The sequence below is a fragment of the Acidobacteriota bacterium genome (assembly GCA_040754075.1).
GTDB lineage: Bacteria > Acidobacteriota > Blastocatellia > UBA7656 > UBA7656 > JBFMDH01.
Genome location: JBFMDH010000026.1, coordinates 57,672 through 113,243, shown reverse-complemented (window position 1 = coordinate 113,243; position 55,572 = coordinate 57,672). Strand labels below are relative to the sequence as shown.

Annotated in this window: 56 protein-coding genes (1 of these 56 cut by a window edge); 28 read left to right on the top strand and 28 right to left on the bottom strand. The window is 50.0% G+C overall.

Annotated features, from left to right (window positions below):
• Nucleotides 1-251 precede the first annotated feature (251 nt).
• Both AB1757_23355 and AB1757_23350 read left to right on the top strand, forming a co-directional pair.
• On the top strand, nucleotides 252-944 hold the full coding sequence (locus AB1757_23355) for a DUF1080 domain-containing protein (protein MEW6129992.1): 693 nt from the start codon (nucleotides 252-254) through the stop codon (nucleotides 942-944).
• Between the two features lie 116 nt (nucleotides 945-1,060).
• On the top strand, nucleotides 1,061-2,002 hold the full coding sequence (locus AB1757_23350; GenBank protein MEW6129991.1) for a threonine/serine dehydratase: 942 nt from the start codon (nucleotides 1,061-1,063) through the stop codon (nucleotides 2,000-2,002).
• A gap of 98 nt (nucleotides 2,003-2,100) precedes the next feature.
• Here the strand turns inward: AB1757_23350 and AB1757_23345 are convergent, their stop codons facing one another.
• The 4 genes from AB1757_23345 to AB1757_23330 all read right to left on the bottom strand — a co-directional run bounded on the left by AB1757_23345 (nucleotide 2,101) and on the right by AB1757_23330 (nucleotide 6,262).
• Nucleotides 2,101-2,463, bottom strand: coding sequence for a hypothetical protein (locus AB1757_23345; GenBank protein ID MEW6129990.1), 363 nt, complete (start codon nucleotides 2,461-2,463; stop codon nucleotides 2,101-2,103).
• A 344-nt stretch (nucleotides 2,464-2,807) separates the two neighbouring features.
• Nucleotides 2,808-3,554: a succinate dehydrogenase/fumarate reductase iron-sulfur subunit gene (locus AB1757_23340; protein ID MEW6129989.1), complete on the bottom strand. Its 747-nt coding sequence runs from the start codon at nucleotides 3,552-3,554 to the stop codon at nucleotides 2,808-2,810.
• 103 nt (nucleotides 3,555-3,657) lie between these two features.
• Nucleotides 3,658-5,574, bottom strand: a complete 1,917-nt coding sequence (locus AB1757_23335) for a fumarate reductase/succinate dehydrogenase flavoprotein subunit (protein MEW6129988.1) — start codon at nucleotides 5,572-5,574, stop codon at nucleotides 3,658-3,660.
• A 10-nt stretch (nucleotides 5,575-5,584) separates the two neighbouring features.
• A complete protein-coding gene (locus AB1757_23330; protein MEW6129987.1) occupies nucleotides 5,585-6,262 on the bottom strand; it encodes a succinate dehydrogenase cytochrome b subunit in 678 nt (225 codons plus the stop codon).
• Between the two features lie 382 nt (nucleotides 6,263-6,644).
• Here AB1757_23330 and AB1757_23325 point away from each other — a divergent pair, with 382 nt between their 5' ends.
• The gene (locus AB1757_23325; GenBank protein ID MEW6129986.1) at nucleotides 6,645-8,087 is read left to right on the top strand and encodes a cytochrome c peroxidase; all 1,443 of its coding nucleotides are present in this window, start codon (nucleotides 6,645-6,647) and stop codon (nucleotides 8,085-8,087) included.
• A 218-nt stretch (nucleotides 8,088-8,305) separates the two neighbouring features.
• Here AB1757_23325 and AB1757_23320 read toward each other — a convergent pair whose 3' ends face one another.
• The gene (locus AB1757_23320; protein ID MEW6129985.1) at nucleotides 8,306-8,665 is read right to left on the bottom strand and encodes a hypothetical protein; all 360 of its coding nucleotides are present in this window, start codon (nucleotides 8,663-8,665) and stop codon (nucleotides 8,306-8,308) included.
• A 74-nt stretch (nucleotides 8,666-8,739) separates the two neighbouring features.
• On the opposite strand from AB1757_23320, the gene AB1757_23315 reads away from it, so the two are divergent.
• Nucleotides 8,740-9,501, top strand: a complete 762-nt coding sequence (locus tag AB1757_23315; GenBank protein MEW6129984.1) for an ElyC/SanA/YdcF family protein — start codon at nucleotides 8,740-8,742, stop codon at nucleotides 9,499-9,501.
• A gap of 164 nt (nucleotides 9,502-9,665) precedes the next feature.
• On the opposite strand, the gene AB1757_23310 is transcribed toward AB1757_23315, so the two are convergent.
• Nucleotides 9,666-10,013: a cupredoxin domain-containing protein gene (locus AB1757_23310; GenBank protein MEW6129983.1), complete on the bottom strand. Its 348-nt coding sequence runs from the start codon at nucleotides 10,011-10,013 to the stop codon at nucleotides 9,666-9,668.
• Between the two features lie 103 nt (nucleotides 10,014-10,116).
• Complete coding sequence (locus AB1757_23305; protein MEW6129982.1) at nucleotides 10,117-11,703, bottom strand: DUF4394 domain-containing protein; 1,587 nt, start codon at nucleotides 11,701-11,703, stop codon at nucleotides 10,117-10,119.
• A gap of 258 nt (nucleotides 11,704-11,961) precedes the next feature.
• Here AB1757_23305 and AB1757_23300 point away from each other — a divergent pair, with 258 nt between their 5' ends.
• Complete coding sequence (locus AB1757_23300; protein ID MEW6129981.1) at nucleotides 11,962-12,975, top strand: radical SAM protein; 1,014 nt, start codon at nucleotides 11,962-11,964, stop codon at nucleotides 12,973-12,975.
• A gap of 179 nt (nucleotides 12,976-13,154) precedes the next feature.
• Nucleotides 13,155-14,105 carry a sensor domain-containing diguanylate cyclase gene (locus tag AB1757_23295; GenBank protein MEW6129980.1) on the top strand — a complete coding sequence of 317 codons (951 nt, stop codon included), beginning with the start codon at nucleotides 13,155-13,157 and terminating at the stop codon, nucleotides 14,103-14,105.
• An 83-nt stretch (nucleotides 14,106-14,188) separates the two neighbouring features.
• On the opposite strand, the gene der is transcribed toward AB1757_23295, so the two are convergent.
• Complete coding sequence (gene der, locus AB1757_23290) at nucleotides 14,189-15,592, bottom strand: ribosome biogenesis GTPase Der (protein MEW6129979.1); 1,404 nt, start codon at nucleotides 15,590-15,592, stop codon at nucleotides 14,189-14,191.
• A gap of 42 nt (nucleotides 15,593-15,634) precedes the next feature.
• Between der and AB1757_23285 the strand changes: the two genes are divergently transcribed.
• The 10 genes from AB1757_23285 to AB1757_23240 all read left to right on the top strand — a co-directional run bounded on the left by AB1757_23285 (nucleotide 15,635) and on the right by AB1757_23240 (nucleotide 25,440).
• A complete protein-coding gene (locus AB1757_23285; protein MEW6129978.1) occupies nucleotides 15,635-16,150 on the top strand; it encodes a YraN family protein in 516 nt (171 codons plus the stop codon).
• A gap of 136 nt (nucleotides 16,151-16,286) precedes the next feature.
• Complete coding sequence (locus AB1757_23280) at nucleotides 16,287-17,507, top strand: VWA domain-containing protein (GenBank protein MEW6129977.1); 1,221 nt, start codon at nucleotides 16,287-16,289, stop codon at nucleotides 17,505-17,507.
• Between the two features lie 72 nt (nucleotides 17,508-17,579).
• Nucleotides 17,580-18,311, top strand: coding sequence for a SprT-like domain-containing protein (locus AB1757_23275; GenBank protein ID MEW6129976.1), 732 nt, complete (start codon nucleotides 17,580-17,582; stop codon nucleotides 18,309-18,311).
• 114 nt (nucleotides 18,312-18,425) lie between these two features.
• The gene (locus AB1757_23270; protein ID MEW6129975.1) at nucleotides 18,426-19,619 is read left to right on the top strand and encodes a P-aminobenzoate N-oxygenase AurF; all 1,194 of its coding nucleotides are present in this window, start codon (nucleotides 18,426-18,428) and stop codon (nucleotides 19,617-19,619) included.
• A gap of 54 nt (nucleotides 19,620-19,673) precedes the next feature.
• On the top strand, nucleotides 19,674-20,831 hold the full coding sequence (locus tag AB1757_23265) for a DUF3500 domain-containing protein (GenBank protein ID MEW6129974.1): 1,158 nt from the start codon (nucleotides 19,674-19,676) through the stop codon (nucleotides 20,829-20,831).
• A gap of 205 nt (nucleotides 20,832-21,036) precedes the next feature.
• Complete coding sequence (locus tag AB1757_23260) at nucleotides 21,037-21,351, top strand: 2Fe-2S iron-sulfur cluster-binding protein (protein MEW6129973.1); 315 nt, start codon at nucleotides 21,037-21,039, stop codon at nucleotides 21,349-21,351.
• A gap of 76 nt (nucleotides 21,352-21,427) precedes the next feature.
• Nucleotides 21,428-22,444, top strand: a complete 1,017-nt coding sequence (locus AB1757_23255) for an aromatic ring-hydroxylating dioxygenase subunit alpha (protein ID MEW6129972.1) — start codon at nucleotides 21,428-21,430, stop codon at nucleotides 22,442-22,444.
• Between the two features lie 5 nt (nucleotides 22,445-22,449).
• Complete coding sequence (locus AB1757_23250; GenBank protein ID MEW6129971.1) at nucleotides 22,450-23,196, top strand: sterol desaturase family protein; 747 nt, start codon at nucleotides 22,450-22,452, stop codon at nucleotides 23,194-23,196.
• A 1-nt stretch (nucleotide 23,197) separates the two neighbouring features.
• Entirely contained in the window at nucleotides 23,198-23,863 is a 666-nt protein-coding gene (locus AB1757_23245) for an acyl transferase (protein MEW6129970.1), read from the top strand.
• A complete protein-coding gene (locus AB1757_23240; GenBank protein ID MEW6129969.1) occupies nucleotides 23,863-25,440 on the top strand; it encodes a GH3 auxin-responsive promoter family protein in 1,578 nt (525 codons plus the stop codon). The genes AB1757_23245 and AB1757_23240 overlap by 1 nt, the downstream gene beginning before the upstream one ends.
• A 61-nt stretch (nucleotides 25,441-25,501) precedes the next feature.
• On the opposite strand, the gene AB1757_23235 is transcribed toward AB1757_23240, so the two are convergent.
• The 4 genes from AB1757_23235 to AB1757_23220 form a co-directional block, all read right to left on the bottom strand.
• Nucleotides 25,502-26,434 (bottom strand): ferritin-like domain-containing protein, encoded by a 933-nt coding sequence (locus tag AB1757_23235; protein ID MEW6129968.1) that lies wholly within the window; start codon nucleotides 26,432-26,434, stop codon nucleotides 25,502-25,504.
• A gap of 120 nt (nucleotides 26,435-26,554) precedes the next feature.
• A complete protein-coding gene (locus AB1757_23230; GenBank protein MEW6129967.1) occupies nucleotides 26,555-27,415 on the bottom strand; it encodes an SDR family oxidoreductase in 861 nt (286 codons plus the stop codon).
• A gap of 41 nt (nucleotides 27,416-27,456) precedes the next feature.
• Nucleotides 27,457-28,272, bottom strand: a complete 816-nt coding sequence (locus AB1757_23225; GenBank protein MEW6129966.1) for a hypothetical protein — start codon at nucleotides 28,270-28,272, stop codon at nucleotides 27,457-27,459.
• Entirely contained in the window at nucleotides 28,269-29,348 is a 1,080-nt protein-coding gene (locus AB1757_23220) for an aromatic ring-hydroxylating dioxygenase subunit alpha (GenBank protein ID MEW6129965.1), read from the bottom strand. The genes AB1757_23225 and AB1757_23220 overlap by 4 nt, the downstream gene beginning before the upstream one ends.
• A 334-nt stretch (nucleotides 29,349-29,682) precedes the next feature.
• Between AB1757_23220 and AB1757_23215 the strand changes: the two genes are divergently transcribed.
• The 3 genes from AB1757_23215 to AB1757_23205 all read left to right on the top strand — a co-directional run bounded on the left by AB1757_23215 (nucleotide 29,683) and on the right by AB1757_23205 (nucleotide 32,092).
• Nucleotides 29,683-30,300, top strand: coding sequence for a hypothetical protein (locus tag AB1757_23215; GenBank protein MEW6129964.1), 618 nt, complete (start codon nucleotides 29,683-29,685; stop codon nucleotides 30,298-30,300).
• Nucleotides 30,301-30,499: 199 nt separating this feature from the next.
• Nucleotides 30,500-31,786, top strand: a complete 1,287-nt coding sequence (locus tag AB1757_23210; GenBank protein MEW6129963.1) for an RNA-binding domain-containing protein — start codon at nucleotides 30,500-30,502, stop codon at nucleotides 31,784-31,786.
• Nucleotides 31,787-31,789: 3 nt separating this feature from the next.
• On the top strand, nucleotides 31,790-32,092 hold the full coding sequence (locus AB1757_23205; protein MEW6129962.1) for a helix-hairpin-helix domain-containing protein: 303 nt from the start codon (nucleotides 31,790-31,792) through the stop codon (nucleotides 32,090-32,092).
• Nucleotides 32,093-32,143: 51 nt separating this feature from the next.
• On the opposite strand, the gene AB1757_23200 is transcribed toward AB1757_23205, so the two are convergent.
• Nucleotides 32,144-32,374 carry a zinc ribbon domain-containing protein gene (locus AB1757_23200; protein ID MEW6129961.1) on the bottom strand — a complete coding sequence of 77 codons (231 nt, stop codon included), beginning with the start codon at nucleotides 32,372-32,374 and terminating at the stop codon, nucleotides 32,144-32,146.
• Nucleotides 32,375-32,520: 146 nt separating this feature from the next.
• On the opposite strand from AB1757_23200, the gene AB1757_23195 reads away from it, so the two are divergent.
• The 5 genes from AB1757_23195 (at nucleotide 32,521) to AB1757_23175 (ending at nucleotide 37,232) form a co-directional block, all read left to right on the top strand.
• Nucleotides 32,521-33,633 carry an asparaginase gene (locus AB1757_23195; GenBank protein ID MEW6129960.1) on the top strand — a complete coding sequence of 371 codons (1,113 nt, stop codon included), beginning with the start codon at nucleotides 32,521-32,523 and terminating at the stop codon, nucleotides 33,631-33,633.
• A gap of 163 nt (nucleotides 33,634-33,796) precedes the next feature.
• Entirely contained in the window at nucleotides 33,797-34,921 is a 1,125-nt protein-coding gene (locus AB1757_23190) for an aminotransferase class V-fold PLP-dependent enzyme (protein ID MEW6129959.1), read from the top strand.
• 289 nt (nucleotides 34,922-35,210) lie between these two features.
• The gene (locus AB1757_23185; GenBank protein MEW6129958.1) at nucleotides 35,211-35,846 is read left to right on the top strand and encodes a peroxiredoxin; all 636 of its coding nucleotides are present in this window, start codon (nucleotides 35,211-35,213) and stop codon (nucleotides 35,844-35,846) included.
• A gap of 221 nt (nucleotides 35,847-36,067) precedes the next feature.
• Nucleotides 36,068-36,808 (top strand): DUF433 domain-containing protein, encoded by a 741-nt coding sequence (locus tag AB1757_23180; protein MEW6129957.1) that lies wholly within the window; start codon nucleotides 36,068-36,070, stop codon nucleotides 36,806-36,808.
• Nucleotides 36,741-37,232: a hypothetical protein gene (locus AB1757_23175; GenBank protein ID MEW6129956.1), complete on the top strand. Its 492-nt coding sequence runs from the start codon at nucleotides 36,741-36,743 to the stop codon at nucleotides 37,230-37,232. The genes AB1757_23180 and AB1757_23175 overlap by 68 nt, the downstream gene beginning before the upstream one ends.
• Nucleotides 37,233-37,280: 48 nt before the next feature.
• Here AB1757_23175 and AB1757_23170 read toward each other — a convergent pair whose 3' ends face one another.
• Nucleotides 37,281-37,844, bottom strand: a complete 564-nt coding sequence (locus AB1757_23170) for a hypothetical protein (GenBank protein ID MEW6129955.1) — start codon at nucleotides 37,842-37,844, stop codon at nucleotides 37,281-37,283.
• Nucleotides 37,845-38,094: 250 nt separating this feature from the next.
• Here AB1757_23170 and AB1757_23165 point away from each other — a divergent pair, with 250 nt between their 5' ends.
• From AB1757_23165 to AB1757_23150, 4 genes are all read left to right on the top strand, one after another.
• Complete coding sequence (locus AB1757_23165; GenBank protein ID MEW6129954.1) at nucleotides 38,095-38,562, top strand: hypothetical protein; 468 nt, start codon at nucleotides 38,095-38,097, stop codon at nucleotides 38,560-38,562.
• Nucleotides 38,563-38,577: 15 nt separating this feature from the next.
• A complete protein-coding gene (locus AB1757_23160; protein MEW6129953.1) occupies nucleotides 38,578-39,117 on the top strand; it encodes an RNA 2'-phosphotransferase in 540 nt (179 codons plus the stop codon).
• A 114-nt stretch (nucleotides 39,118-39,231) separates the two neighbouring features.
• The gene (locus AB1757_23155; protein ID MEW6129952.1) at nucleotides 39,232-40,233 is read left to right on the top strand and encodes a lysylphosphatidylglycerol synthase transmembrane domain-containing protein; all 1,002 of its coding nucleotides are present in this window, start codon (nucleotides 39,232-39,234) and stop codon (nucleotides 40,231-40,233) included.
• Between the two features lie 39 nt (nucleotides 40,234-40,272).
• Nucleotides 40,273-41,427 carry an ABC transporter permease gene (locus AB1757_23150; GenBank protein MEW6129951.1) on the top strand — a complete coding sequence of 385 codons (1,155 nt, stop codon included), beginning with the start codon at nucleotides 40,273-40,275 and terminating at the stop codon, nucleotides 41,425-41,427.
• Nucleotides 41,428-41,484: 57 nt separating this feature from the next.
• Here AB1757_23150 and AB1757_23145 read toward each other — a convergent pair whose 3' ends face one another.
• The 14 genes from AB1757_23145 to AB1757_23080 all read right to left on the bottom strand — a co-directional run.
• On the bottom strand, nucleotides 41,485-42,534 hold the full coding sequence (locus tag AB1757_23145; protein ID MEW6129950.1) for a hypothetical protein: 1,050 nt from the start codon (nucleotides 42,532-42,534) through the stop codon (nucleotides 41,485-41,487).
• A gap of 389 nt (nucleotides 42,535-42,923) precedes the next feature.
• Nucleotides 42,924-44,201 (bottom strand): lactate racemase domain-containing protein, encoded by a 1,278-nt coding sequence (locus AB1757_23140; protein ID MEW6129949.1) that lies wholly within the window; start codon nucleotides 44,199-44,201, stop codon nucleotides 42,924-42,926.
• Between the two features lie 29 nt (nucleotides 44,202-44,230).
• Nucleotides 44,231-44,674 (bottom strand): PIN domain-containing protein, encoded by a 444-nt coding sequence (locus AB1757_23135; protein MEW6129948.1) that lies wholly within the window; start codon nucleotides 44,672-44,674, stop codon nucleotides 44,231-44,233.
• Nucleotides 44,671-44,844 (bottom strand): hypothetical protein, encoded by a 174-nt coding sequence (locus AB1757_23130; protein ID MEW6129947.1) that lies wholly within the window; start codon nucleotides 44,842-44,844, stop codon nucleotides 44,671-44,673. The genes AB1757_23135 and AB1757_23130 overlap by 4 nt, the downstream gene beginning before the upstream one ends.
• 30 nt (nucleotides 44,845-44,874) lie before the next feature.
• Nucleotides 44,875-45,825, bottom strand: coding sequence for a fumarylacetoacetate hydrolase family protein (locus AB1757_23125; GenBank protein ID MEW6129946.1), 951 nt, complete (start codon nucleotides 45,823-45,825; stop codon nucleotides 44,875-44,877).
• A 162-nt stretch (nucleotides 45,826-45,987) separates the two neighbouring features.
• Nucleotides 45,988-46,929, bottom strand: a complete 942-nt coding sequence (locus tag AB1757_23120; GenBank protein MEW6129945.1) for an ABC transporter permease — start codon at nucleotides 46,927-46,929, stop codon at nucleotides 45,988-45,990.
• A 52-nt stretch (nucleotides 46,930-46,981) separates the two neighbouring features.
• On the bottom strand, nucleotides 46,982-48,529 hold the full coding sequence (locus AB1757_23115; protein MEW6129944.1) for a sugar ABC transporter ATP-binding protein: 1,548 nt from the start codon (nucleotides 48,527-48,529) through the stop codon (nucleotides 46,982-46,984).
• Between the two features lie 89 nt (nucleotides 48,530-48,618).
• Nucleotides 48,619-49,074 (bottom strand): HNH endonuclease signature motif containing protein, encoded by a 456-nt coding sequence (locus AB1757_23110; protein MEW6129943.1) that lies wholly within the window; start codon nucleotides 49,072-49,074, stop codon nucleotides 48,619-48,621.
• 79 nt (nucleotides 49,075-49,153) lie between these two features.
• A complete protein-coding gene (locus tag AB1757_23105) occupies nucleotides 49,154-50,110 on the bottom strand; it encodes a substrate-binding domain-containing protein (protein ID MEW6129942.1) in 957 nt (318 codons plus the stop codon).
• A gap of 288 nt (nucleotides 50,111-50,398) precedes the next feature.
• Nucleotides 50,399-52,126: an L-arabinonate dehydratase gene (gene araD / locus AB1757_23100; GenBank protein MEW6129941.1), complete on the bottom strand. Its 1,728-nt coding sequence runs from the start codon at nucleotides 52,124-52,126 to the stop codon at nucleotides 50,399-50,401.
• Nucleotides 52,127-52,291: 165 nt separating this feature from the next.
• Nucleotides 52,292-52,432 (bottom strand): hypothetical protein, encoded by a 141-nt coding sequence (locus tag AB1757_23095; protein ID MEW6129940.1) that lies wholly within the window; start codon nucleotides 52,430-52,432, stop codon nucleotides 52,292-52,294.
• Nucleotides 52,433-52,537: 105 nt separating this feature from the next.
• Nucleotides 52,538-53,311: a glucose 1-dehydrogenase gene (locus AB1757_23090; protein MEW6129939.1), complete on the bottom strand. Its 774-nt coding sequence runs from the start codon at nucleotides 53,309-53,311 to the stop codon at nucleotides 52,538-52,540.
• Nucleotides 53,312-53,361: 50 nt separating this feature from the next.
• Nucleotides 53,362-54,387 carry an alcohol dehydrogenase catalytic domain-containing protein gene (locus tag AB1757_23085; GenBank protein MEW6129938.1) on the bottom strand — a complete coding sequence of 342 codons (1,026 nt, stop codon included), beginning with the start codon at nucleotides 54,385-54,387 and terminating at the stop codon, nucleotides 53,362-53,364.
• A protein-coding gene (locus tag AB1757_23080; GenBank protein MEW6129937.1) for an Nramp family divalent metal transporter crosses the window boundary here: on the bottom strand, nucleotides 54,384-55,572 show its 3' portion. 266 nt of this gene lie beyond the right edge of the window; only the last 1,189 of its 1,455 coding nucleotides appear in the window; its start codon lies beyond the right edge, outside the window — the gene reads right to left on this strand; it ends in the stop codon at nucleotides 54,384-54,386. The genes AB1757_23085 and AB1757_23080 overlap by 4 nt, the downstream gene beginning before the upstream one ends.

Below are 55,572 nucleotides of genomic sequence, written 5' to 3'. Positions count from 1 at the left end.
GCAGGCACTGAGCAAATTCGCGCAAGCGCCACAAGCGATTTTGTCGTTGTGCAGCCTACCAGAGGAACTGGCTTGGGCTGCCTGAGCGCGTGTTTTTGAAATATCATTTTCTTGAAAGCTATATATTTTCCGAATACCCTGTGCTGAAAAAAACTTGTCGAGTTTGCCTCATTGAATCCGCGAAGTGGAAAGCTATGGCGAAACGTAGTAAAGTGCCGCATTGATTTATCACATTCCTAATTGGAGGTCTCATGGAACGTCGCGATTTCTTAGCAACCGGACTGACATTCAGCGCCGCCTGTATGGTACAGCCCAACAGTTCAACGAACGAAGCAAATAAGGAAACGATTATGGCAGACATTCCAAAACAGGCAAAAATTTTGTTTGACGGCAAAGACCTTTCGCAATGGGTGTCACGCAAAGGCGGCGACGCCAAATGGAAAATCAAAGATGGTTATATGGAAGTCGCGCCCGGAACCGGCGACATTTATACCAAAGAAGTTTTCGGCGATTGCCATCTGCATGTCGAATTCTGGCTGCCTTTGATGGCTGATAAAACCGGACAGGCGCGCGCCAACAGCGGCGTCTATGTGCAGGGACGCTACGAAGTGCAGGTGCTTGATTCCTACGGACTACAGTCCAAAGACAATGATTGCGGCGGCATCTATAAAATCGCCGCGCCGCTTGTGAATGCCTGTCGAAAACCCGAAGAATGGCAAAGCTATGACATCGCCTTTCGCGCGCCGCGACTCGAAAGCGATGTGGTAAAAGAAAAGCCGCGCATCACCGTCTTTCATAACGGCGTGATGATTCATAACAATCTGGAAATTCCATTCCTCACGGGCGGCGCGCTCGACAATGATATGCGAAAACCGGGTCCTTTACTTTTGCAAGACCACCATGACCTGGTGCGTTATCGCAATGTCTGGGTGATGCCTTTTTAGCGCCTTCAGATTGTAGCAGGCAGGTAGTTTTATCAGTGAACCGGCATGTTACGGTAAGCAATACGGGCAATACTTTTTTAGTATCCATCCAACTTATCTGAGACAATTTAATCATTATGAGCCAAGTTGTTAATGCACCAAAACCTTTAGCCGAGGTTGTCAGACCGACAACCATCATCGAAGCGCCGCGACTCGCTAAGCGTTTAGGCGTCAAGCTCACCATCGCCAGCGAGACCTTTCAATTCACCGGCAGTTTCAAATTCCGCGCCGCTTATAACCTCGTCGCCAAAATCGCACAACAACGCATCATCACTGCATCGTCCGGCAATTTCGGACAGGCAATGGCATATGCCTGCAAATTGCTCGGCAAATCCTGCATCGTGGTGATGCCCGAAACCTCTGCCCAGGTGAAGATTGATGCAGTGCGCGAATTTGGCGGCACGGTCGATTTAGTCAATGTGCGCGTCAAAAGTCGGGCAGTGCGTATCGAAGAGCTGGCGAATGAATACCCGGATGCTTATATCGCCAGCGCCTATGATGACCCGCTGGTCATTGAAGGCAATTCGAGCCTGGCGCGTGAACTGGCGGCAATGCCTCGCGCTTTTGATTTCGTCATCGCGCCGGTTGGCGGCGGCGGACTGACATCAGGATTGATTAATGGCTTTCGCGAATCCGGTTCACCAACCAAAGTCATCGGCGCAGAACCGTTAATCGCAAATGACGCGGCGCGGTCACTACGCGAAGGTTATATCGTTACCAACGAGCAGGAACCACAAACCATTGCCGACGGCACGCGCACCTTGAGTATCGGCAAGCACAACTGGGCGATTTTGCAAAATGGCATCGCAGCGATTGTCGAAGTTCCCGAAGAAAAGATTAAAGAAGCCCTGCGTCTGCTTTTCACCTATGCCAATCTCAAGGTTGAACCGACTGGCGCATTGAGCGTTGCGGCGGTGCTGACTGACCCCTCACGTTTTGCCGGTCAATCGGTGTGTTGTGTGGTAAGCGGCGGCAATGTCGATGCGGCGGTTTACGGAAAAATTTTGGCGGGCGAATAAAAAATCACAGAGGCATCAAAGAAGCGGGAGTTATAAACTGCCTAATTTCCCGCTTGCTTTAACACCTCTGTGTTATGAAAACGTTGAGAAAAATTCTTTTAGAAAATTTTCTTGCGTTCAGTGCGATTCTTGTACAGCCAGACTCCGGTTGCAGCGCCTGCGCCAATGACTGCGCCCAGGACTGCACCCTTTTTACCGTTCACGACTGCGCCAGTCGCAGCCCCAGCGCCGGCACCAATGCCGATCACTGTTGCTGCGCCACCCGCGCCCGGCATCCAGCGGTTCTTCTTTTCATAATTGATGATTCCCGGTCCATCAAGGATGTTGATTCTGCCATCGCCAACCCTGATGCCATTTTTGTCGCGTCGTACCCAACGCCCTTCTCCGTTTTGCGCCAGCGCTGGCACCGCCAGACAAAACAGAGCAATGACCAGAGTGAGACTCATGAGTTTGTTTCTCATTACTGTCCTCCGAAGGATGGTGTTTGGTTCATAAGGTCGAGCCGGGATTGCTCGACACTGATTCCCGAATTCTGGATGTTTTTCAAACTCGCGACGTTGCCATCATTTTTTTGAAAGGTTTTTTAAGAAGAACGAACCACCGAGACACTGCGAGAAATGAAGAGGTGTGGAGGTGAAAAGGTGAAGAGGTGATGCCGTCAATCTCGGTTTTTCTTGGCTTTCTTTTTTCTCTCTGAGCCTCGGTGGTGAATTTTCTTTCAGCCCAAACAAAAGAGCCGAAAGATTTTTGCAAATCCTTCGACTCTTAAATTCAAGCAAGAGAGGCTTGCTCTGTTTCAACAAAACTACTTGGCGCGAAATACTGCTTTGGCGTAATCGCGGTTCATTCGCGCAATGAAATCGAGACTGATTTCTTTCGGGCATACGGCTTCGCATGAACCCGTAACCGTGCAATTGCCGAAACCTTCTTTATCCATCTGCTCGACCATATTGAGCACGCGGCGGTCACGTTCAGCCTGACCTTGCGGCAACAATCCCAAATGCGAAACCTTTGCCGACACAAACAACATCGCCGAAGCGTTTTTGCAAGCCGCGACACACGCGCCGCAACCGATGCACTGTGCCGCATCCATTGCCAAATCGGCATTTTCTTTGGCAACCGGAATCGCATTGCCATCGGGGGTGCCGCCGGTTGAAACCGAAACGAATCCGCCGACTTGAATGATGCGGTCAAACGCTGAACGATCAGTGACCAAATCTTTAACCACCGGAAACGGCGTCGCGCGCCAGGGTTCAATAGTAATCGTGTCGCCGTCGCTGAAAAATCGCATGTGCAACTGACAGGTTGTGGTTGCGCCGAGCGGTCCGTGGGCTTTACCGTTAATCACCAATGAACACATTCCGCAAATCCCTTCACGGCAATCATGGTCAAAAGCAATCGGGTCTTCGCCTTTGACCGTCAGTTCTTCATTGATAATGTCGAGCAATTCCAAAAATGACATGTCCGGCGAAACATTTTTCGCATCGTAATCGACGAATTTGCCTTCGCTTTTTGAGTCTTTTTGTCTCCAAACACGCAATTTCAAATTCATAGTTTTTTCGCTCATCGCTATTCCTCAGAGAGTCGCGGTCAAAGACCGCTCTTTCAACCACCGGCTAACTATTTTTGCGATGGTTTCTATTTATCACGTTGATTTACTTATAACTCCTCTGCGTCATGTGAACTTCTTCGTAAACCAACGACTCTTTGTGAAGTTCAGGCGCACTGCCTACACCTTTGTACTGCCAGGCGGCAACATAAGAATAATTTTCATCATCGCGTTTCGCTTCGCCGTCTTCGGTTTGATGCTCTTCGCGGAAATGTCCGCCGCACGATTCATTGCGATGCAAGGCATCGGTGACCAACAGTTCGGCGAATTCCATAAAATCGGCGACCCGGCCGGCGCGTTCCAATGCGGGATTGAGTTCATCGGCATCGCCGAGCACGTTGAGGTTTGTCCAGAACTCTTCTCTGAGTTCCGGTATGCGTTGCAACAATTCTTTGAGTCCCGCTTCGTTGCGCGCCATGCCGCATTTTTCCCACAGCATCTTGCCGAGTTCGCGATGGAAATCATTGACCGTGCGTTTGCCTTTGATAGAGAGGAATTTTTTAATGCGGTCGTTGACCTCCTGTTCGGCTTTTTTGAACTCTTCGTGGTCGGTCGAAACTTTGTTCTGTTTGACCGATGCAAAATGATTGGTGAGCGTATAAGGCAAAACGAAATAGCCGTCAGCCAAGCCCTGCATCAAAGCCGATGCGCCAAGCCGGTTCGCGCCGTGGTCTGAGAAATTCGCTTCACCGGCAACAAACAAACCCGGAATGTTGCTCATTAAATTGTAATCGACCCACAAGCCGCCCATCGTGTAATGCACCGCCGGGTAAATGCGCATCGGACGTTGGTAAGCATTTTCACCGGTGATGCGTTCATACATCTCGAATAAATTGCCGTATCGCTCTTCGATTTTATCTTTGCCGAGTCGTTTGATTGACGCGGCAAAATCGAGATACACGCCGCGTCCGCCGGGACCGACGCCGCGCCCGTCATCACAGGCTTCTTTGGCAGCGCGCGAAGAAATATCGCGCGGCGCAAGGTTGCCGTAGCTTGGATATTTTCTCTCTAAATAATAATCGCGGTCTTCTTCGGGAATCGTATTCGGGTCTTTGGCGCAATCTTCCTGGCGTTTGGGAACCCAGACGCGCCCGTCATTGCGCAACGATTCCGACATCAGAGTGAGTTTCGATTGGTGGTCGCCGCTTACAGGAATGCAGGTCGGGTGAATCTGTGTGTAGCAAGGGTTCGCAAAATACGCGCCTTTTTTATAAGCGCGATAGGTCGCCGTCACGTTGCAACCTTGCGCGTTGGTCGAAAGGAAAAAGACGTTGCCATAACCGCCTGTCGCCAGCACTACGGCATCACCTGCGTGTAATGAAATCGCGCCAGTGATTAAATCGCGAGCCACGATGCCTTTTGCCCAACCATCGACTAAAACCAAATCCAGCATCTCGGTGCGCGGGTACATCTTCACGGTGCCAAGTCCAATTTGTCGGGCTAACGCCTGATATGCGCCAAGCAATAATTGTTGCCCCGTTTGTCCACGCGCATAAAAGGTGCGCGAGACCTGCGCGCCGCCGAAACTGCGATTATCGAGCAAGCCGCCGTACTCGCGGGCAAACGGCACACCTTGGGCGACGCATTGGTCGATGATGTTGACGCTGACTTCGGCTAAGCGATGGACGTTCGATTCACGGGCGCGAAAATCGCCGCCTTTGATGGTGTCATAGAACAAACGATAAACACTGTCGCCATCATTGCGATAATTTTTCGCGGCGTTGATGCCGCCCTGCGCGGCGATGGAATGGGCGCGACGCGGGCTGTCTTGAAAACAGAAGGCTTTGACGTTGTAGCCCAGTTCAGCAAGCGACGCCGCAGCCGAGGCACCGGCGAGTCCCGTGCCGACTACGATAACATCGAATTTGCGTTTATTCGCAGGATTGACGAGCTTTTGCTCTTTCTTATAATTCGACCACTTTTCGGGAAGCGGTCCTGATGGAACTTTTGCATCCAGACTCATAGTTTTAACCTTATTTTACAAGCCCCAGTAAAATTGCAATGGGTATTGAACAATTGCCAAGAAAAATAACCAGCGCCGAAATTTTCGCAAACCGATCAATGGCGTTGGCGAAGGCGCGCTTTTTCCAACCGAGCGATTGAAACATGGCGCTGACACCGTGGCTGAGGTGCAATGCCAGTAATCCCATGCATATCAGATAAATCATGGCAATGCCGGGATTGGAAAAACCGTTGACCATCATGCGGTAAACATCGTGGCGGCCTTCAAGGTCGGTGAATCCCATGCCTTCGGGTTGAACCACGCCAACCGTGAAATGCAGCAGGTGAAAGACGATGAATGCCAGAACAATCAAGCCGCTGAAGGTCATGGCTTGCGAAGCGAAACTCGCGCCGTAGAGTTTCGTCGAATCATAACCTACGGGGCGCGCTCGCCGATTTTCTCTTACCAGTTGCACAACCGTAATGATGTGCAACAGGGCAAGAACCAATAAGCCGATGCGCGCGGGCCACAGGATTTCGACATTCGATTGTAGAAAATGACCGTAAGCGTTAAGCGGTTCCTTGCCCAGGTAAATTTGCAGGTTGCCCAGCATATGACCAATCACGAAAAGAAAGAGCAACATTCCGGTGATTGCCATAATGTATTTTTTGCCAAGTGAAGATTGAAAGATGCGTTTTAGAGCTTTCATTTGCGAAATCCGTCAGAAGATTTTATTCGGGCAAATCAACTTTGCTTCCGACTTCAGAGTGTAACGAGACGGCAGATTTGCTCAAGTCGTGTGCCCGGTTGAAAAAATGGAGTGAAAGGTTAGCAATAAATCCGCCAGATGTAAAATTCAAACCGCTAATCTTTTGCATCGGATTTCTTAATCAACCGCTGTTTTGACGATTGTTTTTAATCACCAGCCTGACCGGGAACGAGAGCATCGAGATTTCGTACCCTCGCTCAGGGTCAAGCTACCGACACCAATATTGCCTTCAACCCCAACTCTGTTTTACACTGCTCGCGCATACACTCCGGCTTTTCATCGCGGGTCATTTCATTTCATAAACCATCATCGGGAGAATTCAATGAAACGTTTACCCGCAAAGGCTATTTTATCCGCGCCTCCTCAACAGCGGTTTAATCGTTACGGGCAAAAATTGATTTTAGGTTTATTCATCGTCGCCGGTTTTTGTTTGTTATTTTCCAATCGGCGCGTATCCGGCGATGACGGCTTAGACCAACAACTGCGCACCGTGCTTGCCAATCACAATTTTACCGGGCGCATTGAATCGACGCTTGAAGCGCGGCTCGGTCGTCCAATCAATCGCAAACTCGCCAACGTCGGCAACCTGCTTTATTACGACGCCATTCTCGGCATCAAAAAAGATAACGCCTGCGCCGCTTGCCATTCGCCGACCACCGGCTACGCCGATACCCAATCCATCGCCGTCGGCATAGACAGCAACGGCTGGGTCAGTCAACGCCGTTCGGGTCCGCGCAATCGTCGGCGTTCGCCTTCGACCTTAAACGCCGCTTTTTATCCGAAAGCCATGTGGAACGGGCGTTTTGAATCGCTATCGGGCGATCCCTTCGATAACCGCGCAGGTTTTAAAATGCCTGCGCCCGAAGGCATGAATTTGTCTTATTTTTCGCACCTGCTCGCAGCCCAAGCCTGTATGCCGGTGACCGACCGCGCCGAAATGGTCGGCTTCAAATTCGCCGGCGATAATTTTGCCATTCGCGAAGAACTCGCCAGCCGCGTCAACGCAATCAAACGCTACCGGAAATTATTCGGCAAAGCGCTGCCCGAAGTGCGCGACGGCGCGCCTATCACCTTCGATATGATTGCCAACGCGATTGCCGAATTTGAACTGACGCTGACCTATGCCAATGCGCCGATTGACCGTTTTGCGCGCGGCGAGGTGGCGGCAATGAGCGAGGATGAAAAACGCGGCGCGTTGCTGTTTTTCGGCAAAGCCAAATGCGTCGAATGTCACGCGGTTTCGGGCGCGACAAACGAGATGTTCAGCGATTTCGAGCCACACGCCATCGGCATTCCGCAACTTGTCCCTGAAATCACCAACGCCACTTTCGATGGCGCGGCAGCCAACGAAGATTATGGCTACGAACAGGTGACCGGCAATATCGCTGACCGTTATAAATTCCGCACCTCGCCTTTGCGCAACATTGCCGCGCAACCGACCTTCTTTCACAACGGCGCATTCACCAGCATCAAAGGGGCGATTCTTCACCATTTGAATGTATTCGCATCGGCACGCAACTACGACCCCGCCGCCGAAGGTCTGCCCAAAGATTTGCGCTACCTTGGTCCCATCGAACCGGTGCTCACACAGGTTGACCCGGTACTGGTTACGCCGATTGAACTCACCGATGAAGAGTTTCGCCAATTGCTTGCCTTCGTGCGCGACAGTTTGATGGATGAGCGCGCCAAATTCGCCAATCTCATCAAATCGAAACCCGACGCGGTGCCCAGCGGACTCAAACCTTTTTTCTATGAGTATCCGTGAGACTTTGTGGCGTTGAAGCGTATTTGAAAATAGCCGAGTAACGGTTTGGTTTATCGCTTGCGACTTCTATTCGTTCGGCGGGTAACTGCCACCAAGTCACCAATGACACCAGAGTTCACGAAAGGTCTTTATGTTGCCTGGTGACTTGGCGGCAAAGAAGTGGGTCGCCCGATTTGCAGAGCAGTTAGATAAATGCCAGGTGTTAAAAATGCCCGTTTTTATTGCGGTCTTCGCAAGCGGCGAATCAACGCGCGCCCAACGCCGATGATGCGTTCATTGGGTTCAAGCATACGCGGCCCATACTGCGTTAAAAGATAATCGGGCGCAGAAGCGATGCCGAGCCGCGTCTGACCGTCTTCTTCGATTAACACGATGTCTTCGGCTTCGGGTTCTTCGCCAAGCGCAATCAAAATAATATCGCCTTCAAGCAAACTACGCTCATACCAGGCGGTGTTGACCTCTACGCATTCATAATCGCCTTCAGCAATGTTCAACACGCGCACGGTGACATCTTCGTCATCGATGTAGAGTTGGCGGCGGCGATTTTCGCTGGCTTCCAGTGAATCATCAGCAGACATTTTTTAATTCTCCGAAAAAATTGGGGTGATTAATTCAATATGTGCAGGTAACATTCTGTCAACGGGGTTTGGTGATGAGTGTGCAGATTTGGCGCAATTTGGAAAATTTAATTCTGGTCGCAGGTCATGCGATTTACATTTCGGAAAATTCCGACAATCCGCAAGCTGACAGCAACTGGATTTTACAACCCTTTCAAACCGGCGAGCCGCCATTTTATATTGAACATATTCAATGCGGCGTTGAACTCGCAAGCCGCGACGCGCAAGCCTTGCTGGTTTTTTCCGGCGGGCAGACGCGCCATGAAGCCCACACAAAAAGCGAAGCCGAAAGTTATTTACGTTTAGCCGAACATTTCAACTGGTGGGAAAAAGTTGATTTAAAAGGGCGCGCGACCACCGAAGAGTATGCCCGTGATTCGTTTGAAAATCTGCTCTTTTCAATTTGCCGTTTCCGCCAGTGCGTGGGCAAATACCCGCAACACATCACCATCATCAGTTGGGCATTTAAAGCTCGACGGTTTGAGTTGCATCGCGAGGCTATCGGTTTTCCACTATCGCAATTCACCTTCATCGGGGCAAACAATCCGGTTGATTTAGCAAGCGCCGAACAGAATGAACAATCGGTTACTGCGGCTTTTTCGACCGACCCTTATGGCTACGGCGAATCAAAAGAAAATAATCTGCTTGGCGATAAACGACGCGCCCGCAATCCGTTCAATCGCGCGCACCCTTACGCTGAGACCTGCCCTGAACTGGCAGGACTTTTAACCCATCGCAAAACCGGTTTGTATGCGGGCGAGTTGCCCTGGTCGGCGCAAAAAAGCCTTCAAACCTAGGGTGTTTACTCTTCGCCCCAAGCCCGTCGAAGCCTGTGTTAATCAAACAAACTTGAGGCTTGAAGTAAGCGCCGTCATGCAGCTTTTTTAGCCGCAATCGCCTGATGGTTTGAAGGCTTTTCTGCAAAAGGCGTCGCGCCTTTCACATTCTGGTTCACCACTCGTCACTTCACAATAATCGTGCCCGCCATATCCTTGCCGCCGGTGTCGCCGTGAAAACCGCAGTGATAGGCGTATTTTCCGGCTTTTGTGAAAGTGAATTCAAAACTCTTATCCGCTGTGAGCACATCCGATTTGAACGCGCCGCTATCGGATTCGACGGTATGGCGTCCCTCTTTGTTATAGAAGACGACGGTTGTGCCTCGGGCTACGGTCAGAGTCTTCGGAGTGAAATTAAAATTGGTAATCGTGATGGTGACTTTTTTTCCCGCGCCTGCGGGCTTGGTTTTCGCCTCAACGGCAATCCACGAAACTGCACAAACGAATAAAGCGGCAATTAAAAACTTTTTCATTCTGGTTTAGCTCCTCCGAAATCTGAATTTCAATCAATGATTCTTCTGATTTACGGAAAAAAGGTCGGATGAGATTTCTCTCCGACCTTATTTATTTGAATTTTCATTGATTGACGGCGATGGCGCGAATCAATTCATTTACGCCTAGGGTGCCAATCAACATTGCCGAACCATTGACCAGGTTGATGCGATAAAATTTGGAAACCGCTTCACCCTGTAGGGTGAGTGCCGCAAAGCCCGCGTTGTCACAACCGAAAATGTCAAAGCCCGCGAGGTTCGTTGTATCCAAACCCAAACTGCCTACGGTATTCAGCGTTCCATTGTTGGGCGGGTTTTGAATCAACAGCGCATCCAATTCCGAATCGATGTTATAAAGCGTTGTCGTCGTCGTCCCGGCAAAATTGTTAGCATAAGCTGAAGCGACAATGTTGGGGTTTCTCGCCGCATTCACATCCGTACTGGCAAAGGCGAGCGTGCCATCAACGGCTGCCACATCGCCGGTGTCGGGTTGCAATCTGAGGTTCTGGTCAGCGTCACTGGTCACACGAATACGGTCGGGCACCGGATTGAAATCAAAACCGAATTCCGTCCCGGTCAACGCTGTACTGAAAGGCGCTATCGGTCTCGGGGTAACTTTCGTATTTTTGAGGTTGATGATGTAAACGGTTCCGGTGCTGCCGAGCGCATAGAGTTTGCCATTTGCCGGGCGAAAATCTATGCCCAGAATCGTTTCGCCGCTTTTCAGTCCCCTGATGCGTCTGAAACCGGTTATCGTCGTCGGGTCATCGGAATCAAAGGTCAACAAATTGTTATTCACCGTAACCGCAAAAACGGTTAAAGCGGCGCGCGGCGCAACGGTTATATCGCGTATCGTAACGCCATTGCCGATGCCGCCAACCAGCGTTGCCGCGCCCGATGTCAAATCAATCGTGTAAAGGTTTGAGGCGGTCGTTCCGGCAGGCGTTAAAGATGCAAAGGCTCTGGTGCTGCCGGCGGCAATGTCAAAACCGACGGCATCACCGGTATCCACGCCGAGATTGCCAACGGTCACCAAGGTGCCGTTATTCGGTGGGTTTTGAATCGCCAGCACATCCAAAGTCGAATCAATGGCATATAGTGTTGTCGTGGTCGCTCCGGCAAAATTATTGCTGTAGGCAACGGCAACCACATTGGGGTCAGCGCCGGCGTCGCGGTCAGTTGCGGCAAAGGCGAGATTGCCATCAACAATTGTGACTCCGGTATCGACATTGATGCGCAAATTCTGATTGGCATCGCTGACGACGCGCATTCTATCGGGCACCGGATTGAAATCAATGCCGAACGTCGTGCCGTTAATGCCGGTGTTCAACACGCCGGTCAATCGCGCAAAACCTGTGGTTGAGTCAATGATGTAAAGCCGGTTTTGATTGCTTAAAGCGTAAATCTCTTTAAGGGCGGGGCGATAATCGATTCCCAATAAAAATTCACCTGCAAGCAGTCCGGTGATTGGTGTGGTGGCGATGAGGGCACCGGGCACGTCACTATTAAAACGAATAAGATTATTGTCTGTGGTCAATCCGAAAATGGTTTCTCCGCAAACCGTCGCATTGCGCGGAATCGGTGGCGGCACGGTGGTTTGGGCATTAGTTAAAGAAAAGCTAACGGCGCTGAGAATCAGGCAGAGCAGGGTAATCGCGGTATATTTTTTCATTATGATAAAACTCCTAAAGCAGATTTTTTAGCCAGACCTATCCTTGAGACTGTTCGCCAGTCTGTTGATGAGTTATTCAGTTCCTATATTTTGAGATGTAATGTCGCTTCTGTTTTCTTTAAGCTCTTTCTTTAAATTTATGGTTGTTTTTAATTTTGAGTAATCACTCTTTCTGAACTACGCTTGCCTCGCAAAAACGGTTTTGTAAGGCATTTCAAAATTTGAAGTGCCTCGCACAGGTCTGTAGAATTTCTGTTTATGAAGCAGCCGTCGTATGTCAAGTTATTGGAATCGGGCGAACTCGCCGAGCGCGTCAAACAGTTGATGCAGATGCTCGAAAAATGTCGCGTCTGCCCGCGCGATTGCGATAACAATCGTCTGCAAGAGGAACTTGCCGCCTGTTACGCGGGACGCTTGCCGATTGTCTCTTCCTACACGCCGCACTTTGGCGAAGAACCGGCGCTCAGCGGCACACATGGCGCGGGCAATATTTTTCTGGGGCTTTGCAATCTGCGTTGTGTCTATTGTCAAAATTATCAAATCAGCCAGACCTTCAAAGAGCAGCACAAAAACGAGATTTCTTTTGAGCGGCTTGCAGAAATTTTTCTTGAACTCGAAGCGCGCGGCTGTCACAACATCAACTGGGTATCACCTACGCATTTTGCGCCGCAACTCGCACAATCTCTGCTGCTTGCCGCCCGGCGTGGTCTGCGTTTGCCGGTGGTTTACAATACCAATGCTTATGACGCGGTTGACGTGTTGAAACTTTTTGACGGCATCGTTGATATCTACCTTCCCGATTTGAAATACAGCGATAATCAGATGGGGCGCGAGTATTCAAAAGTAAATGAATACGTTGAACATTCACGCGCCGCGCTGAAAGAGATGTTTCGACAAACCGGCGATGAGTTGATTTATGACGAGAACGGCTTACTTAAACGCGGATTGGTGATTCGCCTGCTGGTTTTGCCCAATGACATTGCAGGAATTTACGAGTCGCTCAAATGGATACGCGAAGAACTGTCGCCCAAAGTCGCCGTCTCTTTAATGGCGCAATATTTTCCGACCAACAAAGTCACACTGGAACGCTATACATTGATTTCAAGAAAAATTCGCTGGAGCGAATGGCTCGAAGCCATCGACCATATGGAAACCCTCGGTATGGAAGAAGGCTGGTTGCAAGATTTTGCCAGCGCCGCCGAATATTACCGTCCCGATTTCGGAGATGCAAAAACGCCATTTAAAGATATTATTGATTTTCAGAATTCCTGAATCGGTGATAAGCTATAGTCACCATTAAGGTCTGCTTGTGAATGGTGAACGGATTGCTGAGTTACAATTTAGATAACCATAATAAAAAAACGGCAGCAACAACATTAAAAATTAAGTCCATCAACCGCCTCACACAAATTTAAATTAGAGACAACGAGCGATTTGCTCGATTGACAGCTATGGAAAAGTCACAATCAAGGTTGGGTAAAAATTTATTTCCTGTGAATGCAGAGGTCGAAAACTTCAAGGATTATTATCGTTTTTTCAATCTCTCTACGGATTTGCTTTGCATCGTCGGGTTTGACGGCGCATTCAAAAAAATCAATCCGGCGTTTGCCGATTTTCTCGGACTCGCGGTTGATGAAATTCACACCAAAAATTCGGCGGAATTCGTCCATCCCGAAGATTTGTCCAAGGTGCAAACCGAATTAAAACGCATGACCGAAGGCAATAATATCGTTTCGCTGGAGATTCGTTTCCTGTCACACGAAGGCTATCGCTGGATTTTATGGAGCGGGATGCCGTTTCCCGATGAAAATGTTTTTTATGCGGTTGGTAAAGACATCACAGATCACCGCCAGATGGAAGAGCAATTGCTCTTTCTCTCATTGGTTGATGAACTCACGGGTCTTTATAACCGGCGCGGCTTTGCCCTGCTTGCCGAAGAGGAGTTGAAACTGATGCGCCGCGCCGGTGGCAACACCTTGATTTTCTTTGCGGACATGGACAGGTTAAAACTCATCAACGATAACTACGGTCATCAGGAAGGCGATTTCGCCATCAAAAAAACCGCCGAGATTTTAAAACAAACGTTTCGCGAAGCCGATATCGTGGCGCGCACCGGCGGCGATGAATTTGTCGTTCTCACCGCCTATTCGATGCCCGAAAATATCGAATCCATCATCGCCCGTTTGCAATCCAAACTGGATGCTTACAATGCTGCCAGCAATCGCAGTTATATTCTGTCATTAAGCATTGGCGCAATCCCCGTCGATATTCACTCCCCCGATTCGATTGATGAATTGATTAATCGAGCCGACCAGTCAATGTACGAACAGAAACATCGCAAACAAACCTGCTCCGACGATGTAGATGAATCATTTATCCCAAGAATGCGAAAGCACGGTTGACCCTGTAAAATTCAATCAACCCCGCAATTTTTTCATTACGCTTTTGTGGTTATTTTTAATGCCGCATCACTGATGAAGGCTGTTCAATGTTGGCCTGGCTTACCGCGTTTTCTCCTCTGCCAGACTCTGATAGGCGTGGCGAAAAATCCGAAAGCCTCACGCAGGCGGTTTTCCACATAACGCTCATAAGAAAAATGCAATTTGGCTTTCGGGTTGCGCGTCGAGGTAAACAAAATAAACGTCGGCGGATTGACCGACGCCTGGGTAATGTACATCACGCGAACCGGATATTTGGCATTGGTCGTGGCTTTCGGTTGTTCAAGATTGGCTTCAAAAAAGCGATTGAGTTCCGAAGTCGGAATGCGTTGCCGCCGCGCCTCGAAAGCCTGACGCGCCAGCTCTAATAGTTTGGTCACTCGCTGCCCGCTTTTTGCCGAAATAAACACAATCGGCGCATAATCGGCGAATTTCATCATTTCGCGGATGCGATTTTCATATTGTTTGGTGGTGTAGTTGTCTTTCTCTACGGCGTCCCATTTATTCACTGCGATAATCAAACTGGCACCGGCTTCGTGCGCGTAACCGCAAATCGTGGCATCAAGCGCGGTCGGCCCTTCAACCGCATCAATCATCATCACCGCGACCTGTGCGCGTTCGAGATTTTTGCGCGCCATAATCACCGAGAGTTTTTCCGCCACCAGTTCGGTTTTGCCTTTGCGACGAATGCCCGCCGTGTCAATCAATTTAAATTTCGTGCCGTCGTATTCAATCTCCGTATCGACAGCATCGCGGGTGGTTCCCGGTATCGGCGAAACGATGACGCGCTCTTCACCGGTCAGGCGATTAATGAGCGAAGATTTGCCGACATTGGGACGCCCGACGATGGCAAGGGTCAACTCTTCGGGCTTTTCATCGACCGCTTCCGGCGCAGGCAGCAGTTCCATCGCCGCATCGAGCATATCGCCGATGCCATTGCCGTGTTCAGCCGACACCGGAAAGACCGCTGTAAATCCCCATTGTTCAAATTCCAGCGCATCGGCTTCGACCCGTTGCGAATCTACTTTGTTCGCCGCCACGAACACCGGCTTATCGGTCGAACGCGCCAGTTCCGCGAGTTCTTCATCAAGGGGCGTAATGCCTGCGCGGGCATCGGTGACCAGCATAATCAACGACGCTTCATCAAGCGCGGCGCGCGCCTGGGTCAAAATATTTGCCGGAATCAAATCTTTATCATCGGGAATAATGCCGCCGGTATCAACCAGCCGAAATTCACGCCCGCTCCATTCGACGCGCCCATAAATCCGGTCGCGGGTGATGCCCGGTTCATCGCCGACAATCGAACGCCGCGAGCCGGTCAGGCGATTGAATAACGTCGATTTGCCGACATTCGGGCGACCGAGGATGACGACCGTGGGCAAAGCCCTTTTTTCGGGGCTGACGGTTTCAGGCGCTAGTTCAGCAGCATTTTGTGCTTCAAGGTTTTCCATGTCCATTTTCCTTTTCTATCGAACATTGAATGTTGCCTGTGGATGGCGGCTTTTACAAGCAAGCCTTGGCAAAGTAAGATTCGCGTGATGCCGTTTGCCAAACTCAAGTCTGCATTTGCTAAATCCAAAACTCGCGCGGCGCATCTGGCGCTTGGCGAAATGGGCGAACGTCTGGCGCTTGAGTTTTTAAAAGTGAACGAAGGTTTTGAAATCGTCGCCACCAATTTCCGCGTGCCACTCGGTCGCAGTTTGCGCGGGCAAAAAATCACCGGCGAAATCGACATCGTCGCTTACGATGAAGACACGCTCGTTTTCATTGAAGTTAAAACCCGTTCATCGGATGAACTGTTTGCGCCCGAACGCGCCGTTGATTTACGCAAGCAACGACAAATCGCCCGCGCTGCCCGTCGTTTTCGTCAGTTGATGAAAGTGATGGACGTGCCCCATCGTTACGATGTGGTCACCGTGGTTCCTCAAAAGACCGGGAATAAAATTGACCTCTTGCGCGGTTATTTTGATGAAAGCGTGTTTTTGCGTGGCAAATATTTTAGTGAATAGTCCGGCAAGTCTAGGCGGTTCGCTACGCTCACAGTCCGGCTAGACTCGCTAGACTCGCTAGACTACACTGTATTGAGGAGTTTTGAGAAAATCTCCAGCCTGTGCCAAGAGTGATTCAACCATCGTTGGAGGAATTATGAATTCATTGCAATATCTGCGCGTGGCGGTCGTCGCGCTTTTGGTTTTCGCTTTGCTTGCAGCCGCTTCGTTTTCAAATGTATCGGCACAAAGCGGACGCCAGCCCAATAAAAAGAGTGACGTAGAGAAGAAGACCGACGCGCAAAAGCGTGACGAAAAATCGAAAGCAGGCGACAAGACGCAACCCGATGAACAAGACCCCCTGCCGCCGATTCCCAAAAATCAGAAAGATGAACCGGCGTTGAAATTGTCAACTCAGGTGGTCGGCATTCAAGTGAGCGTCATTGATAAAAAAACCGGGCGTTTGATTCCCGGTCTGGCGAAGAAAAATTTCGGCATTTATGAAGATGGCGTCAAACAGGAAGTGACCAACTTTTCCTCTGGCGATGGTCCCGCAACGGTTGTCTTGTTATTGGATAACAATTTTAGAAATCGTTATTTTACCAACTATTTTGATCCCACTTTCGCGCAGGAAATTTTTCAATCCGCAGCCGGTTTCATTCAACTGTTTATTAAACCGCAGGATTTTGCTGCCGTTGTAACCTTCAGCATGCGCCCGAAAGTCATTCAGGATTTCACCAACGATTCGCAAAGACTTTACGCGGCGATTATGTCCGCCTATCGCGACACCTTGAATTTCAGCGAATCGAATATGTATGACGGGATTTCGTTTGCCCTTTTGGGCGGCAAAGCCTATCAGCTTTATGCCGAAAACGCCGGTGAACAGGAATACGGGGGCTTGCAGGAGGTCGAAGGCAACACGGCAATCGTTTTGATTACCCTGGGCATTGATACTTTCAGCAAACTGACTTTCGATAAAGCCTTGAAGATTGCTTCAAACGGCGGGGTGCCGATTTATACCGTCGGGGTTGGCAATCTGTTCTTCAAGAAATATGAACACCGTTTACCGGACGAAACCCGGCTCACCTTTTTACAAGCCTTCAATCAATTGCGCGCTTTTGCAGAACGCACCGGCGGCTCATATTTCGAGATGACCTTCGAGAGCCAAATCCCGCAAATCATGCGCGCCATCGAAGCCTTGGTTCGCAATCAATATGATGTCGGCTACGTGCCGACCAACACGCGACGCGAGGGCAAAGAGCGCAAAATCAAAATCGAAGTTGACATAGATGGCGACGGTCAACCCGATAACAACAAGGTTGAATTACGCTATCGCAATCGCTATTACGAACCCGACGACAGACCAAAAACGAAGTAGGCAGTAAGCAGTAGGCGGTAGGCAGTTTTCTGTTCTACTGCCTACTGCCCGCTGCCTTCTGCCTACTAGCTAATGACCAATTCCCAACTTGAATCCATCTTCAATGAAGCCTTAAAGCTTTACGTAAAAAAAGAGCCACTGCCGGAACTCACCGCCGAGTTTTATCGCTATACGGGGCTTTCTTCGACGATTCGCCTGCGGCAAGGCAGGGTGTTTGCGCGGGTATCGGATATTTTGCAGGAAGCGCCTGCGGAAATTCTTTTCGCGCTTGCCTGCATTCTCATTGCCAAACTCTATCGCCGCAAAGTCTCGCCCGAACACCAGGCAACCTATCGCACGTATATTGCGAATCCTTTGATTATGGATGCGTCGGAAAGTTTGCGCCGCGAACGTGGTCGTAAACTTACCACTTCGCCGCAAGGTCACGTCTATGATTTATGCGCCATGTTTGATGAGTTGAACGCCAGATATTTTGCAGGCAGGTTGCCGAAGCCCACACTGTCGTGGAGTCAGCGCCCAGCCCGACGCATTCTCGGTCATCACGACAATACGCATAACACCATCATCATCAGCCGCGCGCTCGATACGCCACGCACGCCACGCACAGTTGTTGAATTCGTTCTCTATCATGAAATGCTCCACATCAAACATGAGCGGCAAACCGTAAACGGGCGCAAGGTGATTCACAGCCGCGAATTCCGATTGGATGAAATGCGCTTTGACAAATTTCACGAAGCCAAAAACTGGCTCGAACAGATTGCCACGCCGGTTCGTCGAAGGCGGCGCAGGAAACCGGCGCGTTAATTTTTTCAGCACAACGTTCTTGCGTGCAAAGCGCGCCGCTCCATATAATCACCTCAACCGGGCACATAATCCATTAGCGTAGACTGATTTCACACCGCACAGGAGTTTTCCGAAATGAACCGAGCGTTTTTTGAACCGAGTGAGCCTTCGCTTCTCGATGACCGGAAGACTTTTCGCAAACTCGAATTGAACTTTCGCAAAAATCGCCAGCAAGACAACACACCCGCGATGGATAAACTCGCAGAGGAATTCTGTTACGAAGATTGCGCCAATCAATATTGGAATCCCGAACAATTTTCTCTGCTCTACGGCACGCCGCTCTGGGACGGCGCAACCGCAGCGCAGCGCGTCAAACTCAATCAAATTTACTGGGCGGCTTATTACTCGCAAATTATTTCCGCCGAAATCGCGACGATTTTTTTCAATCAAACGAGCGCCGCAGGGCTTTATGCCCTCGAAGATTTTCGCATCGTTTGCGATACGCTCGACCTTGAAACCATGCAGGAACGCGCCCACATCAACGCTTTCAAAAAAATCGGCGAACAATTTGAAGAAAAGGTTTTCGGCAAGCGATTGTTCACTTATGCGATGCGCGGACCCTTCGTTGAAACCATGATTCATCATCAGACGAACCGCCTGAAAGAATTCTGGCGATGGATTCAACTCAATGCCTTTACTCTGCTTTCGTCGGGCAATGCGTTTATCGGTTGCCAGTATTTTGCTGTGCGCGGGGTGCGGACATTAAATGGCAAACTGATTCAACATCAACTCAGTCAGTTCTACTCAAAAAATGCGGACAAGGAAAATGCGCCGATTCCTGCAAAAATCAGCTATCACCATTTCCTTGATGAATCATTTCATTTCAACAGTTCGACGGTGATTTCACATGATGTTTTGCAATCTCTGAAAAACCCGACGAAGTTTGAAGCCTGGGTTGCCAATCGCGCGCTCAGTGGTTCGCAACATGACCATTATCATTTTTCGACAGCGATTAACGGATTGTTCTGGTACGACCCGGCGCTGTTCGGCAAAGTCTATAAAATTTTGCGTTCGCCGATTTTTGATATGAATGACCGGGAAGCGCGACAGATGATGACCAGGTGTTTTACCCAAGAAAATGACGGTCTGCACCTCAGCGCCCGCAGTCGACAGATAGCGATGGATTCGTATTGCGAATATCTCGCCGACCTTGAATACGTGAATGGCGAAAACAAAGAGATGCGCATTATGCGCCGCAATGCGATTGACAAACATTTGCAAACCAATCGCCGCGAACTTAAAAAGTTTTTCTTGAAGTTGGACGGCTGACTTGATAGCGTGCGAACTCCGACAAAGCCATCCTCCAAAGGAGAACCTCCATCAATGTGCGACCATCAGGAAAATTCCGCCAAACCATTAAGCAGAAGAAAAGTTTTATGCGGGCTTGCCACTGCCGGTTTGAGCCTGCCTTTACTCGAATTGCAAGCTTTCGCTCAAAAGTCCCGCCCCATAGCGCAAAAAACTAATCCGGGTTTGCAAACCATGCTCAGTGCCGCAGAAGCTTTTCTCAATCTGTTGAACGCTGATTTGCAACGTAAAGCGATTTTTCCGCTGGGCAGCGATGAACAATTCAGGTGGCATTACATTCCGACTGCCATCAATGCCTTGCCACCCGCGATTCGACAAAACGCGCACGAGCGAAACGGCGTCAGTATTCAAGAAATGAACAGCGAACAGCGGCTTGCCGCGCACACTTTGTTGCGCAGCGCCTTGAGCACACAGGGCTATCTCAAAGCCACTTCCATTATGTATCTCGAAGAAGTGCTCAGAGAGATTGAATCGACACTGGAGACCGCACCGTTTCTTTCGGCGCGAAATTCCGAGCTTTATTTCTTCGCCGTGTTCGGCACGCCTGCAAAAGATAAGCCCTGGGGTTGGCGCGTCGAAGGTCATCACCTGTCGCTACATTTCTCCTGGGTTTCCAATGAATTGGTCATCGCCATGCCTGCGTTTATGGGAACCAACCCGGCAATTGTTCGTCACGGCACGCATAAAGGTTCGCGCATTCTTGCCGCCGAAGAAGAGTTGGCGCGAGAATTTTTGCAAAGCCTCACCTCTCAACAGACTTCGCAAGTCATCATCGAAGCCATAGCGCCGCAAGACATCATCACCAGGAACGGCCGCAAGGCAACTATTGGTTTGCCGGTCGGACTTGCGGCTTCGCGAATGAATGGCAGGCAGCGCGGAATGCTCATGCGTTTGATTGGCGAGTATGTCGGCAACTTCAATCCGGCGCTCGCCGAGATGCAGCTAAAAAAGATAGAACAGGTCGGCATTGAAAAAATTCACTTTGCGTGGGCGGGCAGCACCGAACGCGGCAAAGCGCATTACTATCGCATTCACAGCCCGAAATGGCTCATCGAATACGACAACACGCAAAATAATGCGAATCACATTCACACGGTTTGTCGTGACCTCGAAAATGATTTCGGTGGGGATGCGCTTCGCCGCCATTACGAAAAAGGCGGGCATCACAGTTGATTGTCGCCGGTTAATCCGGGTTGCGAGTTCATTGAAATGCGCCGGAGGCGCGGATGTGTGGGTTGCCTTCGCCATTGTGCCCTGAAAGATTTGGCTGGCTCATGAATCTGTGGCTTTATCACAGGCTAATCTCCTTTGCCCCTTTGGGGCACTCGGCAACTCGCAATTTGGATTACTTAATCGGCGAACATCCATTGACTATCACATGAATTCGGAAAATGAAAAATATGTCATCTCTTTTGTGCCCGCTACGCATCGGCCTGTACGACTTAAACGCGGCGCGATTTTGTCCGAGCATTTAACAATTGAAAATTCGCCCGTCCTGTTTGGCTGTCGCACAGGCATTTGCGGAACCTGTTTGAGCGAAATCCTCTCACAGACCAACGGCGAACTAGCCGAACCGATGGATGATGAAAAGGAATTGCTCGAGATTATCGCGCCCGACAATCCGCGCGCGCGGCTCATTTGTCAGATTGCGATTTGCGCCGACCTTACCATTCATTATCTGGGAAAGAGTTGATTGGACAGGGATAGACCAGATAAACAGGATAAGCCAAACCATCCTGTTTATCCTGTTCATCCCTGTTTGAATTTTTATGAACCTGAAAGATTTCTGGTACATCGTCGCCGAGTCGAAAGCGTTAACGCGCGATAAGGTTATTGCGGCGCGCGTGCTGGGTGAATGGTTGGCATTGTTTCGCGATGAATCGGGAAATGCGGTCGCATTGGAAGATCGCTGTTTACACAGATGCGCGAGGTTATCGAAACGCAAAGCGCGCGAAGGCAAATTGCAATGCAGCTATCACGGCTGGACTTATAACGGTAAAGGTTCTGTTATTCACGTTCCCAGCGAAGGCGAAAAGCCGAAACCGAAACACGCGGCGCGTACTTTTCAAGTTTGTGAAATAGATGACTATATTTATGCGCGGCTCAGCGATTCGCGAGATGAAAGCCTCGCGCCGTTTCGCATCCCCTTTTACAAAACCAACGGTTGGGCGGCGATTCGTTTGCAAAATCTATTCAAAAACAATGTGACCAATTGCGCAGAAAATTTCGTCGATATTCCGCACACCGCTTTCGTGCATCCGAAAATTTTTCGCGTCACCAAAAACGAACGGCTCACGGCAACCGTGGAGAGAAAAAACGGCAGCGTCAAAGTCGACTATCGCGGCGAACGCGCCAATTTAGGCATTTTTTCGTGGTTTTTGAATGCCACGGGAAAAGAAATCCAGCACACCGATTCATTTTTTATGCCCAATGTGACGAGCGTCGATTACATTTTCAGTGACCGCAGGCGTTTTATCATCACCTCGCAAGCGATTCCGATTGGCGAAGACGAAACCCTGGTCTATACCGATTTGACTTATAATTACGGTGTGTGGAACCGGCTGGCAAAACCGATTATTCGTCGCCAGGCGCAAACCATTATCAATCAGGATATTGAAATTCTCGGCGAGCAAATGGAGGTCATTAAAAAGTTCGGGGCGCAGTTTTCAAACACCGAAGCGGATGTCATTCACGTTTTGATAGAATCGATTCGCGATGCTTTAGCGCGCGGCGAAGACCCGCGCCAGTTGCCCGATAAAACCATTGAAATCGAATTCTGGGTTTGAGGTTTATGATGGTCTTCGCAACATTTTTGATTCTCGCGGCGCTGACGCTTTTGGTTGGTGAGTCGCGGCGCAGTGCGCTCAGTCGCAAGGGCGAAGACTGGGCGCTTGATGCGGCGGGGTTAATCATTCAGGGCATCGTGATTCCAATACTGCAAACCACCTTGATTTATGGGCTTTTTGCCATGCTTTTGCCGCAACTCAAAGGCACACTCGATGTTCATCCGGCGCTGGCTTTCGTTTTGAATTTCATTGGCGTCGATTATCTCTATTACTGGAATCATCGCCTGCTGCATTCAACAACGTTTTGGGATACGCACGCCGTGCATCACACGGCAAAGCAGATGGATTTATTCATCACGTCGAGAAATACGCTGTGGTCGTCGCTTTTGATTGTTTACGTCTGGGTGAACGGGCTTTTGATTTTTCTGTTAAAAGACCCGCGCCTGTTTATTCTGGCAATTTCATTGACCGCAAGCCTTGATTTGTGGCGACACACATCGTTTACCTTCAAGCCGCAATCGCGCTGGCATGGGTTATTCGCGTTGGTGTTGATTACCCCCAATGAACACGCCTGGCATCACAGCCGCACAAAAGCGAATAAAAATTTCGGCGCCAATCTATCAATATGGGACCGGTTGCACGGAACCTATTTTAGTCCCACGCAACTTCCCGAAACTTTCGGCATCGCGTCGGATTTGAATCTGACGCGCAAATTATTTTTCCCGTTCACACCCGGAAAGGTTGCAAATTAAGATGACGCTCCTGGGTCGAATCATCTCATTCTATCCGACGTTTATTCTGCTGCTGGCGTTTACCGATGTCTGTTGGTTCGGCTACCAACCGTCGGTCATTCAACCCGTAGTGTTTCTCATCATCATCTATATCGTGCCGCCGGTGTCTTTGAGAATTCATCAGGCGATTTTTCCTATCAAAGAAACTCGCAGCAATTTAGCCAAACGCCACTATTCGGCATGGTGGGGCGCACATCAAATTCAAGTGCTCTACATCGCTGTGCCGCATCTTGAAGCGTTGCTGAGAATCATTCCCGGAGCCTATAGCGCCTGGCTCAGACTTTGCGGCAGCAAGGTCGGACGCAAGGTTTACTGGACTCCGAATATTGAAATCACTGACCGTTCAATGCTTGAAATCGGCGACCGCGTGGTGTTCGGTCATCAATGCAAACTGCTCGGACATGCGATCACTCCGAAAGGCTCGGCAATGATTTTATTCGTTCGCAAAATCAAAATCGGCAATGATGTTTTCGTTGGCGCGGGCAGCCGCATAGGGCTTGGCGCAGAAATCGCCGATGGCGTTTTTTTGCCGGTGCTCACAGACGTTTTCATGAATCAAAAGATTGAAACCTCGCCGGTCGAAAAAAATTCCTTGATGCAGGCAGTCGCCAATTCGCAAAAATCGTGATGTTGAAATTGCTACGCTCCATCATCAAACCTTTCTTGCATTCACACCTCTCACGTTTCAAAAACGCCTTGCAACATCCTGAAAGCGCCCAAACGCAAGTGCTCGAAAAAATCGTTGCCGCTTTCGCGCAAACCCAGTATGGGCGCTCACTCAACATTCGCGCGACTGACGACTATCAAAATTTTGCCGCAAAAACGCCGCTGGTGACTTACGATGATTTGAGTGAATGGCTCACGCGACAACGACAGAGCGAAAAAAATATTCTGGTTGCTGAACCCGTTCGGTTTTATGAAAAGACTTCGGGCAGCGCTGCTGCCGCGAAACTTATTCCCTACACCCAAAGTTTGAAAAACTCGTTCAACCGCATGTTTTTTATCTGGCTCGCGGATTTGCTCGATAATTTGCCGGGACTTCAATGCGGCAAAACTTTCATCAGCATTTCACCGGCATTTCAGCAAAACGAATCCACCGAACAAGACAAGCGTGTAGGTCTTGCAGATGACGCCGAATACCTCAATCGTTGCGCGCAAGCCTTACTCAAACCGTTTCTGGTTTTGCCACCGGCAATCAAACGATTGCAGGAGCCGATGAATTTCAAACACGCGCTGGCGCTCACTTTACTTGCCGAAGCGCGACTTGAAATCATTTCCATCTGGAACCCGTCATTTTTTGAAATCATTCTCGATTACCTTGAGTCGAACACGGAAAGGTTGACTCACGATTTGCGACGCGGAGCAGTAACGCTTGAAGGCGTTGAATTCACGCTTAAACCGGCAAGCGATGCGCGGCTTGCGCTGCTCAAAAAAACGCCGATTTTATGGGATGAAATCTGGCGCGAGGTAAAATTGATTTCCTGTTGGACGAGCGCCCAAGCCAAACCCGCATCGCTGCGGCTTGCCGCAAAATTTCCCGATGCTTTTATGCAAGGCAAAGGCTTGCTTGCCACGGAAGCGCCGATGACTTTGCCGCTCATCGAAGCACATGGTTTCGCGCCGCTCTTAACCGAAGTTTTTTTTGAATTCCTCGATGAACGAAATCAAATCAAACGTTTGCACGAACTCGAAATCGGAAGCGAATATGCAATCATCCTGACGCAACAAGGCGGATTGTATCGCTATCTTATCGGTGACCGCGTGCGGGTGACGGGAATTTATCAGGCGACACCGTGTTTGGAATTTGTTGGCAGAACCGCAGAGGTTTGCGACCTCGTCGGTGAAAAACTCAATGCGCAATTTGTCGGCGAATGCTTTGCGCGATTATCGACGAGAAGCGATTTTCAAATCTTAATGCCGGTGATGAATCCTTCACCCCATTATTTATTGGTGGTTGATAAGCTCACGACCAATGCAACTGTTTTACAAACTGAATTGGACACCTCACTCCAGGAGGCTTTTCATTACCGCCAGGCGCGAATGCTCGGACAACTTGGAGGCGTTCAAGTTTTAGAAGCGCCGCGCGCGCGCGACATTTACTTTACTTATTATCTGGGCAAAGGGCAGAAATTTGGCGATATTAAACCGCGACATCTGATCAGTGATTTGAACGATGCGACAAAACTTCGATTAAGCTTCAAATGAAATTTGAACCATCAACTGCGACGGGAAAATATTTGGCGGGTTTGGTGACTCGGCGGTCTATTCAAATCATCGCGCACGCCGAAGCGGTGAATGGGTCAAAGACTTTTGCGCGTTCGAGCCGTTCAATAATAACCTCTTCATAACGTGCCGCGCGAATGAATGATTTTAAGGTTTCAATACGTTTTGCGGTTTCTTGTTCACAACTCAACTCATTAAAGATTTGCGTTTTCTGTGCTGTCGATAAATGACCTTTAATTTGCTCTATTTGCGCGACCACCATTTGCGGACCCACCTGCACCATGCGGAAAAAACCGATGAGGATTTCACTGATGGTTTCCAGGTGCTTTGCTGTAAGCCGCTTTTCATTAAAGAGAATCAACCCGCTGCCGTGATGTCGCGCTTCATCTTTTAAAATCTGCTCGAAAATTTGCCTAAGCCTCGCGTCACAGCAATTTTTCATCAGCAGGTTGTAGTGATTGATGCCCCAGCCTTCCAGAATAATTTGCACAATATAGGTGAGCGTCGTTTTATCTTCGCGTCGCAGGATTTCAGCAAGCATTTGAATGAACGGATTATGCAGATAGTTTTCAATGGCTTTCTGATTTACGAATTGCGCAATCCAACTGAAATGCATGGTTTCATCGGCAGCAAATAAATTGTAGAGCATCTTTTCCTCAACGCTTTCGGCAAGCAAAGACATTTTCGGCGCGAAATACATTCCGCATTTTTCGATGTAGTAAGCCTCCGCCAAAACGTTCGCCGAGCAACCTTGCAAAATCTCCTGGCGCTCATCGTCGGTCGATTGGTTGAAGAGCGCAACCTGATCAAGCCCGAAATGTGACGCCGACCAACAGCTTTTTTCTGAAGCCTCTTTAACCGCTTGAAAGTTCGCTTTGTTTTTTAACGCCGACGCCAGAATCGCATTCAGGCTCTCGCGTTCCTCAGTCACGGGTGCATCAAGGTGAGTATCAATTTGAATTTTCGCTTCAGCCATTTTGGGTTTGTTGATTCTCTCGTTTATCCACGCAAAATTTGCGACTCCTGAAAGCGACTACAGGAGCCTCTTTCAAGGCAATCAAGTCATTATTGTCTTTCCATGTTGCAAATGATGTTTCTATTTTTTTGTCGAATAGATTTTGTCATAGACCGATGAAAAGACGACGGTCTGGATTTTTTCCGGCAAGAGGCGCTTTGCCGCATAAACACTTTTGGCATCTTTTCCACAGCGCACCCGCATCGGCATTTTATTCATTCTTGCGAGCCGCATTACCGCATCAATTACGGGACGCGGCGAGGTGCCCGCACCCGATGCGCGTTTTTCGCGAAAGCCCATGTACGCCCTGGTTTGTTCACGATACACCGAATGTTCATCGAAACTCTTTTCGCCCCACGCCTGTTTTTCGATGAAGTTGGTACGAAAGCCGCCGGGTTCGACAATCGCGACCTGCACACCATGCGGTTTGAGTTCGTGATACAGCCCTTCGGAAAACCCTTCGATGGCAAATTTACTGGCGCAATACATTACCGCCAGCGGCATCCCGGTAATCCCTAAAACCGAAGATAGATTGATAATGCGCCCCTTTGCGCTTCGCAGGTGCGGCAACAGTTTTTGCGTGAGCAGCGCCAGTCCGAAAAAATTGACCTCCATCTGGTGGCGAATTTGCGCTTCGGATAAATCTTCAATCGCGCCGAACAGTCCGTAACCGGCATTGTTAATCAAACAATCGAGTCTGCCATTGAAATGTTTGGCGATGAATGCAAATGCCCCAGCGCGTTCCGCTTCATCGGTGACATCAAGCGAAAGCAGAAACAACCGTTCGGCATGGTCAACCAGTTCATCTTTGAACAGTTCCGTGCGCGCTTTTGCCTGTCGCATGGTCGCCAGCACTGTCCAACCGGCGCGTAAAAATTCCGGCACCAGCAATCGTCCGAACCCTGAAGAACATCCCGTAATCAAAACCGTTTTATTATTCATGGCTTTCGTTTCCGCATTAATTCATCACCATTCATCGCCAATCACCCGTCACTTCTTAATACTTTGGATTTTTTGAAGCCGAAAATTTTGCCGAGCGGCTTTAACAAACAATCAACCGTGAAAGCTTTCAACGCATATTGAAACGGCATCCACACGGTCATTCGCGCCAGACAAGCGAGTTCGACGCCGTGTGTCCATTGGGGATTTTTGCTCTGGAAAAAAGCGATTTTGGGATTGGCTTCCATAAGCAATGGTGAAATGTTTGCCACACCGCTTTTCAATTGCCCGCCATTATTTTCCGGGTAAATCAATCCTGTTTGCGCGTCGTATCCATTCGGATATAGCAGCGAATAAAACGCATCCATCAACGCTTTTTTATCCGCAGGCATTTCGACATCAAAGCGCGGGTAGTACTGGCTGAAATTATTCGCCATCATCAGGTAAGTTTTATAACCTTTGGTAATCAACAACCAGTAAAGCGGCACAAAGGGGTTGCGCAATTTTTCCTTGAACAGATAGCCGAGGAAGGCTTTGCCAAGCGCGCGCTGTCCCCAGAACGATTTTTCAATGACGGTGTCGCCGCTGAAAATGCCTTGCCAGATTTTCCCCTGCTGATTGACGGTCACCTTCATTAATGTTGAAAAGCCTTGAATCTGTTTTTGTCGTTCATCATATAAGAGAATCACCGCATCTTTTTTCATCAGGTCATGGAGAAATTGTTCGCGGCTCACGCCGTCATAATACTTCTGCATCAACTCAAACATTCGGACTTTATGGGCAAGCGTCAACTCCGTGACGGGTACAATGCGGGCTTTAAGCTTCGCTTTGAAATCCGCAGTTGAATCTTGATGGTTCATTTTGCTTCTCGCTCAAGAAAATTTTGTGCCCGGACCTTGGCGACAACTTTGAGATGCCCGCTGTCGGGCTTTGCCTCTTGCAAAGGCAAGCCCCAATCAATGGTCGTTTGTCGCTCTGCGTGTTGAATGAACTGAATGATCGACGAATCGGCTTTAATCGGCGCGCGCAAATTGAATTTGATGGTCTTGAAAATCAAGGTGTCGCCTTTAGCAAAATAAGCGCCCACCACATTAGTCAACGCCAGCAAGCTCAGGCTGAACAATTTGCCGAACACGCCTCGACGTTTTTTGGTCAGCAGAATGGTTTGTCCTTCGCTTCGCCCGTCTCTGGTTGGTCTCAAGGCAAACATAATATGGAAATGCAAAAAATCCGGGCCCAAGGTGACGGTGCCGGTGTTGGCGAAAAAATAGCAGAGGTCATAGGTGAGACGCTGGCGATAAAACCGCCTGAGAAACCTTGTCCACCAGTGCGTCGCGGGAATCTCCGTAGTGTTGAGAAATTTAATGGCGCTTTTGGAAAGAATCGTCGGTTCGAGGTGCAAATTCACCGGCAGCTTATGCACCGAGTTGAAATGTTGCGCATCGATGGCATTAATCATCATGACATTCGGATGACAATCTTTGACGAAGCGATTGGCGAGCAGAAAATCGCATTCGGTGTTTTCCAGTTCCGGCACAAAGGGCAATTTATGCGAAGGCGCGCGCCCTGCCCATAACCAGATGAGTCCATACTTTTCTTCAACCTGCCAGGTTTGAATTCGGGGTACGAATGCACACTCTTGTTGACAAGGGATTTCCGCGCATTGTCCGTTGGCGTCAAATTTCCAGTAATGAAACAGGCAGCGAATCGTTTCGCCTTCGACTTTGCCTTCTGCCAGGTGCGCCCCCATGTGCGGGCAATAGGCATCCATTGCAATCACCTGTCCATTCTCGCTTCTAAATAACACCAACTCGCGCCCGAAAAAATTGAATGCCCGCGCGCCTTTGCGTTTCAGCCAGCGCGAAGGCATAGCCCAATACCACCCTTCAATAATTTTTTCGTGATTGTTGAAGACGCGCGTGTTGGTCACGGTCATTTGCTCGTTTGAAAGATTGATCACAAGCCCGGATGTGTAGGCTTAGTCTCTCACAGTTCTTCCAGGCTTACAACAGCGAAATGGTTTCCAAATTCCGGTTTTTATTACTCATCAGTTTCCAGCGAGTAAACTATACCGTGTAGTTTTAACATACGGGGTATGCCATTTCCTACATAGCTCAGGGCATTCAAGCTTTGTCATCTATTTATACACTACTCCTATGTTGTGAAATATTAGAGATTACCGGCGCGCTAATTTCTTTCAGGATTCGGCATCGTAATTGCTGGCTTAAACAGCTCATGCACAAATCAAAATTAAACTGGAGGGCAAATCCATGACCAGAACACATCGCATCATCGCAATTTCATTAGTAGCAGCATTATTACTTACAGGGTTTGCGATAGGCAGACTCACTCAATCATCAAATACCAGCGCCGCCGAAACCACAGAACCGGTTGCCAGTAATGTTCCGGCAACTACCACCCCTGTAAATGAAGCACCCGCCGCCGAGACTGCCGGTAAAGAACGCGATTTTTACCTGAGCGATTTTAAAGTCGGATACACCGATGGGTTTAACGCCGGCGTTGAAGGACAGACAGGAACCGTCGCTGAAACTTCGCGTGAGGGTTATAACGACGGTTATAAAGAAGGTTATGCCGATGGCGTGCAAACTCAAGCGAAAAGCGAAACGCCTGGGGTCAGGGTTGCTTCAGCCGGACGTGAGCGTGTGGTCTATCGAAGCGTTGACCGCCCGGTTTATCGCACGACTTATGTTGCACCGCGTAAACGCGGTTCAAAATTGAAAACCGCATTGACGATTGCCGCACCGGCAGCGATTGGCGCAGGCATCGGTGCCATGTTTGCCGGTAAGAAAGGCGCAGGCATCGGCGCCTTGCTCGGTGGCGGCGGCGGCGCGATTTATCATTTGAGGAAGAACCGCAACCGCGATTAACTTTTCATCATTTATCTTTGAACTCTTCAAGGCTCGGCATCGCCGGGCCTTTTTTTTTATGCAGCATCTTTTACCCTTAAATCTGATTTAACTTCATAATTATTTTCACTTTTCCGCTTTTACTTTTGCTTAACTATCAAGCCTCTGTGTATTATGCAGATAAAGAAATTAAAGCTGCCAACACACGGTGGGGAAGTATATGGCACACGGCAGAAAATTTAGACAGAGCAGACGCATTCCTGAAACCGAACGTTTCCTGTTTGAGCAAAAGCTGACAGGACGTTATTCACGCTTACTTGATCGCACTGATGTTATCAATTTGATTCGCGGCGGCGAAGATACCCACCTCGAATTCAAAATCCGACTGGTCAACACCGAAAAAATCACCGCGGAAATCGTCGCCCTGGCAAATTCCGGCGGCGGCGCGATGATGTTCGGCGTCAATGACCAGCGGCGCATCGAAGGGTTGGATGATGCCGAATATGTCGAACATCAACTGATAGACATCTGTCGCAATCAAATCAAACCGGCGCTGTTGCCGCGCATCGATAAAGTGTTTTTCGATAATGGTGAACGCATCATCGTCTTGCAGGTCGATGATCGTCGCGCCCCGCACACGACGCTCGATAATCGCTATTTCGTGCGCGTCGGTTCAACCAAACGTGAAGCCGATGCAGAAGAAATCGCTTCATTGTTTGCCAACTCGCGCATCCTCGGACATGAAGATTCGCCGATGGTCGGCGTCGGGTTTGAAGAGATTGACGAAGCCCTTATCTGGAGTTATCTGCGCGACCTCGAAGGGGAAACCTTTCGCGAACCGGCGGGTTTTCCGACAGCGCAAGCCATGCACGATTTGTACTTGGCGAAAGAATATGGCGGCGGGCTTAAACCCACCTTTGCGGGTGTCTTACTCTTTGGTCGCAGCACTGCCGTGCATCAGGCGATTCCGCAAAGCAGCGTGTTTTTAACCCGCTATTCGGGAACCACGCTTGATTCACCTGTAGTTGAAAAGGCGGAAGTCTACGGCAATTTGATTGCCCTCTTTGACCGGGCATTCGCCTTCATTAAACGTTACATTGACGTATGGGACGCCAGACCGCCAAAGCCCCAGAATGGGCAAGCAGAGCCGATTTCAGCCCGTGCCAACTATTCGCGCGAGGTGGTGATTGAGGCGCTCACCAATCTTTTAGTGCATCGCGATTATTCAATTACCCATTCGCCTTCGCGGGTTTTGATATTCGATGACCGCATCGAATTGATTAATGCGCGGCGAACCAACGGGCTGACACGCAAAGCCGTCGAATTAGGCGTCATAGCGCAACGCAACCCGCGATTGCACCATATCTTCACGCGCACGGAATACGGTTGCGCTTCAACCCTGCGCGGCATCCCGGCGCTTCGCCGCACACAGTTCGCATTTACAAAACGCGAACCGCGCATCTCACTTTTAAACGATGAATTCCGTATAGAACTCGCCGGAGTTTGAGCGATGCGACGATTTGCGCTGTCACTCATCGCCCTATCACTGGTTGCCTGCACGCAACCTGCGCCAACTCAAATTGATGGGCAACCGACGACCAACCGCCATCCGAATCAGCCTTGTGTGAATTTGAACACGGCAACGGCGGAGGAGTTGAAAGCCTTGCCGGAAATCGGTGAGGTGTTAGCCAGTCGCATCATCGAATACCGCGAACGCCACGGTAATTTTCGCCGCCCGACAGACGTCATCATCATCGAAGGTTTAACCGAAACCAAATACCGCGCTTTTGCCGACCGCGTGTGTGTTGAATAAACATCAATCAATCCATTCGGCGATAGGCACGTTTCCTCAGCCATTTAACGCTTAATTCATCGAGCAGGAGCCTGCGCCGCGCGGGTCGCCGCAACTGCCACAAGGCGCAACCGGCATTTCGCGGCGCGTAAGTGTCGTTGAACTTCCAACCGCCGCAAACACCGATAGCTGTTTTTCAAGCTTGGCGCTTTTACACGTCGGGCATTCGAGTTTGGTTGACTCGCGAACCAGCAACTCGAATTGATGTTTACATTCCTGGCAAACGTACTCAAAAATCGGCATCGTTATTCACTCCTAATTTTTGTTGAACAGAAAAATAAATCAATCGCATAAAGCCAGGCAAGCTTTTTCATTTTACTCTCGTTAATTATTCAACGATTCGATTACTCGCAATTCGCTTTTCGGTACGTTAAAGTAATCATTCTCAAATGCTCAATCGGAGTCCACAAAATCCCATACTGGTTGAAGTCCGGCGCGGCGGCATTGTCGAAGCTGTACATCGCGGCGCGATTGTCGCCGTTGAACCGGACGGAAAAGTGATTGCCGCACTTGGCAACATAGACTTCATCACCTCGACGCGCTCGGCAATCAAACCGATTCAGGCGATTCCTTTTATCACCAGCGGCGCAGCCGACCGGTTCAACATCACCCAAGCCGAACTCGCCGTGGTGTGCGCTTCGCATAGCGGCGAAGCTTTCCACACCAAAACCGTCGCCGCACTACTTGAACGCGCGGGACTCAGGGAAAGCGATTTGAGGTGTGGCGCGCATCCGCCTTATCATGAAGCCACCGCCAAACAACTCGAACGCGACGGTCTGCCGTTTACCCAACTTCATAATAATTGTTCAGGCAAACACACGGGGATGCTCGCAACCTGTGTGCATCGCCAGTTGCCGACGGAAAACTACCCGGCGAAAGAACATCCGGTGCAGCGCGACATTATTTCAATTTTCACGCGCCTCGCGGGACTCGCTGAAAATCTGCCGACCGCAGTTGACGGGTGCAGCGCGCCGACTTTTGGCGTGCCGCTCAACGCTCTGGCACTCGCTTTTGCCAGGCTGGTTGAAGCCTCAACAGACCGCGACCGCGTGGCTGAAACCGGCTCCGGTAGCCAGTTTCAAGCTGAACACCTCACGCCACAACTTGCCGAAGCAGCACGGCGCGTGACCTACGCGATTGCAGCGCGGCGCATCGTTGCCGCAATGACCGCGCATCCTGAAATGGTCGGCGGCACGGCGCGTTTCGATACCGATTTGATGGGCGCGGCAAATCGAAAACTGATTTGCAAAGTCGGCGCAGAGGCAGTTCATGTCGTCGGCGTTTTACCATGCGCGAAATACCCTTGTGGTTTAGGCATCGCTATAAAGATTGATGACGGCGCGTACAGAGGCTTGAACCCTGCGGTCGTTGAAACGCTCGCGCAACTCGGCGTGTTGGACGACAGCGAACAAGCCGAACTCGCTCAATATCACCAGCCGGTGATAAAAAATGTTCGCGGATTAGAAGTTGGTGAAATCCGCGCGGTGTTTGATTTAAGATGAATTCAGGAGTCAGGAGTTAGAAGTCATAATGAAGAAAAGTATGAAGTATGAATGATGAACGATGAACAAACCTGAGGTTGAAAGTTGTTCATCCTTTAACATTCCGGCTTCATTATTTTTTCTGCCCTGAACCCTGAACCCTGAATCCTGAATCCTGAATCCTATGAACAACCACATTCGTTCGCTTTTTCCGGTAACAGAAAATTTCATTTACTTCAATCACGCGGCGGTTTGTCCGCTATCGACCCGTGTGCGCGATGCCATGCGCTGGCTGGTTGATGATGTGACCACCAACGGCTCATCTCATTTTTTCGATTGGTGTGACCGCTTTGAACAGGTGCGCGAGGCGGCGGCGCGACTGGTCAACGCTCGCCCAAGCGAAATCGCCTTCATGAAAAATACCTCGGATGCGCTCTCGACCGTGGCAAATGGTATACGGTGGCAAGAAGGCGATAATGTCATCGCTACCAATGTCGATTTTCCGACCAATATCTATCCGTGGATGCGCTTGCAACAGACGCGCGGCATCGAGTTGAAGTTGGTTTCGGAACGCGATGGGCGCATTGATGCTGATGAATTGATTTCCCTGATTGATGAACGCACGCGGGTGGTGAGCATCAGTTGGGTGCAATTTTCAAGCGGCTTTCGCGCTGACATCGCTCGCCTTGGCAAAGCCTGTCGGGCGCGCGATGTGATTTTTATGATTGATGCGATTCAGGGACTCGGCGGGTTTACTCTCGATGTGGCGCGTGATTATGTAGACGCTTTTGCGGCGGATGCGCATAAGTATCTACTTGGCCCCGAAGGCTCGGCGTTGCTGTATATCTCAGAGCGTATTCTTGAGCGCATCGAACCAACAGTGGTCGGCTGGATGTCGGTAAATGATTTTGATAATCATCTGGATTACAAGCTGAATTATCGTCCGGGGGCTTTGCGTTTTGAATGCGGCACGTTGAATACCGTAGGGGTTTACGGGATGGGCGCGGCGATTGATCTATTCTTAGAGGTCGGCGCGGCAGTGATTGAGGAGTATCTTCTGGATTTGAGTGAATACTTAGCCGGGCGTTTGCAGGAGAAAGGTTACAGCATTTATGGTTCGCGCCGTCGCCAGGAAATTTCTGCGATTGTCACCTGCACGCATCCGCGCCATACGCCGAAAGAACTGTACCACTTGCTCCAGGAGAAAAATATTATCACTGCGCCGCGTGTCGGCAGGCTGAGGATTTCGCCGCATTTTTACAACATCCGTGAAGAGGTCGATGCGTTGATTGATGCGTTGCCGCAATAGCTGGTTTGTGCATTCACCAAAAATTTCCTTGACCGCGATTTGCGCAAACCTTTATGCTGTAGCTTCATAAAATCGTGGTGATTTATGGCAAATTGCTCCACGTTAAAAATGTGCTAAATCGCGAGGAAAGTTTTTAAGTCTTGTGCTGATTTAGCGCAAGGCTTTTTTTGTTTTGATGGCAGTAAAAATAAAAGCTGATATGATTAACGGTGACATTCTTTCAAGGGCAGCCCCCTGAAAGTGGAGCTTAACCAAGATTCAAATTTACCGAGAAAGGACGTAAAAGACTATGGCTTTAAGATTAGGAGATACCGCGCCTGATTTCGCAGCGGAAACCACCGAAGGCGCGATTAATTTTCATGAATGGCTCGGCGATAGCTGGGGAGTTTTGTTTTCCCACCCGAAAGATTACACGCCCGTTTGCACGACTGAACTTGGCGCAGCCGCTCGACTCAAACCTGAATTTGAAAAACGCAATGTCAAAATCATCGGTCTCAGTGTTGACCCGCTTGATTCGCACCAAGGCTGGGCAGCCGACATCGAAGAAACTCAGGGGCAGGCATTGAACTTTCCGGTCATTGCCGATGCTGACCGCAAGGTATCTGACCTTTACGATATGATTCACCCGAATGCCAGCGACACCTTCACGGTGCGTTCGGTCTTCGTCATCGGTCCCGATAAAAAGGTCAAACTGACACTGACCTATCCGGCAAGCACCGGTCGCAATTTCGATGAACTGTTGCGCGTCATCGATTCATTGCAACTCACCGCCAAACACAGCGTCGCAACTCCTGTGAACTGGAAGCATGGCGAAGATGTGATCATCGTTCCGGCGCTTTCTGACGAACAGGCAAAAGAGAAATTCCCCGAAGGCTGGAAGACCCTCAAACCCTATCTGCGCGTCGTCAAACAACCGGGAAACTGAAGTTCAAAAGTTGACCAATGTTGAAAAGCGGTCATAGACCACGGCGTTCAAAACCAAAAGGGCTGCTCATTCAAGCAGCCCTTTTTCAGTTATTGAGATAGTTTTGTCTCTCAGCATTTGGAATTCAACAGAAGAAATTATTTTCATTCTGGCTAACCAAAAGGCTATACTTAGCAGGCAATCATCAGCAAATATTTATCCCGTCTGGAAAGGAGTCTCTTATGAAACCCAATAAGATTGCCCTAAGGCAGATTACAAAAATCTATGGGCAAGATCCGAGAGAGATTCCGGCCTACAGTATTTTACAAGCATCAAGGTATTTGAAAATGCCTTTTGAAACACTTCGGTCATGGATTAGAGGAAGGCACTACCCAACTAAAGAAGGTGATACACGCTACTTTGAACCAGTCATCTTTCTGCCGGAAGAAAATATACCTCGCCTCTCATTTATGAACCTAGTAGAAGCACACGTCCTAAGTGGAATGCGAAGAATAGAAAATGTTCCATTTTACAAAGTTCGTCATGCACTAGAGTATTTAAAGCGAGAGTTTCCATCCAAACACCCTCTTGCCGACCAACTTTTTCAAACTGATGGCGTGGATTTATTCATTGAGCATTTAGGGCAAATTATCAATGTTTCCCGAAATGGGCAGATGGAGATGCGCGAAGTTGTGGAGAAATATTTACGGCGAATAGATCGGGACTTTAAAAATTTGCCCGTACGATTGTATCCATTTCTCAAGACTAACCCTACAGACGAAGAGCCTCGCAGGGTAGTAATCGACCCTCTTTTATCCTTTGGTAAACCTGTTCTTGCAGTTGTCGGAGTTCCAACCGAAGTTATAGCCGAAAGATTTTATGCACACGAAACGACGGATCAATTAGCTAAGGATTATGGTTGCACACGGGAAGAAATCGAGGAAGCACTCAGGTACGAAGCTTCCGCCAGAAGAGCAGCTTAAAAATACTACTTTTTTTACAGACCGATCTCTAGGTGACCACCTCGTACCTGATTTGCTTTGCCAAGCAGGATTAAAAATCGAACGTCATATAGACCATTTTGAACATGACGCTTTAGACATTTTATGGCTTGAAAAATGCGGAGAAAAGGACTGGGTAGTATTAGCCAAAGATAGAAAAATCCGGTCTAATAATCTGGAACGAATTGCACTGTTTAACGCAGGAATCGCGGCTTTTTTTATTACCTCTGCGAACACAACTGGTAAGGAAAATGCAGAAGCGATTATTAAAGCTTTACCAAAAATCGTTCATCTTCTACAGCATCAAAAAAAACCTTTTATAGCCCGAATCAATAAAGATGGTGAGGTTGTTCTTTGGATTGACCACAAAGGACGTGACCGATTCAGTTCTAAAAAGAAACCATAAAAATAAATTATCTTCAGCCGAACGACTGCTTATGCTAATACAATCCCATCACTTGGCGCTATCCCGCGCTTCTTTCAATTTGCGCTTCGCGAGTTGTTGTTTGACCCCGTCCGTGTAAAGTTTGACGAATTCAAAAAGCGAAAGGCGTTGCGGGCGACCTTCATAATAGAAGGTGCAGGCGTTACCGATTTCGCGTTGCAGCAGTTTTAAATCCAGCGGGTCGAGCGGAAATTTCAAACAGGCTTGCGGCGCATACGGCGAGGTATAAATCGAACAATGGGTGTTGTATGGCCCTTCATCGACGAAAAACGGGCATTCAAATTGTATTTTGCAACACAGCCCACAACGATTGCATTCGCCTTTTTGATAGGCTTTGTAACGCAGCGCCAGATTGTCCGGCAAAAAGTTTGACAGCATGGTGCGTCTGAGCGCCGCCCAGGTGTGCAAGGAAAACGGCGCGCGGGAAACTTTTTTGACCACGGCTTTGGTCATTTGCACATACATCCATTTGCGCGAAGCAACCTCTTTCGGCAGGTCAGGGTCTGGCGCGGACGATAGAATATTGGTGAAGACGTGGATAACTCGTCCGTCTTTTTTCATTTCTTGACTCATCTCTGATTAACCCTTTTCAAATGTGATTGATTTTTCAGACGTTCGGAAGCTTGGATTAAAGAACACGCGCGTTTGCGGTTGCACAAGGTACTCAATGAGCAACAGCAAAACACTATCATCTACCAAGTAAGCAAGGCAAGAGATTGCTTTACAGGATAAATCGACCGCTCGCTTCATCGCTTGTCCGAATGGGTCATAAAAGTTATGCTCATGCCCTCGCAAACGGCAAGCGTTTTGGAGTGGTTAAGTCATGGCAAGGATGCAGTTTTGTTCAGCGTGTGGTCGTCAAATCAAAATTAAATGGGCAAGTTTTTTGCCTGTATTCTGCGCTGCCTGTAAATCCGATTTTCGCTTTGCCCCTTTCGTGCTGTTTAGCTTTTTAACCTTCGCTTTGTTCCTTAGTTTCGTAATCGGACGAATGACTGCGCCGGCAAAGAATTTGCAATTCATCGGTACGCCGGTTGAGGCAACGGCATTTTTATTGCCGCCTGGTCAAGACCGTCCCGATAACCAATCCCCGACCAGAACTTCACCAACCGCCGCCGAAGCATTGATTACCGATTGCGGCGCGCCCACCAAAGCCGGACACCCCTGCCGTCGCAAAGTTTATGGCTGGGCGTATTGCTGGCAACATCGCGATAAACTGGGTAAAAAGCCTTTACCGAAAGACGCGGCGCTACTCGAAAAAATTCAACAAGCGGGAATCATCATCCAATAATTCACGGTGAAGCTCATGCGAAAAGATTTAATCCGAGTCAGTAAATTTCTAAGTCTGGTGCTGAGACATAAACCCGAAAAAATCGGCATCACGCTTGACGATGCCGGATGGGTTGAGGTCGCAACCTTACTTGCGGCATGCCATCAACAGGGGTTGCAAATCACACCGGAATTGCTTGATGAAGTCGTCAGCAGCAATGATAAAAAACGTTTTGCCTTCAGTGAAGACGGTTTGAAAATCCGCGCCAGCCAGGGTCATTCCATTGCCGTTGAGCTTGATTACCAACCCCTCACCCCACCTGAGCTTTTGTATCACGGCACCGCGACGCGATTTTTGGATTCCATAAAAGAGCGCGGACTCCTGAAAGGTTCTCGCCACCACGTTCATCTGTCTGCCGACGAAACGACCGCTATAAAAGTCGGCGCGCGTCACGGCAAGCCTGTGGTTTTAATCATCGAAGCGGCGCGCATGCAGGAGCGTGGATTTTTGTTTTATCAATCCGCAAATGGAGTATGGCTTACCGAACACATCGCCCCCGAATATATTCGCTTTTAAATTTCCAATTTATTTCACCTCGCCTTACCGAACATTGCAGAGTAAAATTCTAAGCATCCGGGCTTATTCATTCGCGTAACAGACCAGGCGTCACTCAAATTTATTTCACGACTGATGAAAAAGAATTTCTTCAAACGATTGCAAATCGTTTTTCTCATTGCGGGACTTGTGCTGTTTGTCTATCTCATCCGGCAAACCGGACTCGACACCCTGGCGCATTATTTACAAATGATGGGCTGGGGCTTTGTGGTTATCATCGCGCTTTCGGCTATACGAAACTATGCGCGGGCGGCTTCACTTTATTATGCCATTGACCCCCTGCACCGGCAGGTGAATTTTTTTAGCCTGACGAATGTCATGCTTGCCGGTGAAGCCATCAAATATTTAACCGCCACGGGACCGTTTTTGAGTGAACCGGCGAAAGCCGCAATGGTGCGCCGGCAAATTCCGATGGTTAAGGGCGTGTCATCCATCGCCATCGAAAACATGATTTATTACCTCTCGGTGTTTATGTTTATGTTGTCGGGATTGCCATTGTTTGCCTGGCTCACTGAAATGCCGCGCGCCATCAAAATTACCGGCATCATAACGACCGGTTCAATGGTGGTGATTGGCTTGCTCACCTGGTTTTCAGTGCGCCGTCGCGGTTACATTCTGGCGCGTATGTTGACGTGGATTGCCAAACTCACAAGAAGAAATTTCGCTTCAGTGACGGTCAAAACCCGCGAGGTTGAAACCAACATTTATGAATTTTATGAACAGCGGATGGGAGCGTTTTACCTGATTCTGGCGCTCAATTTATTTGCGCACCTGGTCAATGTGGTTGAAGTTTATTTAATTTTGCAATTTATGGAACTGCCAGCCACGGTGCTTGCGAGTTTTGCCATTGAAACGATTACTAAACTAATCAACTTCGTCTTCTTTTTCGTGCCGACCCGCGCAGGCGTCTATGAAAGCGGTAATGCTTATGTGCTCGGTCTGCTCGGTATGACGGCGGGCGCAGGCGTGGCGCTTGCCATCATTCGCAAAATTCGCGCTTTTGTGTGGGTCGGGTACGGGTTGGCAATCATCGGCTTGATGACTTTTAAAGACAAACCTCATGAGCGGCAACCGTAAGTGGCGCATTGCCTGCCACGGCAATGCGCCATTGAGCGCGTGAGTGGTTTTTATATTTTTCATAGCGGATTTCGCATTGCTGTACACGAAGCGAATCTCTACAATCCTACATTCTTTATGGATAATCTGGTTTTATCGAATCTTTTCTATCGCAAGACAAGAACGCTCACCACTATGGCAGGCGTGGCGCTTGGCGTCGCCCTCGTGGTGCTCACCGTCGGCATCGTCAACGGTTTTTTGAATGAGCAGGGGCGGCGCAATTCCGCAGTCACCGCTGAAATCATTTACTTTCCGCCGGGCGGTATTTTAAATCTCTCGCCGATGTTGCAAATCAAACAGGATGTTCTGGAACAGATTCGTCAAATCGAAGGCGTCGCCGAAGTTGTGCCACTCGGGCAACTCAACAAAGATAATCGCAGCATCAACGGCATCGAATACGAATCTTACACGCGGGTTTCGGGCATGCGCGTCGTCGAGGGCAGACCGTTTACCAGCAGCGATGAAGTCATCGTTGACCGCGTCCTGCAACGCGAACGAAAACTCAAACTCGGTGATGAGATTGAGTTACTCGATAGAAAATTTCGCGTCGTCGGTGTTTATGAACCCGAATCGTTTGCGCGCATCAAAATCCCGCTCTCGACTTTGCAAGCCTATCTCAACCGTCCGGGACTGTGTTCGCAGGTGCTTATCAAAGTCAAAGACCCGAACCAACAGGAAGCTATCGCTCAGCAAATCAAAGCGCAATTCCCTGACGGCGACATTCAACTCACACGCGATTTGCCGATTTTATATGCGCGCGGCACACCTGCGCTGCAAACTTTTTTGCGCGTCGTCATCGGGCTTGCCATCGTCATCAGTTCACTGGTCATCCTGCTTGCGATGTACACCACAGTTATTGAACGCACGCGGCAAATCGGCGTGTTGAAAAGCCTCGGCGCCTCGAAAGGCTGGATTGCCGGAGAGATTGAAAAAGAGGCGTTGCTCATCAGTTTGATGGGCGTGCTCACAGGTTTTGGGTTATCGCTTCTCGGTTCAATGCTGATTCAACGCCTGTCATCGGTGCGCGTCGAATTGCAGCCCTCATGGTTTGTCTACACCTTCATCATCGGGCTGGTGGCAGGTTGTCTGGGCGCGCTGTATCCGGCGATTCGCGCCGCCAATCAAGACCCGGTAAAGGCGCTTAGTTACGAATAAAAGAGGCAAGAGGTCAGTGACCTCTTGCCTCTTTTATAATTCGGCTATCCCGGCAATCTAGTTCACGGCAGCCGTCAGTTCATCAATGCGTTTTTTCACAGCGCCCGCAAATCCTGTGACTTCATCATCGCTTGCGCCAGCGGCTTTGAACGCCTCCTGCAACTGTTTTTCGGAAAGTTGCCCGATAATCCCGGCAAACCATTTGACATGATCTATCGGCATCTTTTCCAAGACGCCTGACATCACGCCGCCATAGGTAAAATCGATTTTTTTCTTGCCGACCTTCTCAATAAATTTGTGTTTTGAATAATCTTTCAAATCCCATTTATTGTGCTTGAATACGGAACCGCTTTTGCCCAACGAAGCGCCCCAGTCCGACATAATGTACCACTCGCGCACCGTGGCGCCATCGGCATCATACATTCCCAGCACTTCGTTATTGGAATCTTTGGTATCCCAGTTGTTTAATAACATGACGAGTATCAACAATCCCGAAAATTCCCTGGTGTTGCTGAACGGATTCGATAACCACGACCAGGGCTTGTTGCGCCGCGCAACATTGGTTGCGCGTTTTTCAAACATCGCATTGCTGAATGAGCCATCTTTGCCAATATATGGTTTGGCGCGTCCCAAATCTTTCGCGCCTTTGATTTGTCCTGAAGCTATGAAATAACTCTCTTCAACCATGTAACCACACGCCCAGACGATGCGGCTGCAAGCGATTTCCGCGTGCACCTCTTCGGCAAATTTGACATTCCATTTGACGCCGTTGGCATCGGTGACTTTGACTTTCGGATTGGTTCCCGAAGTATCTTCCTTTTCAAAAGTGAACGGCGCTTGGGGCGCATTCTCTTCGCTGCCTATGCCATGATAAAGGTCAAGCGCCGCAATATCGCCGCGCTCTTCAAAAAGCGCCGGTTTGCCGGTGGTTGCGGGGGCGACAGTTTTTTTATCTTTTTCCAAAATATTTTTGGCTTCTTTTTTTGCCGCTTTACTGGCTTTGTTTTTTTGTCCGGCGAAAGCTGCAAAACTATTGGTTGAAAAAGTCGTGGTGATTATCAAAAACAGCATGGTTAAAAACGCCTGCGTTTCTCTTCTTTTGAACATTTATTCCTCCATTGTCGATCTTGAGCGCACGGATTCTACAAGCAATCTCATCAATCCTCAAAGACCTGTCGGTCTCTAATTTGAATCCCTGCATAACAGCGACTGCCAATTCTCTAAATTAAAAGCCAGACCCGCAAGAAAATTTCAGACGGCATTTTTTTCGCCGTTGCTGATTAGTGGCAACCGGCGGAAATCCATGTCGTAAAAATTTCAGAGTCTTCCTGATGAGATAAAGCGTGTCTGTCGTTTTAGCAGGAATTCCAATTTCATCTGCGCCAAGAATGAATTAAATTTTGGGTTAAGGGGTGAGGCTGGCAAAACATCGCATCATTATTTCACAATCGGCTTTTTTGACAAACTAATGGATGGCTCTCAAAAAATCGACCGCTTTATCCTGCAACCGGCGCGGCGTCCGCTTGCAGGCGATATAACAACTCGCCGGCTTTCGCGACAAATAAAATGCCTTCACCCTCGCGGTCGCGCCATTCATCAAGCTTGATTTGATTGGGATTTAAATAAGCTAAATTAACCTGTCGGCAGCGCGCTTCGGAAATTTGTGTCGCAAGCGTCACCTGTAGGCGTGGCATTTCAATTCCGGTCATCGCATCATAGCTTCCAAGTCCGCGCAGGTGTGTGCTGTGGGCAAGCACACCGCCCGGATAATGTTTGAATCTGTCCCACTGTTTTTGAAAATAGTCGCGTGTGTGATAGCCGATTTCATCAATGAGTGTGCCGTGTGTGTAACTGATTTCCTTGATGTGCGGCGCATAAATAATGATTTCGCCGCCATCGGCTACGACCGGCTCCAGTTTGTACATGCCTTTGGCGGCTGTCCACAAATCTTCGTACATCTCAGGCATCACCGAAAGCACCCGCGTGAACGGTTTTTCAACATAACGAACATGCAAACGGCATGAGAGGTCAGCCGCCGCCGAGTAAGCCGTTTCGGGCGAACCGATGAAAAGCCCTGCTAAACCTTGGTTTTTGACCACCATTGAAAAACAGAGTTTCGGTTTATCAATCAGCGCCGCAGCGCGGTCAATGACGCGGCGCACCGGCGTTGATTTGGTGCCGATGATTGAATAACTGGTAATCATTGCCCCAAGCCAGTGCGAAAAGTTAATCACCTCGGCGCCGCCAATGCCGGGAAAGAAATATTTATTGCCGCCGGAAAAGCCTACGACTTCATGCGGAAAAGTCGGCCCGCAAATCATCAGTTGGTCATAATCTAAAATCAACCGATTCAATCGCACATCAACCGCTTGATGCATTAATCCATCAGTGAGTTCGGCAATCTCCTGAGCCGGAATTTGTCCGAGGCTCACGAAAGTCTCAGGCTTTTCCCAATGATGATTGAACACCTCAACACCGCGATAAAGCCCGGCGCGCTCTTCGGCAGAGACGCCAATCAGTTGATTGATGGCAGTTTCGTTCAGGGGTTGGTGAGTGCCAAGCGCGATGAGGTAATCGAGGCGTTTAACGCGCCGGTTGAGCAGTTCAAAAAAGAGACGAAACATCAAGGGAATCGGCGCGGTGCGGGTTCTATCGGGAATGATGATGAGCACACGCTTACCATCAAGCGGCAGCGCTTCAAGCGCCGTCGCCATGAGTTCTCTGATTTCAGCAACCGCAAGAAAATCATTTTCGCTGGCTTTGCCAATCAGCATTTTCAGACTCCACGATTACCATTTCGTGATTATGGTTTTGCCAAAACTTCGGTCGGGGTTTCAACCCGAATTCCATAATACTTAAAATCAGCATCATTGAAGGTCAACAACGCATCAATTGAATGAAGGTTCATCGCTGCAACCAACCGGGTGTCATAAGCTTTGTAGCCGGAGATATGATTGGCATTAACCAAAGCTCGCCACTCAGCAAATAGGGATGCATCAGGCAACAGCAAAAAAACCTTCAGGAGATTGAAGATTTCTTTGTCGGCGGCATCAGTTGAAAGTCCCAAACCGTTATCGTTCTTATCCCGCGTCGCCACCACCCAAAACTCAATCAAACTTTCATAGATAATGTAAAGGTCTTGCTTTTTTGTAAGGAGGAGCTTGATCGCATCTGAGGTCGCTTGGTGCTGTGAGCTTTGTATGTCAACAAGCCGCACCAAAATATTCGTATCAACGAGGTAGGTCATCGCTGCCGATTAATTCTCTCTTCGTAAAGTGATTCGCGTTTCAAAGCTTCATCCGAAACCGGTTCGTTTTTCGGAGCCAGAAGGTTTTTCTGCCACTCCTCGAAAAAAGCGAGTCTTTCTTCGTAAGTCAGCGACTCTGCGGTCACTTCTCTTTCTGCAATCGATATCATAGTGGCATCCTATCACGAATTGATTGATATTTATACCTGATCAAAATCACATCGATCTTCTGCGGCGACGACGGGATTGCGCAGGGTGCCGAGTTTTTCAACCGTCACTTCAAACACATCACCGGCTTTTAGCAGCACCGGCGGTTTGCGAAAGATGCCGACGCCTTCGGGTGTGCCGGTGGCAATCACATCGCCCGGCTCAAGCGTGATGCCCTGCGAAATATACGAAACCAGATAGGCGATTTTAAAAATCATCTTCGCCGTATTCGAGGTTTGCATCACTTCGCCGTTCAGTCGCCCCTCGATATGAAGCGCCTGTACGTCTTCGATTTCATCGCCGGTGGTAATAAACGGGCCAAGTGGCGCAAAGGTATCAAGCCCTTTGCCGCGCACCCACTGACCATCACCGAATTGCAAATCGCGGGCGCTCACATCGTTAATCAACGAGTAACCGAAAACAAACCTGAGCGCCTCGGTTTCGCTTACCCGTTTGGCGCGGCGACCCATGACCACTGCAAGCTCGGCTTCGTAATCTACTTGTGTACTAATCGTCGGTAAGACAATCGGCGCATTGTGGGCGCTGAGCGCGTTTGGCAGTTTGTTAAAAATGAGCGGCGCGGCGGGCGGTTCCGAACCGCCTTCAATGGCGTGGTCGGCGTAGTTGCGCCCGATGGCGAGAATTTTCGCGGGCGTCACCGGCGGCAGAAAGGTCACGCTATCCACCGCGAAACCGACGCCTTCATTCTGCAAGGCGTCGCTTGCCTTCGCGCTATCAACCAGCGCGTTGATTTCACTGAGCGCCACACTGCCGCGCGCGATAATCTCTGAAACACTTTTAATTTCACTGAGCCAGTTGGCGACCGGTTCACCGCGTTCGCGCACAGCATTCGCCAGCATCGCGAGGTCAATCAATTTTTCCTCAACAAGAACTCCTACTTGCTGGGGGTTCGATTCATCAGCTTTAAATAATGCCAGTTTCATTTAGGTTTTTGCTCCAATCTATTAAGTTAAGGATACAGGATTCAGGATTCAGAGAAAGGAAAGTATGAAGTAGGAACGCGGAACGATGAACAACTTCATAACGCATTCTGTTCATCGTTCATCCTTCTGCCTTCAGCGTTCCTCTGCCCTGAATCCTGTATCCTATACCGCGGTTTGCAATCGACGGCGTTGAAATTCATCAAAGGTGACGGCAAGCACAATGACTGCGCCGATGATTACCTGTTGGGTGAATGACGAAATGCCGAGCAGGTTCGCGCCGTTTGCAAGCACACCCATAATCAATGACCCGATAATCGTGCCGATGACGGTGCCTTGTCCGCCGCTGAGCGACCCGCCGCCAATGACCACCGCCGCGATGACGCGCAATTCATAACCTTCGCCGGCGGTCGGTTGCCCGGTAACTAACCTTGCCGATTCAATCGCTCCCGCGAGTCCCGCAAGCGCGCCTAAAATCACATAGAACATGACTTGATAGCGCGACACCCGCACCCCCGCATAACGCGCCGCTTCCGAGTTGCTGCCAATCGCATACGAATAACGCCCCGCCTGAGTGTTGTTCAATAAAAAATGAATGGCAAGTGCGACCACCAGAACAATCAACAAGGGAATCGGCATCACGCCGAATAAATTGCCTTCGGCTAGATACCCGAAATCATTTGGTAGACCGACAACCGCTTTGCCATCGGTGACCAGCAAAGCGATGCCACGATAAATGCCCATCGCGCCAAGCGTGACAATGAACGGCGGAATCTTGAGCATCGCCACTGCCGCGCCGTTCACGAGTCCGAACATCGCGCCTGCCGCAATGCAGACTAAAATTCCCAATAACACCGGCGCGCCCGCGACCATCGCAATAGCGCCAATCACGGCAGTGAGCGCCATCATTGAACCGACCGAAAGGTCAATGCCGCCCGATACCATCACCACCGTCATGCCGATTGCCATAATCGTAATCACGGCGGTCTGTCGCGCAACACCTGCAAGATTGCCAGCCGAAACAAATTTCGGTTCCAGCACGGCAATCACCATGCAAAGCGCGATGAGGCTGACAAAAGGAAGAAAGCGTTTAATCCAGTCTGACATATGGTGTTCTCAATAAAATTGATTCGCGAAGGTTGCGGCGCTTTGCCGTTGATTAGCGACTTAAACCTTCTGATGAAACTTCGGGTGCTAAGAAATTAGCATCTTCAACAGCGGCATACCTCAACACCTCTTCCTGCGTCGTTTTGCGGGCATCGAGTTCGGCAACCAGTCGTCCGCGCCGCATCACCAACAAGCGGTCAGCCATACCTAAGAGTTCCGGTAAATCCGAAGACACCATTACGACTGCCGCGCCCGCTTCCGTGAGTTCATTGATGGCGCGGTAAATTTCCGAACGCGCCGCCACATCAACGCCGCGCGTTGGTTCATCGAGCAGGAAGACTTGCGAACCGGCAAATAGCCAGCGACCGAGTAAAACTTTCTGTTGATTGCCGCCACTCAGTCGCGCCACAGTTTTCATCGGGTCGGGCGGGCGAATGTGCAATTTTTCGATGTACTGGCGCGTGGCATCCTGTTCGCGTTTGCGACTGAGCCGCCAATTCCTGATAAGCGCCCGCACATTGGCAAGCGTCAGGTTATGCGCCATTGATAAATTCAGACAAAGCCCTGTGCGTTTGCGGTCTTCGGTAAGTAGACTCAACCCTTCATTCACGGCGCGCTCAGGATGCCCGGCAAAAAGCTTTGCCCCATTCAAATAAATTGCGCCGCTGTCTGCCGCGTGTGCGCCGAAAATGGTTTCAACGAGTTCGGTGCGACCGGCTCCCGCGAGTCCGGCAATGCCTAAGACTTCGCCTGCACGCGCTGCAAAGCTGACGTTCGCAAATTTTCCGGCAAGCGATAAATCCTGAATGACGAGGCGCGCTTCCCCGATGTGCGCCGCGCGTGGTGGAAAAATTTCTTTCAATTCACGACCCGCCATGAAGCGTATGATGTCATCCATTGAAAGCTCGCCCCACGCGCCTGTGTAAACCGCCTGCCCGTCGCGCAAAATCGTCAAGCGGTCGGCGATAGCTTCGAGTTCTTCGAGGCGATGCGAAATGTAGATAATCGCCAAGCCGCGCGCTTTGAGGTCGCGAATCAAGCGAAACAATTCATCAACTTCGCGTGTGGTAAGCGACGAGGTCGGCTCATCCATGACGATGACGCGCCGGGCTTCCAAAGTAGCGCGCATAATTTCAACGATTTGGCGGTCGGCGGCGCTCAGACGTTCGACACGCGCTTCAGGGTCGAGTTCAAAGCCGTATTCGGCGAGCAGTTCCGCGGTCTTGGCATTCAATTGACGTTTACTAAGGATGCCGAGCGGCGCAAAGCTGAGCGGCTCACGACCGAGAAAAATATTTTCCGCCACGGTGAGGTGCGGCGCGAGCGCGAGTTCCTGATAAATCATGGCAATGCCTTGGGCGAGCGCCGCCGCCGGATTGTTAATTCGCGCCTCGTTGCCATTGATGAGAATCTCGCCGCTATCGGGTTGATGCACGCCCGCGAGAATTTTCATGAGCGTCGATTTGCCCGCGCCATTTTCGCCCACGAGCGCGTGAACTTCGCCCGCCGCGGCAGACAAATTGACCTCCGCGAGCACGCTATTCCCGGCAAATGATTTACTAATGCGGCGCATTTCTAGCGCCGGGGCGTTTGAAGTCATAAAGCAAGCTTTTCTCTGAGAGTGAGGTCCCAATTTTCTTCATCACTAAACGAACAAATTATAAGATGTCTTTGTGAGCGACGACATTTTTAAAACCATTTCTGCAATAATGTTCGACCACTTTCAGTTATAGCAAAGCGGGCTGTAGCATCTTCTTGATCCCCATACCCCATCTGGGTTTCTTCTTTTGTCATATAACCTAATTGCACCAGATGATATAGAAGGAAAGGCATTGCCACTACACCGAAACTATTGCGTCCAGCAATTTTCATTGCATTTATACCATATTGAGTTAGCGTCTTTTGTATCAGGTGTCTCTTCCGATCCTCAATCTGCTTTTGACTTAGCCCTTTATTCTGATGATGTTGGCTATGGCAGTTGTGGCAAAGGACAATTGTGTTGTCATAAACATTATTTGAATGATTGTTATCAATATGATGATTTGTGAGTATTTGAATCCCTCTGATCCCACAGATGGCGCAAGTATCATCCGTCTCACTATACAACCAGTCCTCTAGTTTCATTCCTTCCCCTTGTAAAATCATGTAGTTCTCTCGCTCACAACGAATTTGGGTTGTGTATAGCTCAAAGCAAGAACGCTGAAAATCTATTACCACATTTTTTCTATGGCGCTTTGAGGAGTTGCTGCATTTCGGGCGTGTTGATGTTGTCTTTGGTAAGCAAACTCACGCCGGTGTCCATTTTGCGCGGCGGTTCCTGACCATTTAATTTATTGACCATACTTTTGACGCCTTCGTAACCCATCTTGAAAGGGTTTTGTAACACCAGCGAATCAATCGCTCCGGCATTCAAATCGTCAATCAAATTGGGGCTGGAATCGAAACCCACCAATATGACTTTGCCTGCCAGACCCTTCTGTTTAATCGCCTGCACGGCACCTACTGTCGAAGATTCATTCGAGGCGAAAAAGCCGTTCAAATCGCTGTGCGCCGTCATGATGTCGGTCGCGCGATCAAGCGATTTGGCGCGGTCAGCTTCACCATATTGAAAAGCGACGATTTCAATGCCGGGATATTTCTGCTTGATGGTTTCCTGAAACCCTTGTTCACGCTCGTCGGTCGAAACTGAACCGGCTTTGACGCCAAGGATTGCCACTTTACCTTTGCCGCCGAGTTTTTCTGCCAGCCGTTCAGCCGCGACCACGCCACCTTGACGATTATCGGTGGCAACATATGAAAGATATTTTTCGGTATTGATGCCGGAATCGAAAATGGTTACGGGGATGCCTTCTTTCTGAGCGCGTTCAACCACCGGCACCAAAGCATCGCCATGCGAAGGGGCAAGCACGATGCCATCGACGCGGCGGTTAATCGCGTCTTCGACCATGTTGATTTGCCCTGTGTAATCGGTCTCCTGCGCGGGACCTTTCCAGATGATTTCTACATTCAATTCTTTACCGGCAGCTTCTGCGCCCGCGTGAACGCTTTGCCAGAAGAAATGCGACACGCCTTTCGGAATCACTGCAATGACCCGCTTGGTGCTCGCTTCGCGACGACATCCGGGCGCAAAGCAACAGACTGAAACCAGCAATACAAGTACAATCAGTTTAAATTTATTCATAATTCCTCTTTATCTTGAAAAAGCCTGAAAACCCACACAATGAAGCATCCACTTTCAGGTCGCGCAAAAATATTCCTGCAAGGCAAAAAATAAAAAGCACTCACGGCAACTCGTATTGTCGCCTGTGCGCTAGTCTGCTGTTCATCCGGTTTTCAAGAATAGCGCGAACAGTAGTGCAATCGGCAACCAAATATCAAACCCTGCTCTTCATTCATTAAAAATGTGAGCCGTCTGTGCATCAACAAACTATTTTCTTACCTTTTCACCTCTTCAATTTGAGGCAATTTTTTAATGAATCTCCGGTTCCGGGGTTTCCGCGCCCTCGTGCAGAAAATCGAAATCACAACCCTGGTGCGCCTGCGTGACATGCGTGGTGTAGAGGGCGCTGAATCCGCGCGCGTACCTCAACTGCGGCGGACGCCACTCGCTTCGGCGCTTTTCCAACTCTGCCTCACTGACTTGTAGATGCAGTCGGCGACCGGGCACATCCATCTCTATCACATCGCCATCGCGCACCAACGCCAGCGGCCCGCCGATGTAGGATTCCGGCGAGACGTGCAAGACGCACGCCCCATAAGAGGTGCCGCTCATGCGGGCATCGGAAATCCGCACCATATCGCGCACGCCTTTCTTCAAAAGTTTTTGCGGAATCGGCAACATTCCCCATTCCGGCATACCGGGACCGCCAAGCGGCCCGGCATTTTGCAACACCAGCACAGAGGTTTCATCAACCGTTAAATCCTCGTCATTCACCCGCGCTGCCAGGTCATTATAATCTTTGAAAACCACGGCGCGTCCGCTATGTTTGAGCAAATGCGCTTCGGCAGCAGTCGGTTTAATTACCGCACCATCAGGCGCAAGGTTGCCATAAAGAATCGCCGTGCCGCCTTTTGCTGAAACCGGATTACTGAGCGGGCGAATGATTTCCGGTTTGAACACCTTTGCGGATTCAATATTCGCGCCCATCGTCTTGCCCGATACCGTCAGGCAATCAAGATTCAGGAGTTCGCTAATCTCATGCATCAAGGCGCGAAGTCCCCCGGCATAATAAAAATCTTCCATCAGGTATTCACCTGACGGGCGCAGGTTGGCAATCATCGGCGTATGTTGGGAAATGGCATCGAATTTGTTTAACTCCAATTTCAACCCGACGCGACCTGCGAGAGCGACGAAATGAATAATCGCATTGGTCGAACCGCCGATTGCCATATCAACAGTGATGGCATTTTCAAAAGCGCCTTCGGTTAAAATGTCGCGCGGTTTCAAATCTTCCCAGACCATTTCAACGATGCGTCGTCCGCAGGCGGTCGCCATACGTTGATGGCTGGCGTCAACCGCAGGAATCGAAGAAGCGCCCGGAAGCGTCATGCCCAAAGCTTCGGCAATCGCGGTCATCGTCGAAGCCGTGCCCATCGTCATGCAATGACCTGCCGAACGCGCAATGCCGCTTTCCATTTCCGACCATTCACAATCACTGATATTACCGGCGGATTTTTCCGCCCAGTATTTCCACATATCCGTGCCACTGCCAAGCGTCTGCCCGTTCCAGTTGCCGCGAAGCATCGGACCTGCGGGCAAATAGATGGCGGGCAAATTCATGCTGATTGCGCCCATCAGCAATCCCGGTGTCGTTTTATCGCAACCGCCCATCAGCACCACGCCATCGACGGGTTGACTGCGCAGTAACTCTTCGGTTTCCATCGCCAGAAAATTGCGATACATCATCGGGCTTGGCTTCATGTAGGTTTCGTTGACCGGCATTGCCGGGAGTTCAACCGGGAAGCCACCCGCCTGCCACACACCGCGTTTGACTTCGTCGGCGCGGGTGCGGAAATGGCTGTGGCAGGTGGTCAGGTCGCTCCACGTATTGACGATGGCAATGACCGGTTTGCCCGCAAAATCGTTCACCTCATAGCCCATCTGTTTGGCGCGGGCGCGATGACCGAATGAGCGCAGGTCTGTCGCGCCAAACCAGCGATGACTGCGCAATTGTTCAGGGGCTTTCTTTGAAGACATCGATTCCTCCGATGAAGCCTTGAATTAATTCAAAAGTCTCACGCAACAAACGGAACATCTGAAAATTGGCAAAGACACCGGCAGATTTTGCTGGCGCGGTTTCCGTCTGTTCCGTTATTTCCGTTGGTTTTGTCAGCTTTCTATTTCCCTTTAGCTGAATTCCACTCAATCAAAGCAGTAGGTGTCTGCGCCGCCAATCCCCGCGAGGTCAAGCGACAAATCGTTTTTAAAAAGCGTGACCGGAAAAGCCATCACGCCTGAAAAATGATGGCGCAATCGTTGCGGTGTCATGTGGGAATTCATCATCTGCTCATTCAATCCAAAGATTTTCTGTGATTTATAAATTGAAGAAGACCCGCCCGCTCACACCTGCGCAATTTGCCTTTTTACTTTTACCTTTTGCCTTTTTACTTATGCCTTAACACCGCCGTTGACCAACCAACCGCCATCCACAAAGATGGTCTGTCCGGTGATGTAGTCGCTGGCATCCGAAGCCAGTAAAACGGTGGCTCCGGCTAAATCCGCAGCCGTGCCCGGGCGACCAAGCGGAATCGGCGCAACCGCGCTTTCGTAAAGTTCGGGGTCGGAAAAAACCGCATCGGTCATCTTCGTCCAAAATCTGCCGGGCGCAATGGCATTCACGCAGATGTTATCGCGCGCGAGTTCAACAGCGAGGCTGCGGGTCATCTGTCGCATCCCGCCTTTGCTGATGGCATAGAGCGCAATATTGGGAACGATGATTTCAAATGCCACCGAGCCGACATTAATGATTTTGCCTTTGCCCTGAGAGCGCATAATCCGCGCTGCTTCCTGAGCGGCAAAAAACGCGCCCTTCAAATTAACCGCCATTAACTGTTCCCAATCGTCTTCGGTAAATTCGTCAACCGGTTGACGAATGTTGATGCCTGCGGCGTTCACCAATATATCCAAGCGCCCGAAACGCGCGGCGGTGATTTGCACCATCGTCTGGATGCCGGTCACATCGCTGACGTCCGTGGGCAGAAAAAATGTTTGCCGCCCGATTGCTTGAATCATCGCGGCAGCGGCTTCGAGTTCACTGGCGGTGCGCGCCGCTAAAGCGACATCGGCACCGGCGTGGGCAAGCGCCAGCGCCATCCCTAACCCTAGTCCACGACTTCCGCCCGTAACCAGCGCAACGCGCCCGTCAAGGCGAAAACTCGGCATGATAAATTCCGACGGCATACTTTGGTTATTGCTCATAACGATTAAATGTTTTAAGACAGCGTTGGCAACAACACGGCTTTGATGTCATCGCCCTGGGCTGCCATCATGCGGCGAAAGGCATCGACGCCTTCCACAAGCGGAAAGGTCTTCACCCAACTCATCGTCTCTACGCGACCGGTCGCCAGCAAATCTACGGCAACTTTCAATTCGTCCAACGACGCTGCATAACTGCCCTGCACGCGCCTTTCGGTGAGCGTCACATCGTAAGAGTTCATGGAGATGGTGTTTTCGCGCGTGCCAATCCAAACCGTGATACCGCCGGGGCGCGTCGCTTCCAAAGCCTGTTGCTTGGACACGCTGCTGCCGACCGCATCCACCACTACATCCGCGCCCTCGCCTCTGGTCAGCGCCAATATCTCTTCCAGAAAATTGCTGTAGCTCGAATTGATGGTGTGTTTCGCGCCAAGTCGGTTGGCGACATTCAGGCGTTCCTGAATCAAATCGGCAACGATGGTTTCGGCAGTCGTCAAACATTGAAATGCCTGTTGACAGAGCAGCCCGATGGGTCCCGCGCCGACAATGGCAACCCGGCTGGGGATGAGTTGCCACGTCAAGCCAACAACGTGAACGCCGTTTGCCAAGGGTTCCGCTAAACTCGCCGCTGCCGCAGGCAACGACTCAGGCCAGGCGACCAGACACTTTTCAGGAACCGAGACCAGTTCAGCAAAACCACCTTGCCGGTTCATGCCGAATAATTGTCGCCTGGCGCACAGGTGGCTATTGCCGCGCAAACAACGCACACATTCGCCGCAACCGTACAACGAATGCGATACCACCCGTTGACCGCGTGTGAACAAGCGGACCTTCGCGCCAACCTCTTCAATGATGCCGCAGAATTCATGTCCCATCACCAGCGGCGGAACCCGGCGCGGGCTGCGCTTTTTGAAGGCTTCAAGTTCACTGCCACAGATGCCGCAAGCCTCGACGCGCAACAGCACTTCACCAGCGTCGGGACGCGGTTCGCTCTGTTCGGCAATCTTCAATTGTTCATAGTCGGGGTAAAGTAGAACTTTCATAGGGTGAACCGTATCACAATAAAAAATAGGTAAACAATCGCGCACACCAATAGCGGAACGCCAAAGAGTTTGTGCGGTTTAAGTATTTGCCTGGCATCCGCTGACAACAACCGGGGCAGCACGAAATAAAGCGCCAGAAAAATTGCCAGCGCCTGCAACGGAACCAAAAGCACACCTTCGGTAAAGGCTGCCGTTTGAATCAACCGCACAGGTTGCAAACCGAGCGCATAGGTGATGAGAAAATTGACGCCGACAAGCGCAATTAAAAAGAGCCGGAATTGCTTTTCCCAGGCGAGCCGCCCAAAACGCGGCACACAAATCCGGTAGCCGTCCGAGAGCAGCCTGGGCCATCCCGCCAGTTGTCCGAGCAACGTGCTGAAGAGCGCCGCCCAGCCCGCGAGGATGAATAAAATTTCTCCGGTCTTGCCCCAATGCGAACCGAAGACAGCGGCAAGCTCGAACGCCACGCGAGGACCTTCGGGAACCACTTGAAGCGGGCGAAGAATGGTCGCGCCCGCAAGCATAAAACCGAGCGTGGTTGCCATACCAATCACCAATGCCACTGTTGCATCGGCGTAAACCACGCGACACCAGCCGCGCACTTTGCTCGCAGTCTCCGAACTCATTTGTTTGAGCGCCGCAACCTCGCCTGGCTTTCCATACGGGCGTCCATGTGTCATGCCGTATCCGGCTCCGAGTACCCAGTAGGTGTACCAGACTTGCGAAGCGAAGCCGCCCGCCGCCCAACCCATAATCGGAGCCATCTCGCGCCACGGGTTGGCATCAATCTTTCCGGTTTGCACAGCCCAATCGGGAATATCGGGAATTTGAAAACCTAAGAGTCCTTGCAGCACTGCGCCGAGTTCAGGCGAGGTTTTCAAGGCAACATACCCGACACCGATAATCATGACCAGCACCAGCAAGCTCATCACACGCTTGAGCGCATCGAAGCGACCCGACCAGACCACAGCCATCGCCAGCGCCGCAAGCATCCAACTCCAGGCAAAGGCGGGAAGCGCCGGAACCAACGCATGGGCAAAGGTTCCCGCGGCAACTGCGAGTCCACCTGTCGAAATCGTCGCGGCAAAAGTTTGCGCCAGCAACACAATCCAGACCGCCCAGTTTCGCGGGCCCGGAAGACGGCTGAACATATCCATCATCCCTTCGCCCGTCGAAACCGTATAA

Excerpts from the sequence above, each read along its gene's own strand:
- AB1757_23355 (MEW6129992.1), top strand. The coding sequence starts at position 252 with ATGGAACGTCGCGATTTCTTAGCAACCGGACTGACATTCAGCGCCGCC.
- AB1757_23350 (MEW6129991.1), top strand. The coding sequence starts at position 1,061 with ATGAGCCAAGTTGTTAATGCACCAAAACCTTTAGCCGAGGTTGTCAGA.
- AB1757_23345 (MEW6129990.1), bottom strand. The coding sequence starts at position 2,463 with ATGAGAAACAAACTCATGAGTCTCACTCTGGTCATTGCTCTGTTTTGT.
- AB1757_23340 (MEW6129989.1), bottom strand. The coding sequence starts at position 3,554 with ATGAATTTGAAATTGCGTGTTTGGAGACAAAAAGACTCAAAAAGCGAA.
- AB1757_23335 (MEW6129988.1), bottom strand. The coding sequence starts at position 5,574 with ATGAGTCTGGATGCAAAAGTTCCATCAGGACCGCTTCCCGAAAAGTGG.
- AB1757_23330 (MEW6129987.1), bottom strand. The coding sequence starts at position 6,262 with ATGAAAGCTCTAAAACGCATCTTTCAATCTTCACTTGGCAAAAAATAC.
- AB1757_23325 (MEW6129986.1), top strand. The coding sequence starts at position 6,645 with ATGAAACGTTTACCCGCAAAGGCTATTTTATCCGCGCCTCCTCAACAG.
- AB1757_23320 (MEW6129985.1), bottom strand. The coding sequence starts at position 8,665 with ATGTCTGCTGATGATTCACTGGAAGCCAGCGAAAATCGCCGCCGCCAA.
- AB1757_23315 (MEW6129984.1), top strand. The coding sequence starts at position 8,740 with ATGAGTGTGCAGATTTGGCGCAATTTGGAAAATTTAATTCTGGTCGCA.
- AB1757_23310 (MEW6129983.1), bottom strand. The coding sequence starts at position 10,013 with ATGAAAAAGTTTTTAATTGCCGCTTTATTCGTTTGTGCAGTTTCGTGG.
- AB1757_23305 (MEW6129982.1), bottom strand. The coding sequence starts at position 11,703 with ATGAAAAAATATACCGCGATTACCCTGCTCTGCCTGATTCTCAGCGCC.
- AB1757_23300 (MEW6129981.1), top strand. The coding sequence starts at position 11,962 with ATGAAGCAGCCGTCGTATGTCAAGTTATTGGAATCGGGCGAACTCGCC.
- AB1757_23295 (MEW6129980.1), top strand. The coding sequence starts at position 13,155 with ATGGAAAAGTCACAATCAAGGTTGGGTAAAAATTTATTTCCTGTGAAT.
- der (MEW6129979.1), bottom strand. The coding sequence starts at position 15,592 with ATGGAAAACCTTGAAGCACAAAATGCTGCTGAACTAGCGCCTGAAACC.
- AB1757_23285 (MEW6129978.1), top strand. The coding sequence starts at position 15,635 with ATGGCGGCTTTTACAAGCAAGCCTTGGCAAAGTAAGATTCGCGTGATG.
- AB1757_23280 (MEW6129977.1), top strand. The coding sequence starts at position 16,287 with ATGAATTCATTGCAATATCTGCGCGTGGCGGTCGTCGCGCTTTTGGTT.
- AB1757_23275 (MEW6129976.1), top strand. The coding sequence starts at position 17,580 with ATGACCAATTCCCAACTTGAATCCATCTTCAATGAAGCCTTAAAGCTT.
- AB1757_23270 (MEW6129975.1), top strand. The coding sequence starts at position 18,426 with ATGAACCGAGCGTTTTTTGAACCGAGTGAGCCTTCGCTTCTCGATGAC.
- AB1757_23265 (MEW6129974.1), top strand. The coding sequence starts at position 19,674 with ATGTGCGACCATCAGGAAAATTCCGCCAAACCATTAAGCAGAAGAAAA.
- AB1757_23260 (MEW6129973.1), top strand. The coding sequence starts at position 21,037 with ATGAATTCGGAAAATGAAAAATATGTCATCTCTTTTGTGCCCGCTACG.
- AB1757_23255 (MEW6129972.1), top strand. The coding sequence starts at position 21,428 with ATGAACCTGAAAGATTTCTGGTACATCGTCGCCGAGTCGAAAGCGTTA.
- AB1757_23250 (MEW6129971.1), top strand. The coding sequence starts at position 22,450 with ATGATGGTCTTCGCAACATTTTTGATTCTCGCGGCGCTGACGCTTTTG.
- AB1757_23245 (MEW6129970.1), top strand. The coding sequence starts at position 23,198 with ATGACGCTCCTGGGTCGAATCATCTCATTCTATCCGACGTTTATTCTG.
- AB1757_23240 (MEW6129969.1), top strand. The coding sequence starts at position 23,863 with ATGTTGAAATTGCTACGCTCCATCATCAAACCTTTCTTGCATTCACAC.
- AB1757_23235 (MEW6129968.1), bottom strand. The coding sequence starts at position 26,434 with ATGGCTGAAGCGAAAATTCAAATTGATACTCACCTTGATGCACCCGTG.
- AB1757_23230 (MEW6129967.1), bottom strand. The coding sequence starts at position 27,415 with ATGAATAATAAAACGGTTTTGATTACGGGATGTTCTTCAGGGTTCGGA.
- AB1757_23225 (MEW6129966.1), bottom strand. The coding sequence starts at position 28,272 with ATGAACCATCAAGATTCAACTGCGGATTTCAAAGCGAAGCTTAAAGCC.
- AB1757_23220 (MEW6129965.1), bottom strand. The coding sequence starts at position 29,348 with ATGACCGTGACCAACACGCGCGTCTTCAACAATCACGAAAAAATTATT.
- AB1757_23215 (MEW6129964.1), top strand. The coding sequence starts at position 29,683 with ATGACCAGAACACATCGCATCATCGCAATTTCATTAGTAGCAGCATTA.
- AB1757_23210 (MEW6129963.1), top strand. The coding sequence starts at position 30,500 with ATGGCACACGGCAGAAAATTTAGACAGAGCAGACGCATTCCTGAAACC.
- AB1757_23205 (MEW6129962.1), top strand. The coding sequence starts at position 31,790 with ATGCGACGATTTGCGCTGTCACTCATCGCCCTATCACTGGTTGCCTGC.
- AB1757_23200 (MEW6129961.1), bottom strand. The coding sequence starts at position 32,374 with ATGCCGATTTTTGAGTACGTTTGCCAGGAATGTAAACATCAATTCGAG.
- AB1757_23195 (MEW6129960.1), top strand. The coding sequence starts at position 32,521 with ATGCTCAATCGGAGTCCACAAAATCCCATACTGGTTGAAGTCCGGCGC.
- AB1757_23190 (MEW6129959.1), top strand. The coding sequence starts at position 33,797 with ATGAACAACCACATTCGTTCGCTTTTTCCGGTAACAGAAAATTTCATT.
- AB1757_23185 (MEW6129958.1), top strand. The coding sequence starts at position 35,211 with ATGGCTTTAAGATTAGGAGATACCGCGCCTGATTTCGCAGCGGAAACC.
- AB1757_23180 (MEW6129957.1), top strand. The coding sequence starts at position 36,068 with ATGAAACCCAATAAGATTGCCCTAAGGCAGATTACAAAAATCTATGGG.
- AB1757_23175 (MEW6129956.1), top strand. The coding sequence starts at position 36,741 with ATGGTTGCACACGGGAAGAAATCGAGGAAGCACTCAGGTACGAAGCTT.
- AB1757_23170 (MEW6129955.1), bottom strand. The coding sequence starts at position 37,844 with ATGAGTCAAGAAATGAAAAAAGACGGACGAGTTATCCACGTCTTCACC.
- AB1757_23165 (MEW6129954.1), top strand. The coding sequence starts at position 38,095 with ATGGCAAGGATGCAGTTTTGTTCAGCGTGTGGTCGTCAAATCAAAATT.
- AB1757_23160 (MEW6129953.1), top strand. The coding sequence starts at position 38,578 with ATGCGAAAAGATTTAATCCGAGTCAGTAAATTTCTAAGTCTGGTGCTG.
- AB1757_23155 (MEW6129952.1), top strand. The coding sequence starts at position 39,232 with ATGAAAAAGAATTTCTTCAAACGATTGCAAATCGTTTTTCTCATTGCG.
- AB1757_23145 (MEW6129950.1), bottom strand. The coding sequence starts at position 42,534 with ATGTTCAAAAGAAGAGAAACGCAGGCGTTTTTAACCATGCTGTTTTTG.
- AB1757_23140 (MEW6129949.1), bottom strand. The coding sequence starts at position 44,201 with ATGCTGATTGGCAAAGCCAGCGAAAATGATTTTCTTGCGGTTGCTGAA.
- AB1757_23135 (MEW6129948.1), bottom strand. The coding sequence starts at position 44,674 with ATGACCTACCTCGTTGATACGAATATTTTGGTGCGGCTTGTTGACATA.
- AB1757_23130 (MEW6129947.1), bottom strand. The coding sequence starts at position 44,844 with ATGATATCGATTGCAGAAAGAGAAGTGACCGCAGAGTCGCTGACTTAC.
- AB1757_23125 (MEW6129946.1), bottom strand. The coding sequence starts at position 45,825 with ATGAAACTGGCATTATTTAAAGCTGATGAATCGAACCCCCAGCAAGTA.
- AB1757_23120 (MEW6129945.1), bottom strand. The coding sequence starts at position 46,929 with ATGTCAGACTGGATTAAACGCTTTCTTCCTTTTGTCAGCCTCATCGCG.
- AB1757_23115 (MEW6129944.1), bottom strand. The coding sequence starts at position 48,529 with ATGACTTCAAACGCCCCGGCGCTAGAAATGCGCCGCATTAGTAAATCA.
- AB1757_23110 (MEW6129943.1), bottom strand. The coding sequence starts at position 49,074 with ATGATTTTACAAGGGGAAGGAATGAAACTAGAGGACTGGTTGTATAGT.
- AB1757_23105 (MEW6129942.1), bottom strand. The coding sequence starts at position 50,110 with ATGAATAAATTTAAACTGATTGTACTTGTATTGCTGGTTTCAGTCTGT.
- araD (MEW6129941.1), bottom strand. The coding sequence starts at position 52,126 with ATGTCTTCAAAGAAAGCCCCTGAACAATTGCGCAGTCATCGCTGGTTT.
- AB1757_23095 (MEW6129940.1), bottom strand. The coding sequence starts at position 52,432 with ATGATGAATTCCCACATGACACCGCAACGATTGCGCCATCATTTTTCA.
- AB1757_23090 (MEW6129939.1), bottom strand. The coding sequence starts at position 53,311 with ATGCCGAGTTTTCGCCTTGACGGGCGCGTTGCGCTGGTTACGGGCGGA.
- AB1757_23085 (MEW6129938.1), bottom strand. The coding sequence starts at position 54,387 with ATGAAAGTTCTACTTTACCCCGACTATGAACAATTGAAGATTGCCGAA.